This window comes from Domibacillus indicus (genome assembly GCF_023715895.1).
In the GTDB taxonomy this organism is placed as follows: Bacteria; Bacillota; Bacilli; order Bacillales; family Domibacillaceae; genus Domibacillus; species Domibacillus indicus_A.
On sequence record NZ_JAMBOO010000003.1, the window covers coordinates 1 to 57671 of the forward strand.

Genomic DNA, 57671 nt, shown 5'->3' on the forward strand with positions numbered 1-57671 from the left:
TTTGTTTTTTAAACTCGGGCGTGAATGTGCGGCGTTCTCGCTTTGTCATAATTGGAGCTCCTCATCTATTTTAGGTCAAGTGTACGTGACCTTAATTTTTCTGTCCAGATAAGTGTAGCCGCTCCAGCATTCAATTTGAGAGTTTCCTATACTCAAAAAGTAAAGAAGATCATAACTAAATTGTTAGGAGGAGAGATCGCTGTGAAGTTGTCATTCAACAACCATACAAAAGAAATTGGTTTTACCAATGATGCTCTTGAAGTTGCCACTAACAAATTATTTGTACTAGCAGCACAAAAAACTATTCCAATGTGGAAAGTATATGATGTAGAACATATTGAAAATATTGAAAACAGTTATAAGCGTTATGATATAGCGCTTTATAATACAGAAGATATGTCTGGTGATCCTGTATTTAAAACGGCAATAGAAGTTTATGAAAATACAATTGAAATAGACTTGGGAGAGTAATAATTAAAAATAATCGCTTTTTTACTACAAGCAGTAAAACTGTAATGAGATCATAACTAATAGAAGAAACTCTATACTTACACCGCGCCTCAGTTGGGCATAATAATAAATATATAATAACAACAGAAGGGAGACGTTTCTATTGGCAGACTTAAGCTTATTGCTTATTCGGCTTATGATTGGATCTGTCTTTATCTTTTATGGAACACAGAAATTATTTGGATGGTTTGGGGGCTATGGAATAAAAGGAACTGGGGGGTGGTTTGAATCGACCGGAATCCTTTTCATTCTTGGCTTCTTCTTACCGCTTGGTGCAGCACTTATTACGATCATTATCATTGGCTCTATCGTAAAGGCACATGGCCAAAAAAGCTTTTAGAATACAGAAGGAGGTTATAATTATAATTTTACGGATATCCCTATATCCAGCGAGCATTCGCTCTTCCTCTTAAACGAAAGGAAGAACTTGATCCATTTATATCAGCGAGAAAGATATTCAAGTTGGTATGCAATTAATTAATAATATGACCTTATCGTTATTAACAAACAAGGCTGTAGTTGATTTCTGGGAAATCAACTACAGCCTTGTTTTGTTAGACAGTCGTGCTTAATATTAATAAATCAGTTATGAGATGATATTTATTATCATAAACCAACCAATTGTTGAATAACATCCGATTAGTTTTCGGTACATTATTTTCTATTTTACATAGTTACAAAGCTTGCCGATTTGCTCTACTTCAACAACTACAACATCTCCCGGCTTCATTGGGCAACTGCCAGAAGGTGAACCAGTAGCCAAAACATCACCCGGCTCTAGTGTCATAACTTGTGAAATCCAACTGATAAGGAAAGGAATTGAAAGTGACATTTGATTAGTATTACCCTCTTGTACTACCTTGCCATTTAATGTTGTAATGATTCGTAAATTAGTTGGATCTATACCTCTTACAATATACGGACCCAACGGGCCAAAGGTATCAAAACCTTTTCCACGCGTAAATTGGGGATCGGTTTTTGTAAGATCTCTTGCAGTTACATCATTAAATATCGTACAGCCAAAAACATAATCCAATGCCTCTTCTTCTTTTATATTTTTACCGCGCTTTCCAATAACGAGGGCCACTTCCCCTTCCATTTCCACCTGTTTGGTTAAGTCACTCGAGGGAAGAATAATTTCCCCTTGATCTGGAAGGATGGAAGAGGCAGGTTTTAAAAACAAAAATGGTTCTTTAAGATTGGCTGTCCCGCCAGTTTCTTTCGCGTGTTCAACATATGTCCAGCCAAAATTAACGACTTTTGAGGGTACTACCGGCTCCAAAATCTTCAAATCACTGTATTTAACTTTTGACCCATCATACTTTAATTCATTGTTTACAATTTCATTGAAATTACTAGATAGTTGTAAAATGTCTCCATCTTCAACAATGCCGTAATGTACTTTTCCGTTATGCTGCTGGTAGCGAACTATCGTTTGTGTTTTTTGTAGTACCTGCATGGCCACACCAACTCCATAACTTATTTGATGAATCTTACCTGCTGACTGATTAACTCATATTGTTCTTCCTTCTTTTTATTGAACTCCACCTTATTTTCTTCGAAGACGTTATTTCCTTCTGTATCAATGGAAACAATAAGAGGACCGAACTCCTTCACTTCACATACCCAAAGAGATTCAGGCATTCCAAGATCTTTCCAGTGTACTTCTTTGATTTGTTCAACACTTGTTGCAGCATAAACAGCATTTCCTGCTGGAAAGACGAGATGCAAGGCTTTATGAGTTTTGCATCCTTCTTCGGTGTTCTTCCCCATTCCACCTTTTCCAACAATGAGTTTCACACCTGTTTCTTCGATAAATTCCTTTTCAAACTTTTCCATTCTCATACTGGTTGTCGGACCGATAGAAACAATCTCATACTCTTCATTGCCGAGGTCTCTAACAATGGGACCCGCGTGGAAAATAGCTTTACCCTTAAGGTCTACAGGCAATGGGATTTTTTCTTCAATAAGCCTTCTGTGGGCAACATCCCTGCAAGTAACCAGTGTACCAGTTAGGTAGATAATATCCCCAATTCGTATATCCTTAAGATCTTCATCTTTTATAGGTGTTGTTAATACCTTCTTGCTCATAGTGTTACCCCCTCGTGAGTATTAATTTCATAATTCAAATTACTGTCAAATGTAATTTTTCCTCGTCTATGGGACCAGCATCCTGTGTTAACGGCAACTCCAATAGTAGAAGGATGTCTAGCTGTATTGACAACATTTACACCCATAACAGATTTAGATCCCTTAAGTCCCTGAGGTCCAAGGCCAATAGCGTTAATTCCATCTTCAAGAAGCTGTTCCATCTTAGCAGCATTTTCATTTTCATTACGACTTCCTACAGGTCTCATAAGAGCTTTTTTAGAGTTCATAGCGGCTGTTTCTACAGAGGTACCAACGCCTACACCCACAAGAAGTGGAGGACAGGCGTTAATTCCATAACTAGTCATCCGATCGAGTACAAACTTTACCACACCTTCATAACCTTCACCCGGCATTAGAACGGTTGCGACTCCAGGAAGGGTACAGCCCCCACCTGCCATATAAGTATAGATTTCCACTTTATCACTGTTTTCTTCAATCTCCCAGAAGATACTTGGTGAACCGTCACCGACATTCTTTCCTGTATTGTATTCATCAAATGTTTCTACAGAATTATGCCGCAATGGTGTTTCTTGAGTTGACTTATACACACTATTCTTGAGAATACTATCTAACTGCCCAATCAGAGGGAAATTCTCTCCGCACTTAACAAAAAACTGGAGAACACCTGTATCCTGGCATGAAGGTCTCTTTAATTCATAAGCAAGTTTCTGATTCTCAAACATTGTTTTGTAAATGATCTTAGCAAGGCGGTTATCTTCCTCTTCACTTAATTCTCTTAATTTATTTTCTACATCATCAGGAAGTTTGTAGCTGACAAGCGAAATAAATTTCGACATCAAATCAGTCATCTTTTCTTTTTGCTGTACCTTATCCATAGTAACGCTCATAATAACTCTCCTTTTTTGTCTTTAATTTTTTTGTGTAGAAAGGGAAGAAAATTGCCAACTGCCCAAAGCTCCAATAGCAGAATCTGCTATTAACGCCCCGGTTCCAGCTATATGGATTGCCTTAGCTAACGTGAGTGAACCTACAAATAACAGAATCGTGTTTTAGTTTTTCTAATCTTCTAGCATCCATCATGCATCCATTTTCTAAGTAATACTCACAATTTTAAAATCAGAAAACGTTTTCAGAAGAAAATTTACTGCCTGATGCTTGAGCTAACTGAGCCAGTACATGTACCATACTTTTACATTCCTTCATCAGGGATAACAACTAGAATGCAAAACACGTTTTTCACTTATCGATAGACCTCCTATCACTATCCACATCTCTTTCATGTGAATCAGCTTAATATGAATATCTTATGAGCTAATTATTAAATAATGAATACATTAAAGTCAATAACTTTAATTCACTTTAATAAAAATTAATTTTTGAATAACCTATTCACCTGCCTATAACTATTGTTTTAACTATGTTTAACATGTAGAACCTATAATTTTTATAATTATTACATTTTAAAAAATGAAATATTCTAAAAACTATGTTGACGTTAGCGTATACATTAATATACAATTCGATCAGTGAAATTCTATTGGTTTATTTCCTTGGACCATTTGATTTAGAAATAAAGGGGTGATATTATTGGATGCGCTTCCAAAAGATTAAGTTTTCATTTATGGTCATTCTTAAGCTGGATAACCTGAATATTAGAGAAAAGGCCTTATCAGGCAAAACAGGGGTGCAGGTGAAAAGAAATCATTTAAGCAGCACTGCACTGCCCGTTTATTCTCCTGTATGACACGATTTTTTCGTATGATCATAAGGGATGGACATTTTTGTATGCGCTGTCATTTCTTTTTTGCAGACTATTGTTTCTATATAAAGCAGCAGCTTAAGGCAGATCATTTAGTTTTATCATTTTTCAGGAGGTGGTTTGTATGTTAACAGTCTTAGCATTATTAATGATCACTGTGTTCATTGTACTTCTCTCAAAAAATAAATTAACTGTATTCGGGGCACTAACCATTGTTCCATTTGCTTTTGGGGCCATTGCTACCTTTGCAACGGGCGCTTCCTTTTGGGATCTCTTTGAATGGATTAAAGAAGGTATTTTATTTAGTGTAGATGAAGAAACAGGAGAAGTTTCTACCGGGGTTATTTCACCCGCTATTGTGATCTTATTTGCGGTGCTGTATTTCGGTGTCATGCTTAATGTCGGTTTGTTTGACCCTTTATGCGAGTTCTTTATTAAAAAAGCAAAAGGGGACCCATTGAAAGTGACAATGGCAACCGTTTTAACGGCGACAGTCGTCACGATGAATGGTGATACGACTACCACGATTATTATTTGTGTTGCTGCTTTCCTTCACCTTTATAAACAAATGAATATTAAGCTGGTTTATTTAGCTGTCATTATTGTAACCCCTATTGGCATTTTTAATCAGCTGCCATGGGGAGGCCCAACCATTGCTGCAGCCACAGCCATGGACGTAAGTATCAGTGAATTGTTTGCAGACTTATTGCCAGGAATGCTGGTTGCTGAAGTATTCGCCATTTTTATGGCTTATTTTATCGGTATAAAAGAAAGAAAACGCTTAAACTTTGATCCAAAGACTGCTAAAGACATTTCTCCAGAGCAAATGGAAAGCATGTTAAACGCTATCCGCCTGAAAGACCCTGAATTAAAGCGGCCTAAACTATATGCGTTTAATTTGATTTTAACGCTCGTTATTTTAGTGATGCTTGTGATGGATGTTGCACATGGCGGTGTTTTATTTGGTATAGGTGCCGCTATGGCCCTTACGGTAAACTATAAATCTGCAAAGCTTATTAATGAACGGCTTGATGACTTGGCGGCAGATTCTTTAGCACCCGCTTTGGCCACATTGGCCGCCGGGGTTTTCTCTGGCGTTTTAACAGGCAGCGGGATGTCCACTGCTTTGGCAGCATCTATTACCGCTATCATCCCAGAATCATTAGGCTCAAATATGGCACCGATCTACGCGTTAATTGCAGCACCTGCCATTACATTTTTACCGCAGGATGCTTTCTACTTTGGGATTGCGGGCGTTATGGCAGATGTTATGGGGCAGTACGGAATTTCCGCCGGTGAAGCAGCCGTAGCTTCCATGGTGGGGCAGGCATTCCGTCTCATTTCACCCGTTATTCCAGCTTTATATATGTTAGTTGCTTCTACAGAGACAAACTTTATAAACTTTCAAAAAACATATATATTGTATGCCTGGCCAATTGTATTTATATACCTGGGCGTTTATGTATTAACCGGGGCATTGCCGGTGTAGAAAAAAGTCCTGTTTAGCATTTTTTGTACTTTGCCTATTGGATAAAACTGATATCATTAAGTAAATGAAAGGGATCTATATACATCGGTTAACACCTGACTACTCCGTTGAAATGGGCAAGCGTAGCACAAAGCCTGTTTATACGGTGCTTAATCTGCCAGCAACTTATTCTCTAACCTATCAAGCGATGGATCTGCTTTGTCAGCAGGTTCCATTGGTCAATTACTAACAAAAGAGTACCTGTGCAAAAGTATACTTTAGCCTAGGTACTCTTTTGAATATGTATACTTTTGCAAATATACACCTATTGGAATTAGCTTGTTTTCCTGAACCTAATATAACAGGAAGCACTCCCACTGTTTAGGATAGAAGCAATGTATTTCTCCTTTCAAAAATTAAAGATGAAAAAAATTCCTTTGTGCAAGAGAAAGATTTAAAAGAATAACGAGTAGAAGAACGATACTTTGAGCCACATGGAAGGAATCTACCCACACAGGTTAACACCGGACTATTCTATTGAAATGGGCAAGCGCAGCACAAAGCCTGGGTATGCGGTGCTTAATCTGCCGGCCGTCTATTCCCTCACCTATCAAGTAATGGATTTGCTTTATCAGCATGTAGAGATAGATAATGTTGAAATGATCGGAGACCGTCTGGTGCTTCATATGAAAAATACAATCCTTCGCCGAGTTTCAGAAGAATTGGGTGCCAGCTTGCACAAGGCTGCATTCAGTACAGTCGAGAGCATAAAGCAGTGAGTACTGAATCGGAAGAAAAGGAAGTAATATGCAGGAAGTCGCCAGGGATATAATTGAGGAAGTTTAGAACCATGACAAAAACTGCTCTTTAAATACATAGTTATCGTTCATTTTATAGAAATATTTTGAATTTAACACATAGTGCATTTATTTATAATTTCTTTTTTTGAAATCCATTAAATTAACGGTTAGTTTAAAACTCAAAAAATATAAAAATAGCCGCGGTAAATAAACCGCGACTGCAGGCTGTTGACAAAGTCGACAGCTATTAGAAAATAAAATAACCGTTAAGCTAGAATAGTTAGCTTAACGGCCTGGTTGATGGTTAAATTATTTTTTACTGATCGATAATTTTGTGGATACGTTGATGTTAGGCATCGCTTTTTCCTCTACACACATTGTTCCCGGCAGGTCCGCATGATTCGCTCCATTAAATGCGAGTGTGCAGTGGCCAAGCTCGCTCACTGTCTCATTTACTTTTCCGCCGACAAACGTGATTTCATAAGACTGGTCGTCAAATGAAAGAATGTCACCGGCTTCAATAGTGCCTTCTAATGAAACCACCGTATGGCTCACGGCGATGTCCCGCAAATCCTTTGGCGCGCTTTCATTAAAAAGAATGAGCATTTTTTCTTCTTCAAACATCTCTACATCTGCACCAAGCTCTGTAACTGTTGACTGATAGATTGTTTTCAGTTGTAAACTCTCTTGAATACTCATAATTCTACCTCCTATTTATTCATACATACCGAAGCTTTCAAAATAAGCAATCACAACGGCAAGCGGTCCTGTGATTAAGCGTGACATTAAAACAGCCGGCACCCCAACTTCTATCGTTTCCGGTTTTGCTTCCCCAAGTGTTAAGCCAACTGGCACAAAGTCTGCGCCTGCCTGCGGGTTAATCGCAAACAAGGCCAGAAGCCTTCATTTCTTTTTCTCTCTATATCCAAAAAGCTTTCCGTTTTTCCTCCTTGTTTCATAACGTTCCGTAGATTTTGATTTAATACATTTTCTTTTGCATCTTCAATAATAATTCCTCTTAATTATAATTGTAACGGTATAATTAATCAATAAACGCACAAAAAAATTATATACTAACAAAAGTATAATTTCGTTTTATTTTATTCATCTTTTCTCTACTTTTTCAGGCTTTCTAAGCAAAACAATGTCCTCATTCTGGAGCCTGCTAGCCGTTATAGGAATTGACCTCCTGTAACTCGGAATATTTCTTTTAAGAATACCAATAGGCTCAAAACCAAGCTTTTCTCCAACTTCCAACAACATCTTACCCGTTTTATATTCTTTTTTCTTATAAATACCGTTTCCAACTACTAGAGCAGCATAACGTCCTGGCATGAGTGCCTGGTACATGTTTTTTAACACTATCCCCATTTCACTCACATAGCTTTCAAATCCTATTTTTTCACTTTGATATCGAAGATGAGAACCAATTTCAATATTTCTGAGATCTTGTGGATTGCTTCCCAGCCAGAATATTCTGAAACGGTGATAAAGGTGGTAGTCATACGCATTAGGATAAGGAGGTGAAGTAACAATGAGTTCGACCGATGACGGTTCTATTAACCAACTACCCCAGTCCATTGCATTTGCATAGCGAAATTCCGCCTTTGAACCTTCTAATAAATAATTAAATTTCAAAATTTTATCTAATATATTTTTTAATGATGTGTAATATCTTTTCAAGGTACAGCCAGGTTTAATTTTTTTTGCTTTGCTGACATAGCGTGTTTCTGACTCTTGATTGCTTACCCGCATGACTACCTTCATGAAAGCAGTTAAAGCTAAATTTTTAGCATTTTCCCCGAGAAGAATTTCAATTAAGTGTCTGAGTAATGCCAATTCACCGATGACAATTGAGGAAAACCATTTTTGAATATTGGGTATATTCGGAACATAGTGCTTATAATATTCTAACAAAGTATGACTATGAAGGTTTTTTTGATCAATTTGCTTTATATTGAATTGAATAGCCGTGTTTAGATTTTTTAGACTATACAATTCTTCATCAGAAAGAGCGGTTGTCTTTGCTTTTCCAATCACTTTTGAAATGGGATTTGCATCTAAAGATATAGCGGTGCGGCCTAATCTAATAGCTTCTAATGCAGTAGTGCCACTTCCTCCAAATGGATCTAAAATAACCTCCCCTTCTTGGGAAAGCTGACCAATTAATAATGAAGGCAACTGAGGTATAAACTTAGCGGGATAAGGATGAAAATCATGTGTGAAATATGATGTTTTTATATCTGCAAAATCCCAATCAAGCTGCTGCAGCTTTCTAAATAATAGTTTTGAGTCTAAAAAAGCATCCTTATATTTTACTTCCTCTTTACTTTGAAGTTCTTTTTGTTTTGTTTTAATATTCATAACCATTCCTCCTGCATACATTAAATAATTAAACATCGAAATTCGAAGTTATTAAGTAGGGGGAAATTTTTTATGGAATTTAATTAGAAATTTTATTCCTTTCTACTGCATCTCATTATTTCTCTTGGATAAAGAAAGATTTTATTTTTGTGAAATGATATTCAAACTATAAAACTTTTATTATTCTCGGATTAGAAGCTCCATATAAAAGTGCAAAAGAAAAAGCGGCAATAGTTTTAAACCGCTTTTTCTAAAGTATTTATTACAAGCTAGTTGATTGAAGTGATCTTAATTTCCAAATAACAGATTCTTTTTCTTGTTCGATATCGTTGTAAGTTAATATTTCACCTTTTTTGACTGCACGTTTTACAACCACATTTGAATCCACAAGACCAATCGGGAAAGCATTTGCTGATTTTGCTTCTTGGTAGTCATAAAGAGTTCCATACACGGTAAATCCACCAATACCATCTAATCGGTCACCCGGCTGCAGATCTTTCTTTGCAGTAGCCACTGTTTCTGCCTGCAGGCCATGCCAAGGCGCGATCGTAGCTGACTGGTTCAAGTATGCCCGCGCAACGGAAAGCGGCGTTTCTAAGCTTGTTAAGTGGTAAGGACGGAACAAGATATAGTTTGGTCCTGGTCCCATTTTTAAGTATTGCATTTCGTGGTTTACTTCTTCTTTTTCAGAAGAAATGATGGCAAAAACACCTGGCGCTACACCATTTACATAGTCTACGATTTTTTTGTTTTTCAAAATACCGCCTTCTTCCTGCAGACGGAAGATATCCGGCAGTTCTTTTACCGTTCCTTCTGGGCCATGCATGCCTGGTTTATCTGGTAAAAACCCTGTCGCATTGGCGACCGCGTTCATTTCAACCATGGTTTTTGTCCCATCCTGGAACGAAGCGAGCATTTTCGGGCTTGAGCCTTTTTCTTTTGCTTCTGCCGCCGCAGAATCTGGGTTAGCCTCATAGTTTAATGGGTTATTTTTCCCTTTTCCTAGAGCCACAATATCAAAGCCAAGTGCATCGGCAAAGTCATACAGCTCCATAATGCAGCCTGGCTCATCACCAGCAGATCCTGTATATACAACATTGCTTGCTTCTGCCATTTTGTGAAGAATAGGCCCAACTGTAATATCTGCTTCTACATTCAGCATAACAATATGCTTTTTGTTCATAATCGTTTTCCAGGCAATTTCAGCTCCGATGTTTGGAACGCCGGTTGCATCAACAATAACATCAATGCTTGGAAGGGTAATGACCATAGAAGCATCTGTCGTTGCTACAACATTGCCTTCCCTAAGTGCTCTCTCAGCTGTTTCGATTTCATTTGTAGTAACAATATGCTCTGGATGCACACCTGCTGTCATATAAGCATTTTGAATAATTTCGGCTTGTAAATCAGCCGTAGCAGCCACACGCATACCCTTCATATTCTCAATTTGCGAAATCATGCCGCGCCCCATTTGACCGCAGCCGATCAAGCCGACTTTAATTTCTTTTCCCTCTTTTTCAAGTTCAACGAGCTTTCGATTAAGTCCCAACATTTTTAATTCCCCTTTGCTTTTCTAATAGTGATGATTGTTGATGGAGAGATTTGAGGCAGTTCCTTGTCCTCCACACAAAGTGTTCCAGGCAAATCTGCATGATCTGCACCATTGAATGCAATGGTGCAGTGACCGAGATCCCCAACCGTTTCGTTTACTTTATTGCCTACGAACGTCACTTTGTACGCCCGATCGCCAAAGGCAAGAATATCGCCCGCTTCAATGGTTCCTTCAAGCGGTGCAATGCTGTGCACAACCGCGATATCCAGCAAATCTTTTGGTGCACTTTCATTAAATAAAATCACCATTTTTTCTTCCAAAAAAATAGGGACTTCCGCTCCAATGCTTGTTACAGTTGATTGATAAATCGTTTCCATTTGTAAACTCTCTTGAATATTCATGATTCTACCTCCTATTTATTCATACATACCGAAGCTTGCAAAATAAGCAATCACGACGGCAAGCGGCCCTGTAATTAAACGTGACATTAAAACAGCTGGCACCCCGACTTCTACGGTTTCCGGTTTTGCTTCCCCAAGGGTTAAGCCAACGGGCACAAAGTCTGCGCCTACCTGCGGGTTAATCGCAAACAGGGCAGGAAGGGCGAGGTTTGGCGGGATATTTCCCTTGCCGATTTCCACCCCGACCAGTACACCAACGACCTGTGCGATAACGGCACCCGGCCCAAGCAGCGGGGACAGGATCGGCACCGCACAAATTACCGATAGAACGAGAAGCCCGAAGATATTGCCGGCAAGCGGCGACACAAAGTGGGCAATAAGATCACCGATACCGGTATACAGAATAATCCCAATCAATGTGCTGACAAGAGCCATAAACGGAATGATGTTTTTCAGTACCTGTTCAATCGTTTCACGTGCTGCCTGATACAAAACCCCAATCACGCCGCCCATCGAACGGCCGAGCTTTTCAATGATGCTCTGCTTGCGCGGTTCGCCTTTGCTGTCTTTCATCTGCGCGACTTTCTCGCGTGCTTCCGCTTTCAGCTGCTGTGCATTTTTCGGATGAGCCTCTGCTGTGACGGACGGTGCTGCTGTTCCATCTGCTGGCTGAATGTCCTGCTCCCTGACACCGGAGACAAAATTGTCTTCCTTAATAAACTTCATTAATGGCCCGGATGGCGATGTGGGCGTCAGGTTGATCGTCAGCACCCCCATCTTCGGATATACACCACAGCGTGCGGTGCCGCCACAGTCGATCAAAACGCAGGCCATTTCGTCTTTTTCAATCGATGTTTTAAAGCCGTCCACTGCCTGAGCACCCGTTAGATCAGCAATGCGCTGGGCAACCGGGTGAATTCCCCCGCCTGTAACGGATACGACATACTTTTTCTGCTCATCGGGCTGGATGACGAGCGGCCCTCCCCAGCCGCTGCCGCCTTTGGTGATTTTGACAGCTTTGTATTCTGTATTTACTGCTTGAGTTCCTGACATGTACTGCTCCCCCTCTCGTTGTTAGTCTGTTATGGAAATCCCCTGGCGTTTCATCATCGCAATGGTAATACGTTCTGTGATAATCCCACGGATTAAAATGACAATCATCCCCACAATAAAGAGCCGGACCGCAAGTGGTCCTGTTGAAAGACCAAGCGTGGTAATGCCTTGGGCGATCCCCATATACACGAAAAGCTCCGCTGCATTTGCATGTGGGAAAAGCCCTGTAATCGGGTGGAAGAGTGACACTGCTGAATCATAGAATGCCGGCTTCTGGCGTTCTGGCAGGAACTTCCCAAATGTGTAGGCCATCGGGTTTGTCAGGAAGAATATGGCCAAAAGCGGAAAGAGTGTGTAGCGTAAAATGATGTTTTTCGTTGTTTTACGGGCAAAGCGGTCAATCCGCTCCTCGCCAATAATCTTTATCAAAGCGTTTACAGCGAGAATCAAACAAATTAAAGTCGGAATGATACCAGTAAACATATCTATAAAGGTCTCTCCGCCTTTTTCAAACATACCAATAAAATCTTCTGCAAACCTTACTAAAAAATCCATCCTTTAACCTCTCTTTCATTTAATCAAGCTTTTTATGTTTTATTAGAATATGTACGGCTAAAATATAGAAAAATACTAGAAGGTTTGATTTGAGCAATTAATTCAATATTTACTTAGCAAGAAAGACAATCAAAAGCAGCACCTTCGTATAAATCGCTTACATTTTCATCACTATAAAATTGTTTTTTCTTATTCTTCCGCCCCCTTTTTACATTTGTTCAAATATAGTCATTTGTTCACTGGCGTAAAATGAATGAAAAAACACGTATTTTCACTCAAATCAAGAAATAAATTAATGATTATCATCCTTTTTTCTTTTTACATTTGTTCATATGTGTTACTTTTGTAATTATATTAATTGATTAAGGAGCAGATTGCAATAAAAAAGTAAAAAATATCTTAATAGTCGGATAATCTAAAGAACAAAAAACCTCTCTTTAAACGGCTTTAGCCTTTTAAAAAGAGGTTTTCAATTTCCTTTTTATTTGTTTTTGTTCGAAAAAATATAGTATTGAACTCCTCCCATTTACTTAAGGGGTAAAGTAAGGGTATTAAGGATGTTCCCATTAAAAATTATGAATTTACTCTTATCATTAAGATAGAATGTTCTTCTAACGGAGATGATGTAGCATCTTAATGAAAAATAATTATCTTAGTAGTGCCAATGCTGTTTGTTCGTCTACAATTAAAGTGTGGAGATACTTGCCCTTTAAAGCTGCCTCCAGACTTTCCGCTTTATAGGTACCTTCCACTACACAAATCACATGCGGAATCTCCCTTAATTGCTGTAATGATATTCCGATAATTCTTTCATTCAAATTTCCCTCAATTGGTGTTCCATCCTGATCAAAAAAACGCGATCCAATATCACCAACTGCTCCTGCTTTTCTTAACTTTTGTATATCTTCTTCCTTTAAGTAGCCAATTTCTTTTAAAGTTGAGTTTTTATATGGGCTTCCCATCCCAATCAAGGCTACATCTACATTTTTTCCTTCTTCAAGAATAAGAGAGATATCTTCCGTAGCGGCAAGGCGCTCTTTTAATTCCACTGTTTCTAGAATTGCAGGAGCATATAAATATGAACAAGTTCCGTTCATTTTTTTAGCAAGTTCATAAGCAAGCTGATTCGCATGAATTTCTACCTTTTTAATTCCCATGCCCCCAAAAAGCGGAACGATATTTATATTCTCTCTTCTTTCAAAAGGGTATTCCTTTACCACTTGCGCAAGGGTGTGTCCCCAAGATATACCGAACTTTTGAACCGAACGATCCAAAGTCTGTGAAAGATAATGAGCTGCCGCTTGTCCTATTGCTTTTCTTGTCATTTCTGATGTGAGTCCCAGTGTAGGAACAACTACAACTTCTCTTAAGCCAAAACGATTCTCTAGCTGTTTTTCGAGCTCCACCGTGTGTTGACTTTCATCTTTTATGTAAACTTCAACGACTCCTTCATCTTTTGCTCTTTGAAGCAATTTAGAGATGACAGGGCGTGAGATGCCTATTTTTTTTGCAATTTCTTGTTGCGTCCATCCATCTATATAATATAGATTTGCTATTTTAACAAGCTGACGCCGTTCTGCCCAGTTCAACATACCCATCGCCTCATTACTTTTCTTTTTATTATAAAACAATAACAAATAATTGCGAGCGTTTGCCGCATCGATTAAAGCCATTAAATAATTTATCACTTCTGTCTAAACAAAAAAGCATCTGATTTTAACGTCAGATGCTTTCGAAATGTCAAAATAGGGCATACCAAATCTTATTTATTGCGGCTAAATATAATGCTGGTCCCCGGTTTAATTACTGGCGCTGGTTTAACATCGACACAAATGTGTCCGGGAAGATCTGATGAACTGGCTCCGTCAAACTTTAAAGTGGCATGGCCTAAATCTCTAATTGTTTCATTCGCTGTATCCCCTACAAGGTGAATCCTATAACGTTCGTCTCCGATTGTTAACCAATCACCAACTTTGATCCTATCTATTAATTCCGTCTTCTCATGAACAAAGCAAATATCTCTCAGCTCAGGCGGCGCACTATCATTAAAAATGACCATAGTATCTTCTTTCAAGAACTCTTCCGCCATTACCCCAATTTCAATGATTTTCGACTCATATAGTTTTTCCATCTGTTTTATCCTCCCATTATGTTATTCAAGTTCTTACTGCTTGGCGTTTCTTGTTTTAAGAGGGGGATCTAGTAAAAACAAAAGATGTGTTAGTTATATCCATTCTGGCAATACTACGCTTTTTACCCCTGCTTTTTCTTTGCTTGCTATAAAGGCATTTTGCGTTTCATCGAGCTTAAATCGATGCGTAATAAATCTAGAAAGATCAACAAATTTATTATCTATCCATCGTACAGCTTCTCTGTGATCTGATTTAGATGCGCCATGTACACCAGAGATTTTCAATTCTTTGTAAATAATCTGGTTAGTGTCCAGCTCTGTTTTCTTTCCTTTCGGGAGCCCGGCAAAAAATAACACATGCCCTTTTTTCTTCACACAGCTTAATGCTTGATTTTGTGCCTCACCAGATGGGGCAGTAATGATAGAAAAATCAATTCCGTATCCATCTGTTTCTTCTAAAATTCGTTTTACCGGCTCTTCCGTTGTCGGGTCAATACAAACGTCCGCTCCCAAACTTTCCGCAAACTCTCTTCGTGCTTTTGAGCGCTGGACAACAATAATTTTCCCAACACCCATCCTGCGAAGCGCTGCTACAAACATACATCCGATGGCCCCGGCTCCAAAGATTGCAACCGTTTTCCCAGCCCTGATCGATAACTCCCTTAAACCACTCATAACACACGAAAAAGGTTCGGAGAGACTAGCTTCTTCAAAAGAAGTATTCTCACTAAATCGGCATATGGAACCGTTTTCAACCATCGTCCGGTTCAATAAAACGTATTCCGCAAAACCGCCATCATACTGATAACCAATTGTCCATCCCTGTAAACAATGATGCCCTAAGCCTTCCTGGCAATACTTGCACAAGCCACAAGGCATATGAGCGCCCAGAGCCACTCTATCTCCAATGTTAAAGTGATGAACAAGAGCTCCTTTATCAACAATCTCTCCAGCAATTTCATGGCCCATCACTCTGGGCAGGGAAACTCTAGCATCCCCATTTTGATAAATACGAAGGTCAGATCCGCACACCCCAACGGATTTGACTTTTAGAAGTATGCTGTGATCATCCACTTGAGGAATGTCTTTTTCACAAACCTCCAATGTAGATAGAGCAGTAAGAGCTACAGCTTTCATCTTGGCACCTCCATTATTCTAATTAATTTCAATTCCTTCAAATTGCAGGGATTTATCGTACTCCTTGTCAAAGATCGTTTGTTCATTAAAGAGTTGCCCTTCATCCCAACCAAGTTTATTAGAAAACTGATCAATAACAAAACTGATTATTTCTTGAATACTCTCTCTTTTGAACAGCAGATAGCCTGTACGTCGATCAAAAAAATCAGTAAGCCGCATAGCCATTTCCTGATCAATGGCATAGCAGGCTTCTGCTGCAGCTAAAATTTCTTTTATACCATTGTTCTTGTATTCTTCTGATGCGAGAAATTCTTTCACAATATCAATTAACAGCCACGTATTGGTCCCATACCGGTAAACAAACTCGGCAGCAAAAGACGTTGGAATATTTAACAGCTGAAATTCATTTTCGATGTTATCTACTAATGCTTCTACCTCCTCATGTGATTTAAATTTTCCACCTGAGAGCTTTATAGCTTGGGTCATAGAAGAAACTTTTGCAAATTCTCCTTTATTCAACACGTACTCCACTACTCTTTCTGCCATCTTTCTATATCCTGTCAGCTTTCCGCCAGCAATTGTAATAAGTCCCGATTCTGATTCGAAAATTTCATCTTTCCGTGACATTTCAGCTGGCGGTTTTCCTTCTTCATAAATCAGCGGCCGAAGCCCAGCCCAGCAGGAAGTAATATCTTTTTGTTTAAGATTAACATCAGGAAACATCCCGTTTACACAATCTAATAAATAATCCACCTCACTTTGCTCAACATGCACATTATCAAGATCTCCATGGTAGTCTGTCTCGGTTGAACCAATATACGTACAACCATCTCTTGGAACAACAGCAATCATTCGGCCCTCTACATCATAATAGATAGACTCATTAACAGGGAATTTATGAAAAGGTACAACAATATGAATTCCTTTAGTTAAATGAAGCCTTTTTCCTTTGATTTCTCCTTCTATCCTGCGCACAGTATCAACCCATGGTCCACCTGCATTTATAACGTATTTTGCATAAATCTCAAATGTACGTTGGGAAATAAGATCTTTCGCTATAACTCCGATTACCTTCCCCTTATCATTCATAATAAAATCAGTCATTTGCGTATAATTACAAAGGCGAGCTCCGTGCTCAAAAGCGGTCTTCGCAACTTCCAATGTTAACCGGCTGTCATCTGTTCGGTATTCAATATACATACCTCCACCGCTTACCTGTTCCTTACTGAATAAAGGTTCTTGTTGAAACACTTCTTTTTTCGAAAGCATAACATGCCTTTCGTGCTTCTGAACTCCTGCCAGCTTGTCATATGTTGATAATCCCAGTTTTAATGTAACTTTATTGAAGCTCCCATTCTTTACAATAGGAAACAACATTTTAACAGGTATAACCAGATGCCTGGCATTTTTATGCACAATTGCACGCTCATTGCCAACCTCTCTCACAAGCCCCAAGTCACCCGTTTTTAAATACTTAAGCCCTCCGTGTATTAACTTCCCAGACTTGCTGCTTGTTCCTGAGCCAAAATCACTTTTCTCAATTAGCCCAGCGTTAAACCCTCTTGACGCAAAATCCAAAGCAATTCCAGTTCCAGTTATCCCACCTCCTACTATTAGAACATCAAGTTCACGATTAGCCATTTCTTCAAGCATTTCATTTCTTTTTTGAGCGGAAAAGCTTTGTTTATTTTTCAGCACTGCCATCCCTCCAAAATAAATTTCATTACTCTGCTCCATTTTCAGCTGAAGACTCCTAACTTACAGCCCTTTATTATTCTCTTTTGACTCTCGCTCTGAATTGATCTAGCGTAATGGCAAGTAGGACAACTACGCCAACGATTACTCGCTCCCAGTAAGCTGAAATACTTAGCAAAACAATCGCATTTGCTAACACACCCATTAGTGCAGCACCAAAAATGGTTCCAATAATCTTACCTTGCCCACCCATTAAGGAAGTTCCACCAATAATGGCAGCTGTAATAGAAGCCATTAACCATCCTTCACCGATTTGAGGCTGGCCGGCACCTAATCGAAGCATCATTAACACGCCCGCTAATGCTGCAAATGTGCCAGAAAGGGCATAAACCATAATTTTCGTTCTATCAATGCGGATTCCTACAAGTGTTGCAGCTGATTCATTGCCGCCAATCGCGTAAATATGTCTGCCAATAGGAGTAGATGTCAAAACATAAATCAAAACAATGCCCAAACCAATCATAATAATACCTGGCACAGGAGCCGGTCCGACCATTCCTTGTCCCAAGAACAATACTTTTTGAGGAACCCCTGAAAGCGGCCATCCTTGAGTAATGACCATAATGAGTCCAAAGAAAATCTCACCCATAGCTAACGTCACAATAAAAGGATTTAAATTTAATTTTGTTATTAATAGTCCATTGATTGATCCACAAAGCGCTCCAAATAGCAGGCTAAGAACTAAGCAGATGTAAGGGTCGAGCCCCGTATTTAGCATTAACCAAGCACTTATAATTCCAGAAAGCCCCGCTATCGCTCCAACCGATAGATCAATCCCCCTTGTTAAAAGAACTAAAGTCTGTCCCATTGCAATGATAGCTACAAATGAGAATTGTCTCACCAGTACACCCATATTATAAGAATCTGCAAAACTGGGTGCTACGAAGGTCAGCAGCAAACACATGGCAATTAACACTCCAAATATTCCACTCTCAGTGGAGTTGAACATTTTCCCGAATTTTGCAGCAGGTTTTAATGTTGGAATCGCTTTGTTTTCCATCTCCATTTTCATACTGACTCCTCCTTGTTAACTTAATGCACCTTTTAATAGCTCTTCTTGTGTTGTAGTTTCAGCATTGTAAAACCCTTTCGCTTCCCCCTGATGCATAACCATAATTCGATCGGAGAGATTAATCACTTCTTCCAATTCAGATGAAATCATAATGACAGCTAAACCTTCATCCGCAAGCCTATGAATAAGGTCATGAATTTCTGCTTTTGCATTTATGTCTATCCCTCTCGTAGGCTCATCGAGAATTAATACTTTAATATCTTTTGCTAACCAGCGTGCCAAAATGACTTTTTGCTGATTTCCCCCGCTTAACAATCGAATATGTTTTTCTGGAGAAGATGTTTTTACTTTTAGCTCTTTTATATACTTCAAAGCTAAATCCTCTTCCCTTTTTCGGTTTATCCGTGTAAATCGAGTCATCGAAGGCAACAGCGGCATAGAAATGTTTTCTCTTATTGACGTAATAGGAAAGATGCCTGACTTTTTTCTTTCTTCGGGTACATACCCCATCCCCAGATTAATGGCTTTCTTTGGTGATTTTATTTTGACTTTAGACTCATACCAATAAATTTCACCCTGATCCGCTATTGTTTCCCCAAAAATCGCTCTTACTAATTCCGTTCTTCCAGAACCCACGAGTCCTGCTATGCCCAAAATTTCTCCCTCGTGAAGAGTAAAGCTAATATCTTGAAATTCCCCATGCCTCCCTAAATTATTGACTTGAAGGACACTTTTCTTATTCAATTGGTTTTTGCGAATTTTTCTTTGAACTTTAAATTCTCTCCCAACCATTAAATTGATGATTTCATCCGTATTTGTACTCTTCATATCTATTGTGGTAATTAAATTACCGTCTCTCATTACTGAAACTCTGGAAGAATTTTGTTCAATTTCTTCCATATGGTGAGAAATAAAAATAATGGATTTCCCTTCTTCTTTTAATTGAAATAGAATTTTAAACAGCTTTTGCGCTTCTTGAAAAGTAAGAGCAGCTGTCGGCTCATCCAAAATTAAAATATTAGCGCCGAAGGCCAATGCTCTGGCTATCTGCACAAATTGTTGATAAGCACTTCTTAGTGTGCCGACTTCTTCCTTAACATCTAACCGAACACCTATTTTTGCTAAAAACTCTTCGGCTTTTTTTTCTGTGGTTTTCCAGTCAATCCTTGGAAATCCTGTTTTAAGCTGCTCCATTCCAAGAAAAATATTTTCTGCTACCGATAAATTAGGTGCTAAATTTAACTCTTGAGGAACTATACCAATCCCTAAGGATAAGGCGGTCAATGGTGAATCAATGGAGACTTTTTGTCCATTCATGAAAATTTCTCCACTGTCTGGCTGCAGCAATCCCATCATTGTACTAACCATTGTACTTTTCCCTGCTCCATTCTCTCCGACTAAAGCGTGGATCTCACCTGCTCTTAAATCGAAATTTACTTCATTAAGCGCTTTGACTCCTGGAAAACTTTTATTAATATTTTTCATAACTAACACGGATTGATTATTCATTCTCTTTCCTCCCTTCAAAATAAAGGTCTAGGAGACAACCAGCATATTTCTATCCAGGTTGTCTTTAACAAAAGCGTTTATTTTATCAATTTAAAATATTCTGCATATTCTTTTTGTTTTTCTTCGTACTTTCCTAAGTTTTCTTTTGTGACAACATACGATTCGATTTCATCAATTTCTGGAACCGATTCACCGTTTGCCAGTGCAACCATATGCTCTATCGCTTTATAGCCAATATCAGGAACATTTTGAACAACCGTTGCTGTTATTACACCTTCTTTTAAATATTTGATAGTTTCTGGGTCATCGTCCATTCCCATAATCAATACTTCTCCTGCTTTTCCAGCACTTTTCACAGCGCGTGCAGCACCAATTGGATTGGCCGCATTGTTCGCAAAAATTCCTTTTATATTTGGATGAGCCTGTAAAATGTTTTCTGTTAAAGAAGCGGCTTTTACTAAATCATCATTATCTGCTTGTTCTGCTACAATTTTAATATCTGGATATTTAGCCATTACTTTTTTAAAGCCTGCTACACGTTCCTTGTGGCTAGGGGCACCTAGTGAACCAAGAAGAATAGCCACTTCTCCTTTATAATTCATTTGTTTTGCCATTAACTCAGCGAGCTCTTCTCCATCTTTATCATTGTGGTTGTTTCCAATATATAAGGCCCTTTTACTATCCGCTGCATCAGCTTCAAATGTAATAATCTTTGTTCCGTTGTCAACGGCTTGATTGATAATAGGCGTTGTAGATGAAGGATCAAGCGCAGCTACCGCAATAACATCCGGCTGCTTTGAGATAGCAGACTCTACTTTTTGACTGTGAACCACTATATCTGCAGTTGGCGGGGCATCCCATTCGAATTCAATATTAATTCCTTTTTTCTTATAATCTTCTACTGCCCCTAAAGCTCCTGCACGAACTGATTCATACCATGGGTGAATCAATTTTGGTACAAAAACAAACTTATAATTATCTTTAGGACCTTCTTGAGCCTGACCTGATTGTGAACCGGATGAAGATTCACCACTACACGCTGAGAGTAACAATAGAAGGATCACACTTGTCATGATTAATAAGCCAAACTTTTTTAGTCGTTTAAAAGATTTCATTTTCATTTCCTCCCCCTTTTCAATAACAGCGCTTTCATTTTTGAATTATATGGAAATATTGATGTTCTGCTTGTTTATCACCTCCTTAACGCATCGATTTACTTTGAAAAAATGCTGATTCAGCCAAGACTATGTGATACCTAATAAGCTCAAGATTCGAATATTATTTAAAAGCCAGCGAGCTTAGCTCCAAAATAAGCAACAAGCACACATACAATACTGGTAATTAACCGGCTGTATGCAACAGCTTTCAGTCCAGCACGCACGGTCTTTTCTTCACAATCACTCATGGATAACGCTGTTGGCAAAAAATCGCATCCAACTTGGACATTCGTTGCAAAAAGAGCAGGAAACAGCCAGATAAAATCGATGTTTCCTTGTGCTATTTCGTAGCCCAGCAAAACGATAAGAACTTGACCAAGCGTTGCCCCTGCCCCTAAGTAATTCGAGAAGATAGGAATCGAAAAAACAACAGCCATAATCAAAAGGCCCGGCAATGTTCCCATGGAATAGTGCACAATGCCTGACAGAATTTTCTCTAAATTGAAGAAAGAAAAAGACCCGATAAGTACAGAAACACCCAACATCAATGGTAGAACATGTGTTAAAAAAGAATTTACCGCCTCTTTCCCTGCCTGATACAAAAACCCCATACTATAAGATAAAAGGTAAGCTGGAAACGTTAGAAGCTTCGTTAAACTTTTTTCCTTCCGCTCGCTTCCTTCACTTGAGATAGAGGAAAGTTTTTGTTCACTATGAATACTTATAGGTTCGTTTTCTTTTTCATCATGGTCCATTGAAACCGATGCATCAGAAGGTTTAACGTCACCCACAGTTACACCAGAGACAAATACCTTTTCAGTAATATGTTTAGCCAATGATCCTGAAGGTGAAGCTGGCTTAACATTTATAGTCAAAATGTTCTTCATAGGATAAACACCCATTCTGGCTGTTCCTCCACAATCCAGAACTACACATATCATTTCTTCTAACTCCACTTTTTCTTCAAATGCATTTACAACGGGACAATTGAGCAATTCAGCAATTTTTTTAGCAACTGGATGAATACCTCCTCCTGTTAAGGAAGCAACTTTATTTCTTTTTGAGGTACATCTTAGATAAAGGCCTTTGCCCCATCCACCAGATCCTCGTGACACAAATACTTCTGCTGCATTTTGGTCAATGCTTTTAATCATTTCTTCCGCTCCCACAGTGTCCCCTCCCTTTTAACCAGCTGTTTTTTCCATATTTTTAAGGAATCGTTTTGTTAGGAATTCTGTTACTGTTGCTCTGATATATATGACTATCAGTCCTATCAAAAAATAAGCAATTCCGAATTCAAATAATGAAATATCAAGTTTAATAACGGGATAAAGTGCTCCAATTAGGAAAAAAAGTTCTCCTGAGTTGCTGTAAGGAAAGAGTCCGGTAATAGGATGACAAAAGGAAACTGCTGCATCATAAAAAGCTGGCTTATCTTTTTCTTTTAATTGATTGCCTACTTCATAACAACTTGGATTTGTCATAGCAAATAAACTAATGAATGGAAGGAGAATATATCTAACTAAACTTATATGGCCCAATTTAGAAGCTAAATGAAATATCCACTGCTTTTTAACCAATTTTGAAAGGAAAGCATTTATGGTTAAAGCCACCAGTATGAATGGGCCAATGATGATTAAATACGATAAAAAAATATCAATAAACGTATAAACAGGCCCTAAATTATGTTTAACAAGATCCAAATTCATTTTCATCTCCTCCTTATTTTTGTATTTAATTTACGATTTCAATTTTCATTTCTTTAGCAAGCCAATAACCACTCCTCCCATATTCAGTTATATGCCTTCTACACAAAAAACAAAACGCTTCTTAAAACATTTGTAAACAATCTGAACAATTGTTTTAATGATTGTATAATAGACAGAATTATTAGTCAATTATAAAAACAATTTATTTGTTGCGGAAATAAAGTCTAAAATCTTAATAAAAGAATATAATCCCTTCAGTAAATTTGAATTTATTCCCATAAACATTTTTCAATAATCAATAAAATTGTTCTGAAAATATTGAAATTAAAAAATATAACAAACAGTTTCCATTTTGGTTAAATAAAAAAGCTGACCTTTGCAATTTTGTCGCAAAGGTCAGCTTTTTAAGTGGATTTATGAAAGTCAGATAATAAAGTTAAGTAGCTATATCTTTTTCAGTTTTTTATACAACTAGCTCGCTATTACGTTTCTCATGTTTAATTGCAGCTTGGGCTGCAGCGAGACGCGCAAGCGGAACCCGGTATGGCGAACAGCTTACATAATCCAAACCTTGCAGGTAACAAAATTCAATTGAACTTTTTTCTCCTCCATGTTCGCCGCAAATACCTGTTTTTAAAGCTGGTTTCGTTTTTCTTCCCAGCTCTACTCCCATTTTGACAAGCTGCCCCACACCTTCTTGATCTAGAACGGCAAACGGATTTTCCGGCAGGATTTTTTCGTCTACATAGCTTTTTAAGAATTTACCTTCGGCGTCGTCACGGCTAAAGCCAAAAGTCGTCTGGGTTAAGTCATTTGTTCCAAAGGAGAAAAAGTCCGCCACTTCTGCAATTTGATCAGCTGTAAGAGCTGCGCGTGGAATTTCAATCATTGTGCCGATTGTAAAATCAATCTGAATTCCTGTTTCCTGCTGTATTTGAGAAGCTGTAGCTATAACGGTCTGGCGCATCAGTTTAAGTTCATTCACATGGCCGACAAGAGGAATCATAATTTCTGGCTTCACCGCAGTTCCTTTTTTAACCAGTTCTGTTGCTGCGTAAAAAATGGCTTCTGCCTGCATTTGATAGATTTCAGGATGAATAATACCGAGACGGCAGCCGCGATGGCCCAGCATTGGATTTGATTCGTCTAATTGTTTCACTTTTTTCAATAAAAACTCTGTCTCTTTTAATTCTGGAGACTCTGGCTCTGTCAGCTGCAGCTTCGCTGCTTCTGCGATTAACTGCTCTTTATCTGGAAGAAACTCGTGTAATGGCGGATCTAGCAGCCGGATGGTAACCGGGAGCTCCTGCATGACTTCAAAAATCCCTTCAAAATCACTTTGCTGCATTGGCAATAGTTTTTCTAATGCATTTTTCCTTTCTTCCTCTGTTTGAGCAAGAATCATTTCTTGTACAATAGGAACCCGCTTTGCATCCATAAACATATGCTCTGTGCGGCATAAGCCGATGCCGCCTGCACCAAATTCGAGTGCTTTTTGCGTATCTTCCGGATTATCCGCATTTGCCCGCACACCCAGCGTTCTTTCCTGGTCTGCCCAAGAAAGCAAAAGTTCAAACTCTTCTGAAAGTTCCGGATCGATCATTGGAATTTCTCCCTGTATCACTTCACCTGTTCCACCATCCATTGTAATAACATCGAGATGCTTAATAATAATATCCCCGATTTGAAACTGCTTTTTCTTAACATCGATTTTTAAAGACTCACATCCACAAATACAGGCTTTCCCCATTCCTCTGGCTACAACAGCCGCATGACTTGTCATGCCGCCCCGGCTCGTCACAACTCCTTCTGAAGCAATAATGCCATGGATGTCATCCGGTGTGGTTTCGGGACGAACGAGAATGACCTTTTCCCCTTGATTCTTTAACGTTTCCGCTTCATCAGGATCAAACACCACTTTTCCGGTTGCAGCTCCCGGTGAGGCCGGCAGTCCCTGTGCAAGAACCGTTTTTTCATATTGATCATCGATTCTGCGATGAAGCAGCTGATTTAACTGTTCTGGTTCTACCCGCAGAATAGCTTCTCTTATATCAATAACACCTTCTTGGACCATCTCTACAGCAATTCGGATAGCTGCCTGTGCGGTACGTTTTCCATTTCGAGTCTGAAGAATAAACAATTTTCCACGTTCCACTGTAAACTCAATATCCTGCATGTCTTTATAATGAGACTCAAGACGGCGGCACATGCCTGTAAACTCTTCAAAAACATCCGGCATATCATCTTTGAGCGTTTGAATTGGGTGAGGCGTGCGGATTCCGGCGACTACATCCTCTCCTTGAGCATTGATTAGATACTCCCCGTAGAGAAGCGGCTCCCCTGTAGATGGATTTCGGGTAAAAGCGACCCCGGTTCCAGAATCTTCTCCCATATTCCCAAAAACCATGCTTTGAATATTAACAGCTGTGCCATGATGGTCCGGGATTTTATTCAAACGGCGGTAAATAATCGCCCGCTGGTTATTCCAGGAATCAAATACAGCGTTTATGGCCAAGAAAAGCTGCTCCATAGGGTTCTGTGGAAAATCTTGTTTCGTATGCTTCTTGACAATTTTCTTGTAACCATCAATCACTTCTTTCCAATCTTCAGCGGTTAGTTCAGGATCGGAATGATAGCCTTTTTGTTCTCTTACCTCGTCTAGATACTGCTCGAAGTAAAAGACATCCACTTCTAAAACAACATTACAAAACATTTGAATAAAACGGCGGTATGAATCATAAGCAAAACGAGGATTATTTGTTAATTCTGCTATTGCTTCAACAGTCAGGTCATTCATGCCAAGATTCAGGACTGTGTCCATCATCCCTGGCATAGAAAATACAGAACCTGAGCGTACAGATACAAGCAGAGGGTTTAAATGATCTCCAAGTTTTTTACCGGTTCTTTCTTCAAGGCGGCGCAAGGAGGCAAGCACTTCATCTTTTACTTCATCCTGAATGGTTTTTCCCGCTTCATAATAAGCGTTGCAGGCTTGTGTAGAAATCGTAAACCCATAAGGAACTGGCAGACCAATATTCGTCATTTCGGCCAGATTGGCCCCTTTTCCGCCTAGAATTTCTTTCATTCCACTATGCCCTTCATCAAACATATACACCATTCTTCTCATCATTGAAAACTCCTCTCCATATTTAGTATCTCAATCACATCGTTTGCCGTTTCCTCAATCGCTTTATTAGACACATTGATGATTGGGCAGCCAACCCGCTTCATAATTTTTTCAGCGTAGTCTAGTTCTTCTAGGATACGGTCGAACCGTGCATAACTGGAATCCTGCTGCAGGCCAAGCTTTTTTAAGCGTTCCTTACGAATCACATTTAAGCTGTCAGGAGTAATAACAAGGCCTACACACTTATTTTTTGGAATACTAAAAAGTTCAACGGGTGCAGTAACTTCGGGAACGAGAGGGATATTCGCCACTTTGTACCCTTTATACGCCAGATACATCGAAAGCGGTGTTTTAGATGTACGGGATACACCAATCAAGACAATATCCGCCTTTAAAATCCCTTCGACATCACGGGCATCATCGTATTTTACAGCGAACTCAATGGCTTCTACCTTCTGAAAATAGCGTTCGTCCAATTTTCTCATTAAACCAGGTTCGTGAATGGGTGCCCTCTGAAACGTTGTTGCAAAGGCATTCATTAATGGATGAAGCAGATCCACCGCTAAAATATTCTCTTCTTCAGCCCGCTTATTTAAATAACTTCTCAGCGAGTCTATTACGATTGTGTAGGCAATAATGGAATTATTTTGTTTGGCTTCCTTAATGACGTTTTCTATATCAGAGACTTCATCGACATAAGAATTTTGACGTATTTCAAGCTCTTCTCCGACAAATTGAGTAGCAACCGCCCTTACAACAAATTCAGCCGTTTCGCCAACAGAGTCCGATAAAAGATAAACGGTTGCCTTTTTGCTCATATGACTTCACCTCTGTGTTTATCCTTCTTGTTTAATGCATCTCTATCTATACATTTTAAGAGAGCAGTTTAACTTGTTGCTTTTCAGTGGGCCTAACAAAAAAGATTCAACATTATAATTGTTTTTAATATTCTGACTTAATGAAATAGAGATCGTCTCCTCATTAAAGCAAGAGCATATTTGGCTTACTTGAAGCTTTTTTCACCTTGCTTTAACTTTGTTTCCTCTAAAACTTTTACGGCAGACGGCTCATCAATAACTAAGACATCAATCAATCCTGCTTTTAGAACGCCTATAATACTATCTTTTTTAAAAGTACCTTCTGTTATGGCAATTACAAGAGGGATTCTTTTTAGTTGTTCTAAAGAAAGGCCTACTACTTTTTCATTTAATGGATGATTGACTGCTTTTCCGCTCTTATCAAAAAAACGAAATCCAATGTCACCAACCGCTCCAGCTTTACAAAGCTCATTTAGATCATCGTTTTGTAAATATCCAACTTTCTGTAGTGTTGATTCATACAACGGATTTCCAATGCCAATAACGGCTACTTCTGTGCTTGCGCCTTCTTCCAATACAGAACGGATGTCGGAAAGTTGCAAAAATTTTTCTTTCATTTCAGCTGACTCCATAATAGCTGGTGCATAAAGGTAAGAACATATTCCCTGCATCTTTTTTGACAGTTCGTAAGCAAGATGATTTGAATGGATCTCTATATGGTTGCGGCCAATTCCGCCTTCCAGAGGGACAATTTTTATATTTTCTCTTTTATCCAAAGGGTACTGCTGCACCATTTGGGCTAGAGTTGTTCCCCAGGAGATCCCTAACCTGCTTATATTTCTCACTCGCCTTGAAACATAATTTGCACCCGCTAATGCTACCGCTGCTTTTATTGTTTCTGAATTAGTCGTGTTAACAGGGACTACTACCGCCTCTTTAATACCGTATTCTTCTTCAAGTTGCCGTTCCAGCTCTACTGTATGAACCGCTTCATCTCGAATGGAAACTTTAACAATTCCATATTCTTTTGCTCTGTGAAGAGTTCTTGCCACAATAGGCCGCGACATACCAATTTTCTTAGAGATCTGCGCTTGAGTCCAGCCTCCCTGATAATAAAGCTCAGCCACCTTAACCATAAGGCGTTTCTCTTCTTTTTCAGTCATCTTGTCTGAGGTTGCCTCCCCTCTGGGAAAACAGGAGGCCCGTTTGCTGGCCCCTGTGTATTAATTCTTTTGCTCTTTGCGCAACTTGTTGACAACATGAACTGCCGCTTCAAAAAATGTTTCCGAGATCGTTGGGTGCGGATGAATCATTTTGGCTGCTTCATCCACTGTGCCTTCTAAATACATAAAGGCAGAGGCCTCAGAGATCATTTCCGTTACGTGCGGGCCGGCCATCACCACACCGATGATTTCACCGTACTTCGCTTCGTAAATGATCTTCGTAAATCCTTCCGGCTCGCCGGCTGCCAGCGCTTTGCCGCTTCCGGCAAAATCAAATTTTTCAACCCGTACGTCTATCCCCTGCGCTTTTGCTTCGTCTTCTGTTAAGCCAACCCCCGCAATTTCCGGCAGTGTATAAATACAGCGCGGCATCACTTTGTAGTCGATTACATCCGGTACGCCGGCTGCATTATTTGCCGCGACGACTCCTTCCGCGCTTGCCGCGTGGGCCAGCTGCCAGCCGCCGATTACATCGCCGACCGCGTAAACGTTGGGACTGCTCGTTTCCATTCGCTCGTTTACAGCGATAAACGGCCCGTTCATGTCCAGGTTCAGCTCACCGGATGCAGATACATTCGGCCGTCTTCCTGTGCTGACAAGCAGTGTATCAGCTTCCACCTCAAACTCTTTTTCTTTCGCATCCACACAGGTGACGATTTTAATCCCGTTTTCTTCCCGCACCGACTGCACTTTCGCTTTTGTTTGAACCGCGACGCCTTTTTTCTTCAGCGCTTTCGTTAACAGCTTGGCTGCTTCTGCATCCTCTGTCGGTACAATTCGATCCGCTGCTTCCACAATCGTGACCTTTGACTTGAGAGAAGCGAAGATGCAGGCAAATTCTACACCGATCACCCCTCCGCCGATAATGACGACGGACTTTGGAATTTCCGGAATATCAAAAATCGTGTCACTCGTATCAAAGTGGACTGAGTCAAGGCCGGGAATTGGCGGCACAGCCGGCGTTGAACCAGTCGCAACAATAACTTTCTTCGCCAGCATCGTTTCTTCACCGGATTCCGTTTTGACCACGACAAGCCCGCCTTCTTTCACCGTGCCGAAGCCGTTATAAACATCGATTTTGCCCTGTTTCAGCAAAAATGCAATGCCGCCGCGCAGCCGTTCAATCACGTCATTTTTCCGCTTTTTCATTTTATCGAACGAAAGCGTCATTTCCCCGGTTTCAATACCCCAGTTCTTTGCTTTTTCGATCGATTCTATGATTTCTGCATGCTTGAGCAGCGTTTTAGACGGAATGCAGCCGCGGTTTAAGCATGTGCCGCCTAAAAAATCTGGTTCTACTAATGCTGTCCTTTTGCCAAGCTCCGCTGCATGAAGCGCCGCGACATACCCACCCGGTCCGCCTCCTACAACGACAATATCGTATGATGTCATCAGTTACACTCCTTATACAAGCAGCTCATATGGATTTTCTAAAATGTCTTTCAGCTCCGTTAAAAAGGCGGCTGCCGGTGCTCCATCAATCACACGGTGGTCAAATGACAAGCTGAGTGTCATCATCGGCCGGATTTCAAGCGCTCCGTTTACCGCAACTGGCTTGTCCTGCATCCGTCCTACGCCTAAGATGGCGCTTTCCGGCTGATTAATGACCGGCGTAAACATATCAACGGCATACATACCAACATTGCTGATCGTAAACGTGGACCCTTTCATTTGATCAGGGAGCAGCTTATTTTCACGCGCCCGCTGGCTGATTTCTTTTGCATCCTGTGTCAGCTCCGCCAGCCCCTTAGCGAGCACATCTTTAATGACCGGCACCATTAAGCCGTCCGCCACCGCTACGGCAAGGCCAAGGTGAACGTGGCCGTGCTGGACGATTTCATCGCCTTCAAGCGATACGTTGATTTCTGGATGCCGTGCTAGAGCTGCGGCTGTTGCTTTCATTAAAATTTCTGTGTATGACAAGCGGAAGCCCGTCTGCTTTTCCACAATCGGCAGAAGCGATGCACGCAGTTCTTTTACTTTTGTCATATCAATCTCGCTCGTCATCGTGACGTGAGGTGCTGTCTGCTTGCTCTGTACCATACGTTCAGCGATCACTTTACGCATACCCGACATTTTTTTGCGCGTCGATGTATCCGCAGCAGGCACTGTTGTGCGTTTGGCGGAAATCACATCCTGCTTCACGACTTTGCCATTGGCGCCGCTTCCCTGCACAGTGGACAAATCGACACCTTCTCCTGCCGCAACCTTGCGGGCAAGCGGTGTTGCTTTCGCCTCAGCCGGACTGCCCTCTGTGTGAGCGGTTACGTCTTTTTTATGCACGCGTCCGTTCGGGCCGCTTCCCTGTACCTCACGAAGCTCGATTCCTTCTGTCCGGGCAAGATGCCGGGCAGCTGGGGTTGCCCGCGGTTTTTCACCATCCGCCAGTGTCTGCGCTGTTGATGCTTCGGCTGGCTGTGCAGCAGTCGATGCTTCAGCTGGGGCGTCTTCTTCTTGCTCCGAACCAGATACACCCGGTGCTTCTTGTGGCACAGCTTCTCCTTCGGTTCCAATGTAGCCGATTACATGATTGACCGGCACCTGGTCATCTTCCCCGAAATATCGCTTTAATAAAATGCCTTCGTCATATGACTCTACTTCAATATTGATTTTGTCCGTCATAATTTCAAAAAGCGGCTCGCCAATGTCGACGCTGTCTCCCTCTTCCTTAAACCATTGAAGGAGGGTTCCCGTTTCCATTGTGCTGCTCAGCTTTGGCATAAAAATTTCTTTCGCCATCGTTCTCCCTCCTTCTTACTTGTTTTTCACCGTTTCTTTTACAGCCGCAATAATATCCGGCACCTGCGGTGTTGCCGCTTTTTCAAGTGTCGGGTTGTACGGAATTGGCACTGCCAATCCGCCCAGGCGCTTGATCGGCGCGTCTAGGTAGTCAAATGCTTCACTTTCCGCAATCATACTAGCAATTTCCCCGCCAATACCGCCACGCTTCACCGCTTCATGGGCCACAATAAGGCGTCCCGTTTTCTTGACAGACTCAATAATGGTTTCTTCATCGAGCGGCACAATCGTGCGCGGATCGATAACTTCAACACTGATGCCTTCTTTTTCGAGCTCTGCGGCTGCTTCAAGCGCTTTATGAACCATAATCGCTGTTGCGACAATCGTTACGTCTGTTCCTTCCCGCTTTACGTCAGCTTTTCCGAGCGGAATAGAGTATTGTTCTTCCGGCACGTGACCAGATGTTCTGTATAGCAATTTATGTTCGTAGAAAACAACTGGGTTATCATCATCCATCGCTGCTTTTAGAAGTCCTTTTACATCGTAAGCTGTAGAAGGCTGGACCACTTTCAATCCTGGAATGTGCGCCATCCACGCTTCTAAGCTTTGCGAGTGCTGGGCAGCCGCGCCTGTTCCAGACCCAGCCGGTGTGCGAAGCACCATTGGCACTTTTCCTTTACCGCCAAACATATAACGTGTTTTCGCGGCCTGGTTGACCATCTGGTCCATGGCAATTGTAATAAAGTCCGAGAATTGCAGTTCCAAAATCGGACGCATACCCGTCAAAGCCGCCCCAACCGCTGCACCGGAAATCGCCGCTTCTGAAATCGGTGTATTGCGCACACGCTCCGGACCAAACTCTTCAATCATGCCGCGCGTGACACCGAATGCACCGCCGTATACTCCTATATCTTCTCCAAGAATAAATACATCGCTGTTTTGGCGCATTTCCTGGCTCATCGCTTCTCGAACGGCTTCTAAATACGTAATCTCTCTTGTTTTTTCCGCTGTTGTCGTTGTCATCTTTATCGTCCCTCCTATTTTACGCGTACACGTCTTCTTCTAAAGTATCAATCGATGGTTCTGGGCTCGCTTCCGCAAAACGTACCGCTTCTTCAATTTCCTGATTGGCTTCTTTCTGCAAGGTTTTCGCCTCTTCTTCGGTGAAGACACCCGCTTCGATCAGCGTTTCCTTAAAACGTTTAATACCGTCTTTCGCTCTCCACTCATTTTCTTCCTCACGCGTACGGTATTTTTTCGCATCGCTTTTTGAGTGGCCTTTCCAGCGGTATGTTTTCATTTCAATCAATGTCGGTCCGTTGCCCTCACGTGCATTTTGAACCGCCGCGTCTACCGTATTCATAATGTCAATCATGTCGCAGCCATCAACGATTTTACCTGGAATCCCGTAACCCGCCGCGCGGTCCGCAATGTTTTCTACACGTGTCATATCTTTGACAGGGCCGGACATGCCGTACTGATTGTTTTCACAAATAAACACAACTGGCAAATCCCAAATAGCCGCAAGGTTGACGGCTTCATGAAAGCTTCCTTCATTGGACGCCCCGTCTCCAAAGAAGCAGAGTACTACATAATCCTCATTTCTCATTTTGGATGTTAAGGCTGCTCCAACTGCAAGTGGAATGCCGCCGCCTACGATCCCGTTCGCACCCAAGTTGCCTTTTTCTACGTCAGCAATATGCATCGAGCCGCCTTTCCCTTTACAGTAACCGGTTTCACGTCCAAAAAGCTCAGCCATCATTTTATTGACGTCGCCTTCTTTAGAAATACAGTGCCCATGGCCACGATGAGTAGAAACAATTTTGTCTCTCGATTCAAGTACGGCGATCGATCCAGCCGCTGATGCTTCCTGTCCGACGCAAAGGTGCGTTGTCCCGTGAATAAGCCCCTTTGCAAAAAACTGGTCTACTTTTTCGTCAAAGTAGCGGATCAGCCACATTTCTTTATACAAATCTTTTAGTTTTTCATCCGTGATCGAAGTAGGCAGCTTTAGTTTTGTTACCATGATTAATCCTCCCTTTACTTTTGTTCAGTCGTGTTACATTTGTAAAAATCTTATACTGTATGTGTGATTAAGTCAAGGTATTTAGATGATTTATCCTTATTTTTTATCTTTTTTATTACTTGTGTTCAAATAAAGAACAAAAGTCAGGATAGTTTTTAAATCTGAATTATTAATACTCTATTTTTGGGAAGAGCAAAACAATTATAAATAGAAATATTCTCTTCTTATCCAAAGGTTGTTTAGCTTAACAAGAGAACAAGTAGGGAATTTTCAGATATATTTCTGAAAAAGTAAACCAACTGCTCCTCAGAGAAGTGGATAAATTATCTATCAAGACGAACCTACTTTCCCTGTGTGAACCTGAAAAAACTGGCCAGTTGGTTTGGAAAACCAATGCAATTGGATTGAGCAGGACTGCCCAAACGTAAAAAAGACAAAGTAGCTCTCAAACCAAAGATTTGAGAGCTACTTTGTCTACAGTCTGTGATGCTTTTAATAGCATCTCACTTTGACTGCGAGTTATGATCCCGCTTTAATCTTGATTGTGCTACTCTTGACAGGAAGATGGTCTTCCCAGCGCTTTTCTTCTCCTTTCATTCCCGAAGCAAGACTTATGCGCAATGACTTAGGAGCCTGGTACTTTATTGTGCCGGGAACTGAGATGATACACTCAACTACATGGAAGGGATCTCTACACAGGTTAACACCTCACTATTCCATTGAAATGGGCAAGCGCAGCACGAAGCCTGGATATGCGGTGCTTAATCTGCCGGCAGTTTATTCCCTCACCTATCAAGTGTTGGATCTGCTTTATCAGCAGGTTCCAGTGGCCAACAAAGTCTGCGTGCTCGAATTCACACTTATTTGTGCTTGGAAAGGCAATCTACACATATAATTATGCGGTCACTCCAGGAATGGAATGGCCCACTCACCTCCGCGTGATTTGATGTTGACTGTTATCCCTATAGCTATAGATTAATGAAAAATAACGCTCAAGTTATGCCTTGAGCGGAGCGAAAGGAATGGCCATAATTATGAAATCAAGTAAGCTATTCAATTCTTTTACGAAAGCGGTTTCAGACATTCAGGACGGCTCCACATTAATTGTCGGCGGCTTCGGATTATGCGGGATTCCCGAATGCTCCATTCAGGCTTTAAAAGAACAAGGCACAAAGAACTTAACCGTTGTCAGCAACAATTGCGGTGTGGATGACTGGGGGCTGGGTCTTCTTTTGGCAAACAGGCAGATTAAAAAAATCGTTTCCTCTTATGTAGGTGAAAATAAAATCTTTGAACAGCAGTATTTAAGCGGCGAACTGGAAGTAGAGCTGACACCACAGGGAACACTTGCAGAGCGGATAAGAGCAGGCGGAGCTGGCATTCCTGGATTTTATACAGCCACAGGCATTGGAACACCGGTCGCCGAAGGCAAAGAAACGAAGGAATTTGACGGGAAAACTTATCTGCTGGAACGGGGAATTGTCGGGGACTTTGCGCTTGTAAAAGCCTGGAAAGCAGATACGCTGGGCAACCTTGTTTATCGGAAAACATCCCGCAATTTCAACCCCCTGGCTGCGATGGCTGGGAAAATTACCATCGCTGAAGTGGAGGAAATTGTAGAGGCCGGTGAGCTGGATCCTGATGAAATTCATACACCAGGTATTTTTGTACAGCGCCTCCTCCTCGGCAACGGCTACGAAAAACGAATTGAGCGGCGGACAGTTGTCCACGCATAACTGGAGAAAAGGAGTGAATAGAAATGAAAGATACACGTTCAACAATTGTGAAAAGAGCCGTACAAGAGATTAAAGATGGCATGAACGTCAACCTGGGCATTGGCATGCCGACCCTGATTGCCAACGAGATACCGGACAATATTAATGTGCTGCTGCAGTCAGAAAACGGATTGCTTGGCATTGGCCCCTACCCGCTTGCAGGCGAGGAAGACGCGGATTTGATCAATGCAGGAAAAGAAACGATTACGACTGTTCCAGGCTCCTCCTTTTTTGACAGTGCTGAGTCCTTTGCCATGATCCGCGGAGGCCATATTGACCTTGCCATTCTCGGCGGAATGGAAGTGTCCCAAAATGGGGATCTGGCCAACTGGATGATTCCAGGCAAAATGGTAAAAGGAATGGGAGGTGCCATGGATCTTGTCAATGGCGCAAAACGGGTCGTTGTGATCATGGAGCATATGAATAAACATGGTGAATCAAAAATCAAAAAAGAATGCTCCCTCCCCCTTACCGGCCAAAAAGTAGTACACCGCCTGATTACCGATCTTGCCGTTTTTGATTTTACACCCGAAGGCATGGTTCTTATGGAAACAGCCAGCGATATTACAGTAGAAGAAGTGAAAGAGAAAACAGAGGCTTCCTTTACCGTTTCCCCTTCTCTTTCGGAGGTGCAATAAGATGACAAAAACAGTAATCATCGACGGTGCGCGGACACCTATAGGCAAATTCTACGGTCTGCTTTTGGCAAAGACGGAACGATTACTGCAGGAAATGTCCTTGGTGTTAACGACGGAGCCGCTGCACTCGTTTTAATGAGCGACACACGTGCTGAAAAAGAAGGCAAAAAGGTTCTGATTATGATCATTGCCCACGCGGAAATAGCGGTTGAAGCCGAAAAATCCCCACAGACCCCGGTCTTGTCATTAATGAAATACTAAAGAAAACAGGTAAATCTGTCGAAGATATTGACCTTTATGAAATCAATGAAGCCCTCGCTGCTGTAGCGCTTGCGAGCAATAAAATAGCTGAAGTGGATCCCGAAAAGGTAAACGTAAATGGCGGCGCCGTTGCATTCGGACATCCAAACGGTGCGAGCGGAGCCCGGATTATTTTGACACTAGCGTACGAACTGAAACATCGCGGCGGCGGGATTGGCATCGCAGCCATCTGTTCGGGAAGCGTCCAGGGTGATGCGATCATGGTTGAAATAGCTAGATAAATTGGATACAACAACAATGAAAGCAGCCGAACGGCTGCTTTCTCACTAGATGTATTCTACTTTTAATCAGGTTTATTTTATATAATGAAGAAGAAACAAAACAACATTGATTTAACGCAAGTGAACGAAATTTAATAAATGTTATTTTAAAAATAATTTTTATATAAATAATACATAAGTCAAACCGGATACACCGGATGCTTTCGTTCAGAAAAGGTAACATACTTTGATGAATATGCCTCAAACCGAGTTACTAACTCTTCGCGTAACGAATTAGCCGGAACAACCCCATCGATAACCATTTCAGAGGCTAGTCTATAAATATCAATATCCTGCTTATATTCCTCCCGTTTCTGTTCAATAAAAGAGGTCCGTTCATTTTCCGGTAACTCGGCAATTTTATTGGCATATACGGCATTTACCGCAGCCTCTGGTCCCATAACCGCAATTTGAGCTGTGGGCAGAGCAAGACAACAATCTGGTTCAAACGCAGGTCCGCACATGGCATAGAGTCCTGCTCCGTATGCTTTACGGACGATAACTGATATTTTAGGTACAGTCGCTTCTGACATAGCCGAAATCATTTTTGCACCATGGCGAATGATACCTGCACGTTCTACCTTGGTACCGATCATAAAACCAGGTACATCAACGAGAAACAGAAGTGGAATATGAAATGCATCACAAAGGGTGATAAATTTAGCTGCCTTATCCGCTGTATCATGAAATAGTACTCCGCCCTTAACTCGCGGCTGATTGGCTATGATACCGACCGGCTTTCCATCCATTCGGGCTAAACCTGTAATAAGTTCACTGGCAAAGAGCTTCTTGATCTCGAAAAATGACCCTTCGTCAATTACTCCATTGATAAGATCATACATGTTAAATGGAGTGTTCTGGTTGGATGGGATGAGCTCTTCTAACGTTTTCTCGAAATGCTTAGGCGCTAAAGCTTCCTGAACAGGCGGTTTTTCAGAAAAATTAGCAGGAAAATAAGAGAGATAATCTCGAGCCATCGCAATAGCTTCTTCTTCAGTATTAGCTAGCACATCTCCGCATCCTGAAACTGAACAATGCATGCGGGCACCGCCCATCTCTTCTAACGTGACTTTTTCTCCAATAACCATTTCTGCCATCCTCGGAGATCCAAGATACATGGAGGCATTTCCGTCCACCATGATAACAATGTCACAAAATGCAGGGATGTAAGCTCCACCTGCAGCTGACGGACCAAACAAGATGCAGATTTGTGGTATTTTACCTGAAAGTTTAACTTGATTATAAAAAATCCGGCCAGCTCCGCGGCGCCCAGGAAACATCTCTACTTGATCCGTAATACGCGCCCCTGCAGAATCTACAAGATAGATGAGCGGTACATTCAATTTTTCAGCCGTTTCTTGAATCCTTATAATTTTTTCTACGGTCCGCGCTCCCCAAGAGCCCGCTTTTATAGTCGAATCATTAGCCATCACACAGACAATCTGTCCATTGATCTTCCCCATCGCTGTCACTACACCATCAGCAGGTAGATCTTTTGCTAAGCAGTTTGCAAATAAGGCATCCTCCACCCCCGGCCCCTGATCAAACAATAGCTTTAAGTGGTCACGAACAAACAGCTTGCCCCGTTCCTGATTTTTCTGATGGTATTTAAGTGCTCCACCTTTTTGAATCTGTTCCATTCTTTCCTGTAACGTTTGCTGCATCGGTTTCGCATCAGATGACATTGTTTTTCCTCCTCTTTTGAACTTTCCATATTATTCTCCAATAAATACGGGAGGTCTTTTTTCCTTGAAAGCTTGTATGCCTTCTAACCGATCTTTTGTAGGAATGGTTAATTCATAAGCATGTTGTTCAATGGAAAGCCCGGTACTCAAATCTACGTTCATTCCCTTATCTATGGAGAACTTCGCCTGAGCAATAGCAATGGGAGCATTCAAAACGATTTGATTGGCTATACTTAATGCTTTATCCAGAAGTGAGTCTGCCGGTGTTACATACTCGATTAACCCAATCTCCCGTGCTTCTCTGGCATCAACCCGTCTAGCAGTGAAAATGAGCTCTTTGGCTCGCCCTTTTCCAACCAATCGCGGCAATCGTTGTGTTCCGCCTGCACCCGGAATAATTCCAAGCGAGGTCTCTGTAAGGCCGAACTTTGCTGTTTCTGAAGCAATCCGGATGTCACAAGCCAGTGCCAATTCCATTCCTCCTCCCAAAGCGACTCCGTTCAGGACTGCGATGACTGGTTGTGGCAAAGCCTCTAACTCATTAATGCTTTCACGAATTAGAGAAACAGTTTTACGTACCTGACTTAGATCCATTCCGGCCCGTTCTTTTAAATCTGCTCCTGCGCAAAAGATCTTCTCCCCGGCTCCAGTGATTAGTACGCAGCGCACTGACGGATCAAATTTACATGCAGTAATTGCTTCTCGAAGTTCGCACAACATTTGTATCGATAATGCGTTAGCAGCTTCTGGACGGTTTAAAGTAATGAGGGTAATGCCATTTGCTACTGTTGAAACCACTACAGCTTTATCCACTTCTTTCTCCCTCCTATACGAAGATTGATTAACCTGTGGCCTATTTATTTATGCCGCAGGCTTGCAGACTTCGGCTAGGTAAAGGCCTTCCTATCTTATCCTGAATAAAACGCGAGGCAGAGAGTAGTTTTTCCTGATCCACTCCTGTGTGAATCCCCATACCGTTCAGCATATAAAGAAAATCATCTGTAGATACATTGCCAGATGCCCCAGGTGCGTATGGACATCCTCCCAGTCCGCCAAGGGAGGCATCGAATGAGGTTATTCCCATATCTAACGATACTAGGATATTAGCTAAAGCTGTACCACGAGTGTCATGGAAGTGTAGAGCAAATTTATCTGAAGGAAAACGCTTTAACAAGACCTCTAACACTTCTTGTACTTGCTTCGGATTTGCTGTGCCGATGGTATCACCAAGTGACAACTCTCCAATTCCCATCTCAAACAACGTTTCTGAAACCTTAATGACCTTCTCTATATGAACGGTGCCCTCATAAGGGCATCCAAATACTGTGGAAATATATCCTCGAGTAGACTTTCCTACTGAGAGTGATTGTTGTACCACTTCTCTTAAAATAGGAAATGTATCCTCAATGGATTTGTTAATATTTTTTTGATTATGTGTTTCACTGGCTGACATAAATACAGCTGCCTCATCAATGTTGGATTCCAGCGCCCGTTCCAACCCTTTACGATTCGGAACAAGAGCTGTATAAACGACACCCGGCATTCGCGTGATACCTTTTGCCACCTCCGCAGCATCAGACAGGGCAGGGATCCACTTTGGATTAACAAAGGAAGTAATCTCAATATATTTCAATCCAGTGGAAGACAATTGATTGATCCAAGCAATTTTATCCTCCGTCGAAACAAAAACCTTCTCATTTTGTAACCCATCCCGCGGCCCTACCTCTTTTATCGTTACACTTGCTGGCCAATTCATCGCTATCCCTCACTTCATCCCACTCAAAATCTTTTTATGGAATTTTATTCAAACTCAACTAGCACGTCTCCTTCATTAACAAAATCCCCTTCATTGACTTTTATTTCTTTGACAGTCCCATTAAATTCAGCTCCAATTGGAATCTCCATCTTCATTGATTCTAAGATAACCACATCCTGCCCTTCTTCTACCTGATCCCCAGTTTTCACAAGAATCTTCCATACAGTCCCTGCCATGTTTGCTAACAATTTACTCACGTTTATTCCCCCCTATTTGTCGCGGTTCATTGCGGTTTATTGGTTTCCTTGTAAATACTTCGCCACAAAGCTGGTTGTGGTATCTCCTGCACGGAATGCCGGGTGCGCGGCAACTTTTTGTAACATTGAAATATTTGTTTTAATCCCCTCAACTTGATAATGGGCTAGCGCTTCCTGCAAACAGTCAATCGCCTCATCGCGATTCTTGCCTTTTACCACAAGCTTTGCAATCATCGGGTCATAAAAAGGCGTAACGACCGATTGACCATGTACAGCTAATTCATGCCGGACCCCCGGACCTTCAGGTAAGGATAATTTCGTAATAGTTCCTGGAGATGGAAAAAACGTTTTAGGATCCTCTGCATAGATTCTTACCTCAATCGCATGTCCCTCACGTTTAACATCATCCTGTGCAAAACCTAGTGAATCTCCCGCTGCAATCCGAAGCTGCTCAGCAACCAAATCCAATCCAGTAATTTCTTCTGTGACCGGATGCTCTACTTGCAGACGGGTATTCATTTCAAGAAAGTAGAAGTTCTTATTTTCATCAACTAAAAACTCAATCGTCCCAGCATTCCGGTACTTGATTGATTGGGCCGCTTTTACTGCTGCTTCTCCCATTTTGCTGCGAGTAACTTCATCTAGAAACGATGATGGTGCTTCCTCGACTACTTTCTGATTGCGGCGCTGTATCGAACATTCACGTTCCCATAAGTAAACGGTATCCCCAAATCCATCAGCCAGGATTTGAATCTCAATATGCCTTGGATTTTCTATATATTTCTCTATATACATTGCACCATCACCAAAAAAATCTGTCGCTCGTTTTTGGTTTCCAGCAAATGCTTTGTGAAGCTCATCCGCATTACCAACAATTTGCATTCCAATACCGCCTCCACCGGCTGAGGCTTTAAGCATAACCGGGTACCCCATACGGTCGGCTACCCGCACCGCTTCTTCCGTATCTGCTAATGGATATGCTATTCCCGGAACGATGGGGATGCCCGATTCTTCCATTACTTTCCTCGATTCAATTTTGCTGCCCATCCGAGAAATTACTTCAGAGGAAGGACCGATAAATACAAGCCCCTCTTCCTCACAACGGCGGGCAAATTTCGTATTTTCTGAGAGAAGACCATATCCGGGATGAATTGCCTCTGCTTTAGAAAATCGGGCAATTTCTAAAATTTTATCGATGTTTAAATAGCTTTCTGCTATCCTTGATCCTCCAAGCAAGTAAGCCTCATCTGCCATTTTCACATGTGGTGCCTCCATATCGGCTTCCGAGTAAACTCCAACCGTAGCAATACCTAACGACTTACATGTTCGCATAACCCGAGCTGCGATTTCTCCTCGATTAGCAATCAAAACCTTTTTAAACATACTTTGCCTCCCTTTACTGTATGTCTCTAATTAACATTTCACGTTGCAAGTTCAGAATCCGATTTAATTACATGCTCGCTTTGCAAATTCTGAATCCGACCTGTATCCTCCCGAAGTTTAAACCTTTGAATTTTACCGGATGCAGTCATTGGGAACTTGGAACAAAACTCGATGTAACGTGGAATGTTGAAATGAGATAGTTTCACCTCGCAAAATCCCCGAATTTCTTCAGCCGTCGCGGTTGTATCGTCTTTCAACCGAATCCAAGCCATCACTTCTTCTCCGTATTTTTTGTCTGGAACTCCAATAACCTGGACATCCGGCACCTTCGGATGAGTGTAAAGGAGTTCTTCAACCTCAAGTGGATAAATGTTTTCACCTCCGCGTATGATCATATCTTTTAAACGACCCGTGATACTGGTATAAACAAAAGAAAAAAGCGGCCCGTATCCATGAGAAAATCGTCAATCAACGAAATGACTTTTTGCACAAGGTATCGACTTCGCTGGTGAACGAAAACCAAGTCATCTGCATCGAAAACCTTCGTGTTAAAACCATGCTGAAAAACAGCTGTTTAGCGAAAGTCATTTCCAAAATATCCTGGTCGGAGTTTCGACGGATGCTGGCATACAAATGTGACTGGCAGGGCAAACAGCTCGTTGTGATGGGCGCTAAATGACATAGGAAAACACACAGCTCAAGAATTCTTATCGTGAGATCAGAAGACTTAACGCTCATGGGATTTAGAATCCCATTGCTTTAGCTGTGGGAGTGTCAACTCACCCATTCAGGAGATCCGCCTCTTTAATATTGATATTTAATAATGTTTTTTCTTAACAACCCACTTCACGTGCTATAACCATTCGTTGTATTTCAGAGGTTCCTTCCCCAATCTCTAAAAGTTTGGCGTCACGGAAGAACCGCTCAACTTGATACTCTTTCATATAGCCATATCCGCCATGGATCTGTACGGCTTGATCACAAACTCTCATGCATATTTCCGAAGCATATAATTTAGCCATGGCAGCTTCCTTTTTAAATGATCTTCCTTGATCTTTCAACCACGCAGCTTTGTAAACCATGTTGCGTGCTAATTCAATATTCATAGCCATATCAGCAAGCTTAAATTGAATAGCTTGGAATGCGGATAAGCTCTTGCCAAATTGTTTTCTTTCTTTCGCATATTGAAGTGACTTTTCATAAGCTCCCTGAGCAATTCCAACAGCCATCGCCCCAATGCCAATTCTCCCGCCATCAAGAGTGGCCAAAAATTGTTTAAAACCATTTCCTTCTACACCAAGAATATTTCCTTTGGGAACGCTTACATTTTCTAAAACTAACTCTGTTGTATTTGAAGCGTGAAGACCCATCTTTTCATAATTGTTAATGATAGTAAAACCAGGTGTATCAGTAGGCACAATAAACGCACTAATTCCACTCGTTCCCTTTGATCGATCCGTGACAGCAGTGATTGCGAGGTTTTTGGCATAGCTTGCATTGGTTATAAAACATTTAGAACCAGAAATCATCCATTGATCCCCATCAAGCGTTGCAGTCGTTTGTGTGCCTCCTGCGTCAGAACCAGCATTTGGTTCAGTTAAGCCAAAAGCCCCCAGGTATTCCCCTGTACACAGTGGAGTTAAATATTGCTCCTTTTGCTCATGCGTACCAAATAAATGAATAGGTGCTCCCCCTAAAGAAATATGTGCAGAATAGGTAATACCTGTAGATCCACACACACGGCTTAACTCTTCTACAACAATGGCAAAGCTGATTGTATCTGCCTCAGCGCCCCCATATTGTTCAGGAAAAGGAAGACCCATCATACCCAGTTCCGCTAATTGCTCGAATATCTTCTTTGGAAATTTACCTGTACGGTCCCTCTCATCTGCTCCGGGAGCAACTTCAGCTTCTGCAAAATCACGAATCAACTTACGTATCATAGCTTGTTCTTTCGTTAAATCAAAATCCATTTATCTTCAGCCCTTTCATTTTTCGCTTTTCTGAAACATTTAAGTAATTATCCTGCATTAGTGAAATACTATTAATTTAATCGGATAACTTGGTTAATGAATGTTGTTATTCCAATTTATCCCATAAAACACTAAAATGAAGACGGTTTTTACATTCCAAAATGTTCCAATAACTGCATTATAATGAATTGGACAATACAGCACTATATTCATCCCTTTTAAAATTGGAAGAAAAAATTTGTGGAATCGCATCAAAATGAACATCACTTGTAAAACGAAAAGAGAATTAGTATGAGTGATGATAAGTAAGAATCGGCAATCGGTGTAAGAAAAAAAGGTAGAAGAACAGGGAGAGTAAAGGCCTTAGCGCCTAACCCCCACTAAACCAAAGATTTTGAAGGGGAATGCGGCGCTAATTTTTTGTTCAATTATGATTAAAACGATTTCTGCCGTAGATGCTGCAGGTGGAGGGTTTTTACGACTATACAAAAAAATCAGAACTGTTTGATCGCTAAATCAGCTCAAGGCCTGTTTTATCCTCAGATTTTTAGACAAATTAAACTAAAACCCGGTGAATCAATAACTGGTAAGACTTTTGCCATAATAAAATGCCTCACTTTTTCTGACAAAGGAGAAATAAAAAAAGCTCTGACAACTTTATTCACAAATAATTATGATTTATTAAGAAACTCTATTCCAAAAAATTTTCATTTTACACCTGTAATTTATTCTCCTATTCTATCAGATTTTACTGAAAGAGTACCCCCCGCTTCAATTTCGTTAAGGGCGCAGCCCAGAAATAAGCGGTGGGGTGAATGTCAGTTTTGCGAAGCAAACGTTTTTAGTTTCATCTTTCTTTTGGTATAATTTGTATTATATCTACTAAACGGGGTGTTTAGAATGCTAGTGAACAAAGCCTATCGCTTTCGCCTATATCCAAACAAAGAACAAGAAGTGTTGATTGCGAAAACCATCGGCTGCTCGCGTTTTGTGTTCAACCGCTTCCTTTCCTTATGGAACGAAGCCTATCAGACAACAGGAAAAGGCTTATCGTACAGTGCCTGTTCTTCCCAACTTACACAGCTAAAGAAAGAATTAATTTGGTTAAAAGAAGTTGATTCACACTCCCTGCAGTCATCCTTGAAACATCTTGCGGACTCATTTAACCGTTTCCTCAAGAAGCAAAACGATGCTCCACGATTTAAGAGTAAGAAAAATAAGGTTCAGTCTTACACGACAAATATTGAAAAAAAGAACCAGCTTCCAGAGGTGAGTATTGCAGGCAATCGCGTGAAACTGCCTAAGCTGGGCTGGGTTCGTTTTGCGAACAGCCGTGAAGTACAAGGCCGCATTTTAAACGCAACGGTACGGAAAAACCCCTCCGGCAAATACTTCGTTTCCTTGCTTGTTGAAACAGAGGTGAAAGACCTGCCCAAAACAGATTCCACTGTTGGTATTGATGTCGGCTTAAAAGACTTTGCCATTCTCTCGAATGGGAAAGTGTACAAAAATCCGACATTTTTTAGAGCGTTAGAAGAAAAGCTGGCCAAAGCACAACGCATTCTTTCCCGCCGCCAACGCCTAGCGATTCAGCAAAAAAAACCTTTATCAGAAGCGAAAAATGTGCAAAAGCAGCGTATCAAAGTGGCACGTATTCATGAACAGATTGTGAACGCACGGACTGATTATTTACAGAAAATCACGACCGAGATCATCAAAAACCACGATGTTATCGGGATTGAGGACCTGAAAGTGTCAAATATGCTGAAGAACCGTACATTATCTAAAGCAATCAGCGAAGTTTCCTGGTCGGAATTCCGCACGATACTGGAATACAAAGCGAAATGGTACGGTAAGAAGGTGATCGCTGTTGATCCTCGTTACACTTCCCAAAAGTGCCATTCATGCGGACATACAGCGAAAGAAAACCGTCAAACACAAGCGGCATTTATTTGTATCTCCTGTGGTCATTCTGAAAACGCGGACATCAATGCTTCCCGGAATATCCATGACTTAGCCATTGTTTAGCTACACAATTTGATTTTCCGCAGGAGACTTGCTGCAAAGTCGTTCGTACTGCCAACCGTCGGAGTGACGGGTGTAGCCTAATGAATTAGGGGCCGATAGGTTCCTGTACTTAGGAATCCCCTATGTTCAACGAACGTAGTGAGTAACTAGGGGTAATTCAATAAAAGATTACTTTATTGGAATTATTACTTCAGATTCTTTTCAATTATCTTTACACTTTAAACAAGAAGATATCTGTCTTTTAGAGGCGATTTGTCATCAAGCTGCAGTAGCTTTAGAGAAGTCCAGTTTTTGCCGAGAAAAAGAGAAAACCATACGCAAGCTTTCCCATCCTATTACTATACACAGGAGTTTAGCAAATCTTGTTTTACAGGGGGGAAGGGCTCCATTCAATCATTACGTATATACATCAAACAGTTGGTCAACACCCTCTGCTGTTTGATAAATTAGGTGAACTAATTGCTTCAGCTTATGATTCATCTTTCTCTAATGAGACTTAATATTTCTTTAATAAAATGTCTATTTGAATTTAGAACATAAAATAAAGAACAAATAACTATAGAATTCTAGTGCATGTATGTATGAAATAAATTATGATTCTGTTAGCAGCGTCTCACTATGAATGCAGTCATCTTAAATAATGTCCTTGTTTTAGGTGGTGATAAAGCTTCGCCCGGCTCATCCCTATCATTTCCAATAATATTCATAAATATTGATTGATGAGATATAAGTTTTGAGCAATGTTTTGAGACACAAAACTATAGAATTTTAACCAAAATGAGCTGTTTAAAAATTCGTCTTAAAAAAATCGTTTTCGAGACGGATGAGAGACAAAAAACCAATCTTCACATTTGTTCAAGACCTCCATTTAATTAGAAGTACAAAAATCTTATTATCCAAGTATTCTATGTAATCACTGTTTATTTTTAAAAAGAAGTTATTATATTACTTTGAATAAAGATAAATAATCCCTCCTGTGTGACATGTTTTTTTCAACAGTCTACACAGAAGGGATAATATCTTCTAAATTCCAGAAAACTTACTTCTAATAAGAATGTTTAGCAGGAACATTTGGTTTATCTTTGAAGCCCAGGATATTGCCAGATTCCAGAAGTTCTAAACAGGTCCCGATAGATAACAAGAATTTCATCTTTAGATACTTTGTGTGCTTCCTCTATGGATGGATAATCTAAATAAACAACGTTAGTAAAGTTTCTGTTGCTGTTTTCACCATTCATTTTATCGTAAAAATTGCTGGCTTCTTTAAATACAGTTAACGCTCTTCTCATGTGGCTTGCACTTGTAACAAGCGTCACATCTTTTAATCCCTCTTTATCAAGCATGGCGGTTGAAAAAAGAGCATTTTCAACAGTATCTGTTGACTTGTTTTCGAGAATAATTCTATCTTTTTCAATTCCTTGAGAGATCAGCCAATTACTCATTGCATCAGCTTCTGTAATTCCTTGTTTAGGAACTCCACCAGTTACAATAATTTTTGAATTTGGATATTGTTTCGCAATGGAAAGTCCTGCTTTTAAACGCTCAATTAGAGTTTCCTTCATAGTTCCATCATCGGCAAGTGCATATCCAAGTATAACAATTGCATGATCTTTTTGTGGTAAATCTGATGGAGCCGAAGTGTTTAATTTTCCATTTATAATAGTTTCTGTCGTTTTTAATTTTTGTAGATATTCATTTGCTTTTTTAGAATCTATCTGTTTTAAGTTTGAAATCGAGCTTTTATATGAAGAATTGTCACCATTCACTTTTGAGTAAACTCCGTGAAGCAGATTTGCATTGAAATGATTTGGATCCAGATTTAATATCCTCTTATATGTTTGTAAAGCTTCTGGAGTTTTTTTCTGAATGATTTGTGTTGATGCAAGTGAAAGTTTCAAATCAAGATCATAAGGATCTAGTTGTGTTGCTTCTTTAAATGCATTTTCAACCACATCATATTTTCCTTTTAGTGTAATTCCCTTAAATATCTCTTTTTCTGCTTGTTGAATATCTCCACCATGCCAGTAATAATACATGGCGATATCTTTAAATTCATTGATTCTATCAGCTGTAGGTTCATCATTTCTTATAGAGTTTACACTAACATTTTCCGAGGGCGCAGCATTTGTTAGCTCTGTCGTTGTTGTATACGCTGTTGCAACGGTTACAGTAGACAAAGTAACAGCTAGCGCTATACCCAGTTTCTTTTTTATTAAGTTTTTCATGATGTCCTCCTTATTTCTGTATAACCCAATATTTTTTGAGATTATCAGAGTGTCTTAACTATTTGAAAATAACATTATTTTATTTAACCAGTGTGAAGATAAGGTAAGGGTTTTGTAAAATTTTATGTTTAATGCATTGGAACAACGGCTGTACAAGAGAAAAGAACCCTCTGAGGGTCTTTTCTCTTTATTTTATTTACTGTTAGAACGCTCTGGTCAGCAGTTTCGGTCAACTGCTGCTTAATTTGAAGATAGTGTTGTTCATTTATACAGACGTACTGCTGATTAAATACCTATATGTTAATTACTCAATATCCAATTAGCGTATAATTATTGACAAACTGTGGGATGACTTGGAAATATCTCAAATATTGTTATCCTAAATAAAAAGAGGTTATTAAAACTATGGATAAACTAATGTTTTTTTTATACGCGTTTTTTATTCAATTTGTTTTTGAACTTTGTGCGATTATCAATCTAAACCAAAATAACAATCGGTCGTTTAGTGAACTAAGCGGTGAAGAACTTACGAAATCTATTATCATTGGGGTTTTAGGGCTTACTGCGCTTATTTTGTTCAGTGATGCTTATAGTGTAAGGTTTAAAGACATTTCAAAAAGAGCAAGAATAACATTGTCTCTTTTTTCTTTATTTGTTTCAGTTATCGCAGCAGTCTTACTTGTTGGTGATTATTTGATAAATTAAAAGAATTTAATAAACAGTTTCGGTCAAATACTGACTAAGTAGATAATGGGTCTGAAAATAAAGTTTGTATGTTTATAGAATGGAACAGAAGGAGTAAACAACGAGAATGAATAGACGTTCTTTTAGCATTGTGCCTGTTCTAATACTGGTCGGTGTTATTTATCAATTTTTCTGGATGCTTTACAGGGCAATTACTCGCTTTAATTGGGGAACTTTTGGTTCAGACTTAATTGCATTTCTCGTCACAGCTAGCTGTTTTTTTGTGATTTTAAGAATTAAGAAAGATAAACAGTAGCTTTTGAAGAAATGCTCATCCTCATTTCTTACTCAACAATATTGGTCAACTGCCGCTTAAGCTAGAATTAGTTCTGCTTATCTGTGTGGACGTACTGTTAAGTAAGAACCTGCTTGTTTGTTTAGAAGCTCAAAGCACATAATTTTATTATTAGTTAATAAGGAGAAAAAACCATGCGGGTAAAGAAAGTTCGCGGCATTAAGCGAAAAACGAAAAATATGATTAAACGAATTGAAGAGAGTACAATGGAATTCCCTTCAGAATTTTATAAAGGATACTGGCATTTGCACTTGCCGGTGGCTCAAGATTTTATAGATTCCGATATGACTCCCTACAATGTTAAGCAGCTATGCATTCAAACTTTAATAGATAGGACAAAACATCTTATTGAAGTAAAGCCGGACAGCAAAGAAAAGCTTCGGGTTGTGGCATGTATTGATTTTCCACATTTATGGGACTCACAAATCGTTGTTTTCAAAGGCGATAGTCACTTTAAGAATTTCTTTAATCGAAACGATGACGATCAAAGATGGACTCCACTGACAAAGGAAAGAAATATTGAAACCGAATGGGGATTATTTATTTCAAACGGAATGGAGATAAAGGGTTTTAAAGAAGAAGTTATTGACGATGAAGATGAATACTATCATACAGGAGAAATTTGGTTTATAGGGGAATTGACGTAATTAATAGGGGTATCTATCCCCTGACATGTTTGGCGTGGTTACTTAATGATTTGAAATGGCAAATACTGATGAAAATTGACATATCCCGAATATACCATACGTCTTCATTAGTTATACGTAACCTGTCAGGTCAAGAGTTAATTGTGACAAAAGAAAGTATGTAGCTGGCTTCCTTTTAAGATTCAAAACAGAGTTGCTGTAATTACAGTAGTTCTTCTTCATTAATCAAAGAAAATAATCTCTTCAGATATTTGTTTTTCCCCTTTTGAAAGCCGAATTACCTGGATGTTTGGAAGCAAAATGTCTAAAAATGAATATGGAAGCGATACTGCACACGAAAAGAAGAGGCAAGGATTGATAATCTTTAGGAGGAAATATCCTTTTAAATTAATTTTTGTCCAGCCAATATAACACTCCAAAGTAGAATTGCATGATGAATTAGGCTTATTATTGACTATATCTCAAATTAATTTATATAATCCAAATTTTCAATTTATTTAATACAGCTAAATCATGAGTCAATTTGTTTCTTATTCAAAAGAACAAACCATAGAGAAACCAAACAATTGTTAATCATTGAGTTGTTTTAACGTTATTCCAAACTTTACTTTTTGGTATAATTTTAATAAGAAATTAAAATTTTATGTTCATTAAAAATAAACATAATCCCCCTGGTCACGAGCAATAAGTTGCGGGTTTGACCTTATAATTATGTCAAAAACCTCATAACTCCATTCTGTAAGACCCTCAATAAATATTATGTTAACTTCAAAATAAAAAAACAAAACAAGCCTTTTATATATTCCCCCTTTTTCCTTCCTTTCACTTCATATCCAGCTTTTACTTATCAAACAGTTTTCGTTCGATTTTGTCCTCGTATTGCTTAAACATGGCGGAGTTCGTTTTAATTCTTCTTTTAGACAGCAGCTGATTGTAACGAAGTCTTTTTTCATTCAGCTGCTCGTTTAACGACCGTGCCTGGTCTGGATCGTCACAATTGCTTACTAATCGTTCGAGCTCGCGGATATCCTGGCGCAAATGAGCATCTTCCTGTGTAAAACCAGCATTTTTCAGCATTCTTGCAGCCATTCGCATTTCTCGCGGCAGTGATTCAAATTCATCCTTCGGCAGCGGTTTTCCAGCACCTGGCAGGCGATCAAATGCGCCTTCCTCCATTGCTTTCTTGATCCGTTCTTCAGCAATCCGGAATGAATCCATTTATATTCCTCCATTTTCAATTGAGTGATCTTTATTATAGCAGATCCGAAACAAAATACCGGAAATAAGCCCTTTTTCAACTTGGAAGTACTTTACATAACAGCGCTCTGTAAAACAGTTTTATAGACATATTTTCACGAAAGAATCTACTAAGAATTTTCATTTTGTACAAACAAAGGCGAAAACTGTTGAATTTTTTGTGACACTGTCGTGAAAATATTGTTTTTTGCGGCTAATAGGATTAGCATAGAGAGTGGTGAAAAGATCGTTACAACTAGGTTTATCTACTGAAAACAAGCAATTGTGAAGTTGTTAACATTCTTTACGCTTTGAACTACGGAACTACATAAGAAAGGGGTACAGCATGAAAAAGAAATGGTTGTTATTATCAGCGATTTTCACTATTGCTACAGTGCTTGCAGGATGCGAAAATCCGCTAATGGTACTTGATCCAAAAGGGCCGAATGCCAAAACGCTATCTGACACCATTATTATGTCAATCATCGTGATGTGCGGTATTTTATTTGTTGTTTACGTGTTGTATGCGTACATGCTTATCAAGTATCGGGCGTCCAGAATGGGAGAGGATTACGAGCCTCCTCACGAACATGGGAGCACAAAACTAGAAATTATTTGGACGGTTATTCCGATCATAATTGTTGTGTTTTTGTCCGTTATCACAGTTCAATCAACAAGTAAAGTAGAAAGCAAGCCGGTTGGCTATGAAAATGAAGAGCCGCTTGTTATCTATGCAGCATCGTCTAACTGGAAATGGCATTTCAGCTATCCAGAGGAAGGCATTGAAACAGTTAACTATGTAAACCTTCCGGTAGATCGTCCAGTAGAGTTCCGTCTGTATTCATACGGACCAATCACGAGCTTCTGGATTCCACAGCTGGCTGGTCAGAAGTATGCGATGAGCGCCCACGTTACAAAGATTCATATGGCAGCAGATGTGCCGGGATCATACATGGGACGTAACTCAAACTTTAATGGTCAAGGTTATGCGCAAATGGAATTTGAAGCACAGGCCATGACACAAGCGGATTATGACGAATGGGTAAATGATGTCAAAACAACAGCACCAAAGCTGACTGACGCTGATTACGATAAGCTGCTTGAAACAGATTTCGTAGGCCGTAAATCGTACTCATCTACTCACCTTGAGTTTAACCCGCCGCCAGAAGGCGAGCATCATGGAACACCTAATGAAGGAACACCTAACACAGAAGAAGATGGAGACAAAACAGCTCCTTCTTCAGAGCCACACACCCATCCGAATCATACTGAGTGATGGACACAACAATGAAAGGAGACACTTAACATGGAGTCGCATGAGCAACAATTTCTCATTCTTAACGAACCCATGATCGTCGGAGCGATGATCAGTATTGTGGTCGGTGCGCTATCCCTTTTTATTGGGATAACCTACTTTAAAAAGTGGGGCTACTTATGGCGTGAATGGATCACAACGGTTGACCATAAAAAAATCGGCGTTATGTACATCTTAGTCGCCCTTGTAATGCTATTCCGTGGAGGCGTTGACGCCCTCCTCATGCGCGGACAAACAGCGATGCCGGAAAACGGCCTGCTTGATGCGCAGCATTACAACGAAATCTTTACAACACACGGCGTTATCATGATCCTCTTTATGGCGATGCCATTTATCATTGGATTAATGAACGTTGTCACACCACTTCAAATTGGTGCGCGTGACGTAGCATTCCCGCGCCTGAACTCCGTCAGCTTCTGGCTGTTCGCGGTTGGGACAGGCTTGTTTAACATTTCATTTATCATCGGGGGATCACCGGATGCCGGCTGGTCTGCTTACTTCCCGCTGGCGAGCTTGGAATTCAGCCCGACAGTCGGAAACAACTATTACGCAATTTCCCTGCAAATCGCAGGTCTTGGTACATTGGCAACAGGGATTAACTTCCTTGTAACGATTTTGAAAATGCGTGCACCAGGCATGACATTAATGAAAATGCCAATGTTTACTTGGTCTATCTTGATCACAAACGTTATCATCGTGTTCGCGTTCCCTGTTTTAACAGTAGCACTTGCATTGATGACAATGGACCGTCAGTTTGGCACGAAGTTTTTCGCCATGCAGGACGGCGGAATGGACATGCTCTGGGCTAACCTTTTCTGGGTTTGGGGACATCCTGAAGTATATATCGTTATCCTTCCTGCTTTCGGTATTTACAGCGAAATTATTTCAACGTTTGCACGTAAAAACTTGTATGGCTACAAATCAATGGTTATTAGTATGGTGGCGATTTCCCTTCTTTCTTTCGTTGTTTGGGCGCACCACTTTTACACAATGGGCCACGGCGTTATGGTCAACAGCGTATTCTCCATCACAACGATGCTGATTGCCGTTCCAACCGGTGTGAAAATATTCAACTGGCTGCTTACCCTTCATAAAGGGAAAATTAGTTTTACGACACCAATGCTTTATTCGCTTGCATTTATTCCGATTTTCACAATCGGTGGTGTTACTGGGGTTATGCTTGCGATGGCAAGTGCCGATTACCAGTACCACAACACAATGTTCCTAGTAGCGCATTTCCACTATGTATTGATTCCAGGTACGGTATTCGCCGTTATTGCCGGCTTCCATTTCTGGTTCCCGAAAGTCTTCGGTTTCCGTTTAAATGAAAAGCTTGGAAAACTTGCTTTCTGGTTTATTACAATCAGCTTTAACGTGGCGTTCTTCCCGCTGTTCATTCTTGGACTAAACGGTATGACTCGCCGTATGTACACATATTCTGAAAGCACTGGCTACGGCCCGCTTAACATGCTTTCATTCCTTGGTGCGGTTGGCTTGGGGATCGGCTTTATCATCCTCGTGTATAACTTGTACTGGAGTATCCGTTACAGCCCGCGCGATGAAACAGGCGATCCATGGGATGCCCGCTCTCTTGAATGGGCAACACACGGTCCTGTACCGTTCTATAACTTTGCACGCATTCCACAAGTGAACGAGCTTGATGCATTCTGGTATGCGAAGAAACACAACAAACCGCTTTGGAGCGGCCCAATTGAAAAGATTCACATGCCAAACAACAGCGGCATGCCATTCCTTATGAGTGGCGCGTTCTTTGGTGCTGGTTTCTGCCTCGTATTTAGCTGGTGGATCCCGACTATTATTTTCACAATCTTGATCTTTGTCTTTATGGCCCTTCGTTCATTTGAACAAGATCACGGCTACTACGTTTCTGCCGAAGAAGTTGAACGGATAGAACGGGAACTTGGAGGTGAAAAATAATGAAAATTGATGAATCGCTGCCGCTTGAATATAGTACAGAAGAAAACCGGCTGAAGATTCTCGGCTTCTGGATTTTCCTTGGCGCCGAGATCGCCCTTTTCTCCACGCTGTTCGCGGTTTACTTTACGCTTCATAACGGCCACGGCGATGGACCGAGCGCAGAGGAACTGTTTAAAATTACACCGGTTATGATCGAAACGGTTTTGCTTTTAACAAGTAGTTTCACGATTGGTCTTGGTATCCATGCGATGCGTCTTGGCTTGAAAAAAGCGATGATGACTTTCTTTGTTATCACCCTTGTACTCGGCCTTGGATTCCTTGGTACAGAGATTTATGAGTTTATAGAATATATCCATGAAGGTGCCACGATTCAAACAAGCGCCTTTACATCAAGCTTGATGACACTGCTTGGCACGCATGGTGCGCACGTAACGTTCGGCTTTTTCTGGGGAACAGCGCTTCTTATTCAAGTAGCAAAACGCGGCTTGACACCGGAAACAGCGAACAAATCGTTTATCTTCTCGCTTTACTGGCACTTCCTAGACGTTGTCTGGATCTTTATCTTCAGCTTCGTTTATTTGAAAGGAATGATGTAAGATGATGAAGCAATTGTTCCCGAAGCAGCACGTGATGGGCTTTTTATTCTCAATGGTCCTCTCTATTGTTGCCTTGGCGGTTCTCGCTTTTGATATGTCCTACAAGATGGGAATGGCAATCCTGCTTGTTACCGCTATTGCGCAAGCCTTGGTTCAGCTTCTTCTCTTTATGCATATCGGGGAATCAGAAGACAAAAACACACTTTATACAAACATTATTTACGCTTTGTTTGTTGGTGTTGTAACGATCCTTGGAACATTGTTCACCATGATCTGGGGTTATATGTATTAAGAAAAAACCGGAGCGATTTGCTCCGGTTTTTTTATATTTTCTCGTACCTTGAACTTACTTTCTCTATTAAAATGAATACCAGCCATATGCCAAAGATCCACATTGAACTCACAAGGATGGTTGCACCAACAATGGACATCATGTACCCTTCGTTGTAACCGCTTGCAAAAAGACTCACAAGAAAGATTAATCCGCCAATAACACAGCCCGCGCCTGAGAAATACTTGATAAACGAAAGTATTTTCACTTGCTCTTCTGTCATTTTTTATCAGCTCCTTCTTACTATCTATTTTACGCAGGTTCACAAAATTGTCAAATACTTTTCTTAAAATGTTCAAAATTATTTCAAAAATTGAACACAAAAAAACAGGAAGAGGCAAATCTTCCCGCCGGGTTATGATGTGTGAAGCCTTTTAAGCAAAGGTTTTTTCCAGCTCTCGGCCAGCTCTTCAAGATCAACAAGCTTTTTGATTTTTTCTTGTGAAGATTCTTTTTTCTTCATAATCTGGTTGGCTTCTTCAACGGTTATAGCAGCTGGATGAATGTGTATACGTTCCAGGCGGCTTTCCGCTCCTACCTTTCCTTCTGTTAAAACGCGAAAGTAAAAGCCTGTATAGCCTGTTTCGTCCACCCGGGAAACAAGCGTTGGTTCATTATAGCGTGCAGCCAGTTTAAAACACGGCTGCCGCGGCTGGCTGATTTGCACCACCGCTTCACCAAGCTGAAAAATGTCCCCAATATAGACGTCTGTTTCAAGCAGTCCGGCTGCTGTAATATTTTCACCAAACGCAGCTTGTGGAAGCGGCCTGCCCAATGTTTTCGCCCAGTATGTATAGTGCTCATGCGGGTATACACAAACTGCTTTGTCTTCCCCGCCGTGATGAACAAGATCTGCCTGGCCGTCTCCTTCAAATCCTGTTTTCGATAAAAAAATAGCCTGGTGTACAGGTGCTTTTTGAATGCCCGATTGAACAACCTTTTTTCCATACGGCAAATCAGCCGGTTTGCCGACGTTAACAGATAGGATTTTCATATGTTTCCCTCCTTAAAAATAATCAGGAATCGGCTCCTGCAGTATGCGCTCGTATAAAAACCGATCTGCCCGGACCATACATAAGCCATGGGCATGATGCTGATAAGCAGGAGGCAGCGCTTGAAAGCCAAGCTTTTCATAATAAGCTGTACCAATTTCGCTGTAAAGCATAAACGCAGAAGCTGGATGCTTGTCCATGCATTGTGTAAGAAGAGCCCTGCCAAGACCCTGTCCCCTAAAACCTGGTTCAACGACAACAGAACCAATGCCGTACAAGTAAGGACGCAGCCGAAGCAGCATTAACGAGGCCATAATCTCCCTATTCGCGCCTTCTAATACATAACGGGTACCGTATGCTTCTTCTTTTTGATTGTCTTCTATGTACTCGGCGAGCGACCGTCCTTTGGGCCATTCCCGGTGCCCAAGCTCATAAAGTCTTTGCCGTTCCTCTGGCAGTGCTTCACGCAGCAGCATCTCTTCTTTCCTCCTTTCTTTTCCATCGTACAAAAAAACCGTCCCAAAACGCAAGGACGGTTTTTTGTTCTTTAGACGCCTACAGGCTGCATCGCTGGCGAGTATGCCTGCTGAATAATTTTCATATCCGCTTCAGCCAGCTGCGGCACCTGGTAATAACCATGTTTATTTTGATAAATGGAAATTTCGTATGCCATTTCGATGCAGTTCGGAAGAGAATCCGCTAAAACGCGGCGGACAACCGGGTTTGTTGCTTCAAGAGCCGCCATTGTTTTAAAGGATGCCGCTGATTTCATAGCACCGAGCATAAAAGTTGAAATCACTTGATCATTAATTTCATTTTCTGACCCAATCGGAGCTGTTGGCTGTTTTGATTGAAGACCGTAGTCGAAGTTATTGTCCTGCTTCATTTTATAGCTTTGTGTTGGAATAGCAGGATCTTCTCCGGAACGGAAACAGTCAAGTGTTGTGTTGTATTCCTGCTCGATAAATGTGTACTGGCGGTTTAGGATATCAAGCAGTTCTGAATCCTTTACCATTGGGCGCAGCATCGTATATTTGTTTAGTGTGCTGACAGCCATAGAGAGTACTTCATGAACATCAAGCATTTCGTGTGCGCCATGGTTAAATCGCGGTGAAGTCATCCAAATCGCCTCCTGAATAAAGTGTGATGCTCGAATAGTGTGTGGCATCCACCTCGATTTATTCAAAAATGGGCATGGTTGATGTTGTCACTTCCGACCTGAACGTGTAAAAATGGTATATATTAAAATAAAAGATCCAAACTAAAGGAGTATGCCCTCATGAATAAAAAAGATCTTGAAGAACACATTATAAACCAATACAAACAGGATGAGCATATGATGGTGCTTGTGTTTGCACAGTGGTGTGTAAACCATGACCTTGATCCGGCTGACTTATATAAGCGCGCGTATCCGGGCCAAAAGGAGAACGATGTGTTAAATCAGGCGATCGACTTAACCGTGCCAAAAGAAGAAGCTGGCCATATTTCTGATGAAACCCTTCTGAATGTCTTATCTCTTTACGGCAACGATGACCTTGCTTTTGTGGTAAGCGAGGAAATGAGAAAACGCACGAAAAAACCGGATTGAGTTACTCAATCCGGTCCTTACTTATGTTAACCCTGACTCTGGGCGCCAGGTTGTCCGGTTATCATCTTCGATAATGCCGAGTGTCACATCACTGATTTCGCTTTCCTCTAAAAGCCGATTTTTTACGCGGAATTTAATGTCATCGGCCTCAGCAAGGGAAAGGCCTTTTCGAAGCTCTATCACCCCATCTACATGATAAGAGCGGCCTTCCTGTATAATACGCAGGTGGTGGATATCGACTGTATCTTCATCCTGTAAAATGGTATTGGCTGTTTTTTGTTCAATTTCAACCGGTGCCGCTACGCCAATTAAGCCAATCATATTATCATATCCAACACGAAACGCTACACCTACCATTAATAAACCAATCAAAATGGTAATCACGCCATCCACGGCCAAAATGCCAAAAAACTGAGCAAGCGTAATGCCAATAATCGCTAAAATCGCCCCGGAAGTAGCGACAAGATCTTCATAAAAAACAAGCCGGGTTGCCGGCGACGCTTTACCCACGTTTTTAAATGCCTGTATGAAAACATTTCCTTTTTTCTCTACGCGTGCTTCCTCTAAAATTTCCTTCATGGCTTTAAACAAAATAAAGCCATCGATGATAACCGCGGCTAAAAGAACCACCACATTGAGCCAGAAGTCCGTTGCCTGTTCAGGATGCTGAAGAAGCTTCCAGCCTTTTAAAATGGTCTCATACGCCATAATCGAAACGACAATTACGGCAATCATACAAAAGATATTCACCAGCCGGCCAAATCCTGTTGG

At 40.8% G+C, this 57671-nt stretch carries 53 protein-coding genes and 4 pseudogenes (1 of these 57 running past the window's edge); 17 read left to right on the forward strand and 40 right to left on the reverse strand.

The annotated features are described in order from the left end of the window. Positions 1-201: 201 nt before the first annotated feature. Both M3221_RS06285 and M3221_RS06290 read left to right on the forward strand, forming a co-directional pair. Positions 202-471 (forward strand): hypothetical protein, encoded by a 270-nt coding sequence (locus M3221_RS06285; protein ID WP_251270641.1) that lies wholly within the window; start codon positions 202-204, stop codon positions 469-471. A 142-nt stretch (positions 472-613) separates the two neighbouring features. Beyond that, positions 614-847: pseudogene (locus M3221_RS06290) on the forward strand (DoxX family membrane protein); the annotation flags it as partial. A 324-nt stretch (positions 848-1171) separates the two neighbouring features. On the opposite strand, the gene M3221_RS06295 reads toward M3221_RS06290, so the two are convergent. Genes M3221_RS06295 through ttdA form a run of 3 tightly spaced genes read right to left on the reverse strand, consistent with a single transcriptional unit; the run spans position 1172 to position 3509 of the window. Continuing rightward, positions 1172-1969, reverse strand: coding sequence for a fumarylacetoacetate hydrolase family protein (locus M3221_RS06295; RefSeq protein ID WP_251270642.1), 798 nt, complete (start codon positions 1967-1969; stop codon positions 1172-1174). A 20-nt stretch (positions 1970-1989) separates the two neighbouring features. Further along, positions 1990-2601, reverse strand: coding sequence for a L(+)-tartrate dehydratase subunit beta (ttdB, locus tag M3221_RS06300; RefSeq protein ID WP_251270643.1), 612 nt, complete (start codon positions 2599-2601; stop codon positions 1990-1992). After that, complete coding sequence (gene ttdA, locus M3221_RS06305) at positions 2598-3509, reverse strand: L(+)-tartrate dehydratase subunit alpha (RefSeq protein ID WP_251270644.1); 912 nt, start codon at positions 3507-3509, stop codon at positions 2598-2600. The genes ttdB and ttdA overlap by 4 nt, the downstream gene beginning before the upstream one ends. 975 nt (positions 3510-4484) lie before the next feature. Between ttdA and M3221_RS06310 the strand changes: the two genes are divergently transcribed. Both M3221_RS06310 and M3221_RS06315 read left to right on the forward strand, forming a co-directional pair. After that, entirely contained in the window at positions 4485-5870 is a 1386-nt protein-coding gene (locus M3221_RS06310) for a citrate:proton symporter (protein ID WP_396120261.1), read from the forward strand. Between the two features lie 464 nt (positions 5871-6334). Next, complete coding sequence (locus M3221_RS06315) at positions 6335-6628, forward strand: hypothetical protein (RefSeq protein ID WP_251270646.1); 294 nt, start codon at positions 6335-6337, stop codon at positions 6626-6628. A 330-nt stretch (positions 6629-6958) separates the two neighbouring features. Here M3221_RS06315 and M3221_RS06320 read toward each other — a convergent pair whose 3' ends face one another. The 23 genes and pseudogenes from M3221_RS06320 to pdhA form a co-directional block, all read right to left on the reverse strand. After that, positions 6959-7348 carry a PTS glucitol/sorbitol transporter subunit IIA gene (locus M3221_RS06320; RefSeq protein WP_251270647.1) on the reverse strand — a complete coding sequence of 130 codons (390 nt, stop codon included), beginning with the start codon at positions 7346-7348 and terminating at the stop codon, positions 6959-6961. 15 nt (positions 7349-7363) lie between these two features. Then, a pseudogene (locus tag M3221_RS06325) lies at positions 7364-7549 on the reverse strand (PTS glucitol/sorbitol transporter subunit IIB); the annotation flags it as partial. 204 nt (positions 7550-7753) lie between these two features. Then, on the reverse strand, positions 7754-9013 hold the full coding sequence (locus M3221_RS06330) for a DNA methyltransferase (RefSeq protein WP_251270648.1): 1260 nt from the start codon (positions 9011-9013) through the stop codon (positions 7754-7756). 262 nt (positions 9014-9275) lie between these two features. Continuing rightward, on the reverse strand, positions 9276-10565 hold the full coding sequence (locus tag M3221_RS06335; protein WP_251270649.1) for an NAD(P)H-dependent oxidoreductase: 1290 nt from the start codon (positions 10563-10565) through the stop codon (positions 9276-9278). A gap of 2 nt (positions 10566-10567) precedes the next feature. Next, positions 10568-10966, reverse strand: coding sequence for a PTS glucitol/sorbitol transporter subunit IIA (locus M3221_RS06340; protein ID WP_251270650.1), 399 nt, complete (start codon positions 10964-10966; stop codon positions 10568-10570). A 15-nt stretch (positions 10967-10981) separates the two neighbouring features. Next, positions 10982-12019 (reverse strand): PTS glucitol/sorbitol transporter subunit IIB, encoded by a 1038-nt coding sequence (gene srlE, locus M3221_RS06345; protein WP_251270651.1) that lies wholly within the window; start codon positions 12017-12019, stop codon positions 10982-10984. 21 nt (positions 12020-12040) lie between these two features. Further along, complete coding sequence (gene srlA / locus M3221_RS06350; protein WP_251270652.1) at positions 12041-12574, reverse strand: PTS glucitol/sorbitol transporter subunit IIC; 534 nt, start codon at positions 12572-12574, stop codon at positions 12041-12043. A gap of 647 nt (positions 12575-13221) precedes the next feature. Then, the gene (locus M3221_RS06355) at positions 13222-14166 is read right to left on the reverse strand and encodes a sugar-binding transcriptional regulator (protein ID WP_251271107.1); all 945 of its coding nucleotides are present in this window, start codon (positions 14164-14166) and stop codon (positions 13222-13224) included. Positions 14167-14336: 170 nt separating this feature from the next. Further along, positions 14337-14705 carry a PTS glucitol/sorbitol transporter subunit IIA gene (locus M3221_RS06360; protein ID WP_251270653.1) on the reverse strand — a complete coding sequence of 123 codons (369 nt, stop codon included), beginning with the start codon at positions 14703-14705 and terminating at the stop codon, positions 14337-14339. Positions 14706-14798: 93 nt separating this feature from the next. After that, positions 14799-15842 carry a zinc-binding dehydrogenase gene (locus M3221_RS06365; RefSeq protein WP_251270656.1) on the reverse strand — a complete coding sequence of 348 codons (1044 nt, stop codon included), beginning with the start codon at positions 15840-15842 and terminating at the stop codon, positions 14799-14801. An 18-nt stretch (positions 15843-15860) separates the two neighbouring features. Beyond that, positions 15861-17579: a glycerol-3-phosphate dehydrogenase/oxidase gene (locus M3221_RS06370; protein ID WP_251270659.1), complete on the reverse strand. Its 1719-nt coding sequence runs from the start codon at positions 17577-17579 to the stop codon at positions 15861-15863. A gap of 34 nt (positions 17580-17613) precedes the next feature. Then, positions 17614-18609, reverse strand: coding sequence for an ABC transporter permease (locus tag M3221_RS06375; protein ID WP_251270663.1), 996 nt, complete (start codon positions 18607-18609; stop codon positions 17614-17616). Positions 18610-18624: 15 nt separating this feature from the next. After that, positions 18625-20118: a sugar ABC transporter ATP-binding protein gene (locus tag M3221_RS06380; RefSeq protein ID WP_251270666.1), complete on the reverse strand. Its 1494-nt coding sequence runs from the start codon at positions 20116-20118 to the stop codon at positions 18625-18627. A 77-nt stretch (positions 20119-20195) separates the two neighbouring features. After that, positions 20196-21239 carry a substrate-binding domain-containing protein gene (locus tag M3221_RS06385; RefSeq protein ID WP_251270667.1) on the reverse strand — a complete coding sequence of 348 codons (1044 nt, stop codon included), beginning with the start codon at positions 21237-21239 and terminating at the stop codon, positions 20196-20198. Positions 21240-21400: 161 nt separating this feature from the next. Continuing rightward, complete coding sequence (locus tag M3221_RS06390; RefSeq protein WP_251270671.1) at positions 21401-22444, reverse strand: PTS glucitol/sorbitol transporter subunit IIB; 1044 nt, start codon at positions 22442-22444, stop codon at positions 21401-21403. Between the two features lie 15 nt (positions 22445-22459). Beyond that, positions 22460-22984: a PTS glucitol/sorbitol transporter subunit IIC gene (locus M3221_RS06395; RefSeq protein ID WP_251270673.1), complete on the reverse strand. Its 525-nt coding sequence runs from the start codon at positions 22982-22984 to the stop codon at positions 22460-22462. 463 nt (positions 22985-23447) lie between these two features. Further along, entirely contained in the window at positions 23448-26111 is a 2664-nt protein-coding gene (gene ppdK, locus M3221_RS06400; RefSeq protein ID WP_251270676.1) for a pyruvate, phosphate dikinase, read from the reverse strand. Further along, on the reverse strand, positions 26111-26929 hold the full coding sequence (locus M3221_RS06405) for a pyruvate, water dikinase regulatory protein (protein ID WP_251270677.1): 819 nt from the start codon (positions 26927-26929) through the stop codon (positions 26111-26113). The genes ppdK and M3221_RS06405 overlap by 1 nt, the downstream gene beginning before the upstream one ends. A gap of 185 nt (positions 26930-27114) precedes the next feature. Next, on the reverse strand, positions 27115-28092 hold the full coding sequence (locus M3221_RS06410; RefSeq protein ID WP_251270679.1) for a sugar-binding transcriptional regulator: 978 nt from the start codon (positions 28090-28092) through the stop codon (positions 27115-27117). A gap of 60 nt (positions 28093-28152) precedes the next feature. Continuing rightward, the gene (gene lpdA / locus M3221_RS06415) at positions 28153-29547 is read right to left on the reverse strand and encodes a dihydrolipoyl dehydrogenase (RefSeq protein ID WP_251271108.1); all 1395 of its coding nucleotides are present in this window, start codon (positions 29545-29547) and stop codon (positions 28153-28155) included. Between the two features lie 9 nt (positions 29548-29556). Next, entirely contained in the window at positions 29557-30891 is a 1335-nt protein-coding gene (locus M3221_RS06420) for a dihydrolipoamide acetyltransferase family protein (protein WP_251270680.1), read from the reverse strand. Between the two features lie 15 nt (positions 30892-30906). Further along, positions 30907-31914: an alpha-ketoacid dehydrogenase subunit beta gene (locus M3221_RS06425; RefSeq protein WP_251270681.1), complete on the reverse strand. Its 1008-nt coding sequence runs from the start codon at positions 31912-31914 to the stop codon at positions 30907-30909. Positions 31915-31933: 19 nt separating this feature from the next. After that, positions 31934-32917 (reverse strand): pyruvate dehydrogenase (acetyl-transferring) E1 component subunit alpha, encoded by a 984-nt coding sequence (gene pdhA, locus M3221_RS06430; protein ID WP_251270683.1) that lies wholly within the window; start codon positions 32915-32917, stop codon positions 31934-31936. Between the two features lie 613 nt (positions 32918-33530). Between pdhA and M3221_RS06435 the strand changes: the two genes are divergently transcribed. The 4 genes and pseudogenes from M3221_RS06435 to M3221_RS06450 all read left to right on the forward strand — a co-directional run. Continuing rightward, positions 33531-33812, forward strand: coding sequence for a hypothetical protein (locus tag M3221_RS06435; RefSeq protein ID WP_251270688.1), 282 nt, complete (start codon positions 33531-33533; stop codon positions 33810-33812). A 127-nt stretch (positions 33813-33939) separates the two neighbouring features. Continuing rightward, the gene (locus M3221_RS06440; RefSeq protein ID WP_396120257.1) at positions 33940-34653 is read left to right on the forward strand and encodes a CoA transferase subunit A; all 714 of its coding nucleotides are present in this window, start codon (positions 33940-33942) and stop codon (positions 34651-34653) included. Between the two features lie 23 nt (positions 34654-34676). Beyond that, the gene (locus tag M3221_RS06445; RefSeq protein ID WP_251270690.1) at positions 34677-35330 is read left to right on the forward strand and encodes a CoA transferase subunit B; all 654 of its coding nucleotides are present in this window, start codon (positions 34677-34679) and stop codon (positions 35328-35330) included. A 51-nt stretch (positions 35331-35381) separates the two neighbouring features. Beyond that, a pseudogene (locus M3221_RS06450) lies at positions 35382-35872 on the forward strand (thiolase family protein); the annotation flags it as partial. Positions 35873-36051: 179 nt separating this feature from the next. On the opposite strand, the gene M3221_RS06455 reads toward M3221_RS06450, so the two are convergent. From M3221_RS06455 to M3221_RS06480, 6 genes and pseudogenes are all read right to left on the reverse strand, one after another. After that, positions 36052-37596, reverse strand: a complete 1545-nt coding sequence (locus M3221_RS06455) for an acyl-CoA carboxylase subunit beta (protein WP_251270692.1) — start codon at positions 37594-37596, stop codon at positions 36052-36054. 30 nt (positions 37597-37626) lie between these two features. Beyond that, positions 37627-38409, reverse strand: a complete 783-nt coding sequence (locus M3221_RS06460; RefSeq protein ID WP_251270694.1) for an enoyl-CoA hydratase — start codon at positions 38407-38409, stop codon at positions 37627-37629. A 40-nt stretch (positions 38410-38449) separates the two neighbouring features. Continuing rightward, complete coding sequence (locus tag M3221_RS06465) at positions 38450-39352, reverse strand: hydroxymethylglutaryl-CoA lyase (protein ID WP_251270700.1); 903 nt, start codon at positions 39350-39352, stop codon at positions 38450-38452. A gap of 44 nt (positions 39353-39396) precedes the next feature. Then, positions 39397-39609: an acetyl-CoA carboxylase biotin carboxyl carrier protein subunit gene (locus M3221_RS06470; protein ID WP_251270701.1), complete on the reverse strand. Its 213-nt coding sequence runs from the start codon at positions 39607-39609 to the stop codon at positions 39397-39399. A 36-nt stretch (positions 39610-39645) separates the two neighbouring features. Next, entirely contained in the window at positions 39646-40992 is a 1347-nt protein-coding gene (locus tag M3221_RS06475; protein ID WP_251270702.1) for an acetyl-CoA carboxylase biotin carboxylase subunit, read from the reverse strand. A 38-nt stretch (positions 40993-41030) separates the two neighbouring features. Further along, positions 41031-41417: pseudogene (locus tag M3221_RS06480) on the reverse strand (AMP-binding enzyme); the annotation flags it as partial. 35 nt (positions 41418-41452) lie between these two features. On the opposite strand from M3221_RS06480, the gene M3221_RS06485 reads away from it, so the two are divergent. Next, positions 41453-41671 (forward strand): IS200/IS605 family accessory protein TnpB-related protein, encoded by a 219-nt coding sequence (locus tag M3221_RS06485; RefSeq protein ID WP_251271110.1) that lies wholly within the window; start codon positions 41453-41455, stop codon positions 41669-41671. A 154-nt stretch (positions 41672-41825) separates the two neighbouring features. Here the strand turns inward: M3221_RS06485 and M3221_RS06490 are convergent, their stop codons facing one another. Next, complete coding sequence (locus M3221_RS06490) at positions 41826-42965, reverse strand: acyl-CoA dehydrogenase (protein ID WP_251270703.1); 1140 nt, start codon at positions 42963-42965, stop codon at positions 41826-41828. A gap of 900 nt (positions 42966-43865) precedes the next feature. On the opposite strand from M3221_RS06490, the gene tnpB reads away from it, so the two are divergent. Then, complete coding sequence (gene tnpB / locus M3221_RS06495) at positions 43866-44993, forward strand: IS200/IS605 family element RNA-guided endonuclease TnpB (protein WP_251270704.1); 1128 nt, start codon at positions 43866-43868, stop codon at positions 44991-44993. Between the two features lie 1076 nt (positions 44994-46069). Here tnpB and M3221_RS06500 read toward each other — a convergent pair. Further along, a complete protein-coding gene (locus M3221_RS06500; RefSeq protein ID WP_251270705.1) occupies positions 46070-47218 on the reverse strand; it encodes an ElyC/SanA/YdcF family protein in 1149 nt (382 codons plus the stop codon). Between the two features lie 405 nt (positions 47219-47623). On the opposite strand from M3221_RS06500, the gene M3221_RS06505 reads away from it, so the two are divergent. Together M3221_RS06505 and M3221_RS06510 are read left to right on the forward strand one after the other, a co-directional pair. Continuing rightward, the gene (locus tag M3221_RS06505; RefSeq protein ID WP_251270706.1) at positions 47624-47923 is read left to right on the forward strand and encodes a hypothetical protein; all 300 of its coding nucleotides are present in this window, start codon (positions 47624-47626) and stop codon (positions 47921-47923) included. A gap of 468 nt (positions 47924-48391) precedes the next feature. Beyond that, positions 48392-48904 (forward strand): DUF3916 domain-containing protein, encoded by a 513-nt coding sequence (locus tag M3221_RS06510; RefSeq protein ID WP_251270707.1) that lies wholly within the window; start codon positions 48392-48394, stop codon positions 48902-48904. 840 nt (positions 48905-49744) lie between these two features. Here M3221_RS06510 and M3221_RS06515 read toward each other — a convergent pair. Continuing rightward, entirely contained in the window at positions 49745-50122 is a 378-nt protein-coding gene (locus M3221_RS06515; protein WP_251270708.1) for a DnaJ family domain-containing protein, read from the reverse strand. 364 nt (positions 50123-50486) lie between these two features. On the opposite strand from M3221_RS06515, the gene qoxA reads away from it, so the two are divergent. From qoxA to qoxD, 4 genes are read left to right on the forward strand one after another with little or no spacing between them, the layout of a single operon-like run. Further along, a complete protein-coding gene (gene qoxA / locus M3221_RS06520) occupies positions 50487-51416 on the forward strand; it encodes a cytochrome aa3 quinol oxidase subunit II (RefSeq protein ID WP_251270709.1) in 930 nt (309 codons plus the stop codon). 30 nt (positions 51417-51446) lie between these two features. Continuing rightward, positions 51447-53393, forward strand: a complete 1947-nt coding sequence (gene qoxB, locus M3221_RS06525) for a cytochrome aa3 quinol oxidase subunit I (protein ID WP_251270710.1) — start codon at positions 51447-51449, stop codon at positions 53391-53393. After that, positions 53393-53989 carry a cytochrome aa3 quinol oxidase subunit III gene (gene qoxC, locus M3221_RS06530; protein WP_251270711.1) on the forward strand — a complete coding sequence of 199 codons (597 nt, stop codon included), beginning with the start codon at positions 53393-53395 and terminating at the stop codon, positions 53987-53989. Before qoxB ends, qoxC begins: the two co-directional genes overlap by 1 nt. A 4-nt stretch (positions 53990-53993) precedes the next feature. After that, complete coding sequence (qoxD, locus tag M3221_RS06535; RefSeq protein WP_251271111.1) at positions 53994-54281, forward strand: cytochrome aa3 quinol oxidase subunit IV; 288 nt, start codon at positions 53994-53996, stop codon at positions 54279-54281. A 31-nt stretch (positions 54282-54312) separates the two neighbouring features. Here the strand turns inward: qoxD and M3221_RS06540 are convergent, their stop codons facing one another. From M3221_RS06540 to M3221_RS06555, 4 genes are all read right to left on the reverse strand, one after another. Beyond that, positions 54313-54543 carry a hypothetical protein gene (locus tag M3221_RS06540; protein ID WP_251270712.1) on the reverse strand — a complete coding sequence of 77 codons (231 nt, stop codon included), beginning with the start codon at positions 54541-54543 and terminating at the stop codon, positions 54313-54315. Positions 54544-54675: 132 nt separating this feature from the next. Then, positions 54676-55314, reverse strand: coding sequence for an MOSC domain-containing protein (locus M3221_RS06545; protein WP_251270713.1), 639 nt, complete (start codon positions 55312-55314; stop codon positions 54676-54678). A 12-nt stretch (positions 55315-55326) separates the two neighbouring features. Further along, positions 55327-55788: a GNAT family N-acetyltransferase gene (locus M3221_RS06550; protein WP_251270714.1), complete on the reverse strand. Its 462-nt coding sequence runs from the start codon at positions 55786-55788 to the stop codon at positions 55327-55329. A gap of 71 nt (positions 55789-55859) precedes the next feature. Next, positions 55860-56432 (reverse strand): spore coat protein, encoded by a 573-nt coding sequence (locus tag M3221_RS06555; protein WP_251270715.1) that lies wholly within the window; start codon positions 56430-56432, stop codon positions 55860-55862. A 159-nt stretch (positions 56433-56591) separates the two neighbouring features. Between M3221_RS06555 and M3221_RS06560 the strand changes: the two genes are divergently transcribed. Continuing rightward, positions 56592-56900: a hypothetical protein gene (locus M3221_RS06560; protein WP_251270716.1), complete on the forward strand. Its 309-nt coding sequence runs from the start codon at positions 56592-56594 to the stop codon at positions 56898-56900. Between the two features lie 21 nt (positions 56901-56921). On the opposite strand, the gene M3221_RS06565 is transcribed toward M3221_RS06560, so the two are convergent. Next, positions 56922-57671: the 3' portion of a cation diffusion facilitator family transporter gene (locus M3221_RS06565; RefSeq protein ID WP_251270717.1), read on the reverse strand. It continues 216 nt past the right edge of the window; 750 of the gene's 966 nt are visible here — the last part of the coding sequence; the start codon falls outside the window, past its right edge; it ends in the stop codon at positions 56922-56924.

Bases quoted from the DNA above. Each gene is read 5' to 3' on its own strand.
- M3221_RS06295 (WP_251270642.1), bottom strand. From the start codon at position 1,969: ATGCAGGTACTACAAAAAACACAAACGATAGTTCGCTACCAGCAGCAT.
- ttdB (WP_251270643.1), bottom strand. From the start codon at position 2,601: ATGAGCAAGAAGGTATTAACAACACCTATAAAAGATGAAGATCTTAAG.
- ttdA (WP_251270644.1), bottom strand. From the start codon at position 3,509: ATGAGCGTTACTATGGATAAGGTACAGCAAAAAGAAAAGATGACTGAT.
- M3221_RS06320 (WP_251270647.1), bottom strand. From the start codon at position 7,348: ATGAGTATTCAAGAGAGTTTACAACTGAAAACAATCTATCAGTCAACA.
- M3221_RS06330 (WP_251270648.1), bottom strand. From the start codon at position 9,013: ATGAATATTAAAACAAAACAAAAAGAACTTCAAAGTAAAGAGGAAGTA.
- M3221_RS06335 (WP_251270649.1), bottom strand. From the start codon at position 10,565: ATGTTGGGACTTAATCGAAAGCTCGTTGAACTTGAAAAAGAGGGAAAA.
- M3221_RS06340 (WP_251270650.1), bottom strand. From the start codon at position 10,966: ATGAATATTCAAGAGAGTTTACAAATGGAAACGATTTATCAATCAACT.
- srlE (WP_251270651.1), bottom strand. From the start codon at position 12,019: ATGTCAGGAACTCAAGCAGTAAATACAGAATACAAAGCTGTCAAAATC.
- srlA (WP_251270652.1), bottom strand. From the start codon at position 12,574: ATGGATTTTTTAGTAAGGTTTGCAGAAGATTTTATTGGTATGTTTGAA.
- M3221_RS06355 (WP_251271107.1), bottom strand. From the start codon at position 14,166: ATGTTGAACTGGGCAGAACGGCGTCAGCTTGTTAAAATAGCAAATCTA.
- M3221_RS06360 (WP_251270653.1), bottom strand. From the start codon at position 14,705: ATGGAAAAACTATATGAGTCGAAAATCATTGAAATTGGGGTAATGGCG.
- M3221_RS06365 (WP_251270656.1), bottom strand. From the start codon at position 15,842: ATGAAAGCTGTAGCTCTTACTGCTCTATCTACATTGGAGGTTTGTGAA.
- M3221_RS06370 (WP_251270659.1), bottom strand. From the start codon at position 17,579: ATGGAGCAGAGTAATGAAATTTATTTTGGAGGGATGGCAGTGCTGAAA.
- M3221_RS06375 (WP_251270663.1), bottom strand. From the start codon at position 18,609: ATGAAAATGGAGATGGAAAACAAAGCGATTCCAACATTAAAACCTGCT.
- M3221_RS06380 (WP_251270666.1), bottom strand. From the start codon at position 20,118: ATGAATAATCAATCCGTGTTAGTTATGAAAAATATTAATAAAAGTTTT.
- M3221_RS06385 (WP_251270667.1), bottom strand. From the start codon at position 21,239: ATGAAAATGAAATCTTTTAAACGACTAAAAAAGTTTGGCTTATTAATC.
- M3221_RS06395 (WP_251270673.1), bottom strand. From the start codon at position 22,984: ATGAATTTGGATCTTGTTAAACATAATTTAGGGCCTGTTTATACGTTT.
- ppdK (WP_251270676.1), bottom strand. From the start codon at position 26,111: ATGAGAAGAATGGTGTATATGTTTGATGAAGGGCATAGTGGAATGAAA.
- M3221_RS06405 (WP_251270677.1), bottom strand. From the start codon at position 26,929: ATGAGCAAAAAGGCAACCGTTTATCTTTTATCGGACTCTGTTGGCGAA.
- M3221_RS06410 (WP_251270679.1), bottom strand. From the start codon at position 28,092: ATGACTGAAAAAGAAGAGAAACGCCTTATGGTTAAGGTGGCTGAGCTT.
- M3221_RS06420 (WP_251270680.1), bottom strand. From the start codon at position 30,891: ATGGCGAAAGAAATTTTTATGCCAAAGCTGAGCAGCACAATGGAAACG.
- M3221_RS06425 (WP_251270681.1), bottom strand. From the start codon at position 31,914: ATGACAACGACAACAGCGGAAAAAACAAGAGAGATTACGTATTTAGAA.
- pdhA (WP_251270683.1), bottom strand. From the start codon at position 32,917: ATGGTAACAAAACTAAAGCTGCCTACTTCGATCACGGATGAAAAACTA.
- M3221_RS06435 (WP_251270688.1), top strand. From the start codon at position 33,531: ATGCGCAATGACTTAGGAGCCTGGTACTTTATTGTGCCGGGAACTGAG.
- M3221_RS06440 (WP_396120257.1), top strand. From the start codon at position 33,940: ATGGCCATAATTATGAAATCAAGTAAGCTATTCAATTCTTTTACGAAA.
- M3221_RS06445 (WP_251270690.1), top strand. From the start codon at position 34,677: ATGAAAGATACACGTTCAACAATTGTGAAAAGAGCCGTACAAGAGATT.
- M3221_RS06455 (WP_251270692.1), bottom strand. From the start codon at position 37,596: ATGTCATCTGATGCGAAACCGATGCAGCAAACGTTACAGGAAAGAATG.
- M3221_RS06465 (WP_251270700.1), bottom strand. From the start codon at position 39,352: ATGAATTGGCCAGCAAGTGTAACGATAAAAGAGGTAGGGCCGCGGGAT.
- M3221_RS06475 (WP_251270702.1), bottom strand. From the start codon at position 40,992: ATGTTTAAAAAGGTTTTGATTGCTAATCGAGGAGAAATCGCAGCTCGG.
- M3221_RS06490 (WP_251270703.1), bottom strand. From the start codon at position 42,965: ATGGATTTTGATTTAACGAAAGAACAAGCTATGATACGTAAGTTGATT.
- tnpB (WP_251270704.1), top strand. From the start codon at position 43,866: ATGCTAGTGAACAAAGCCTATCGCTTTCGCCTATATCCAAACAAAGAA.
- M3221_RS06500 (WP_251270705.1), bottom strand. From the start codon at position 47,218: ATGAAAAACTTAATAAAAAAGAAACTGGGTATAGCGCTAGCTGTTACT.
- M3221_RS06505 (WP_251270706.1), top strand. From the start codon at position 47,624: ATGGATAAACTAATGTTTTTTTTATACGCGTTTTTTATTCAATTTGTT.
- M3221_RS06510 (WP_251270707.1), top strand. From the start codon at position 48,392: ATGCGGGTAAAGAAAGTTCGCGGCATTAAGCGAAAAACGAAAAATATG.
- M3221_RS06515 (WP_251270708.1), bottom strand. From the start codon at position 50,122: ATGGATTCATTCCGGATTGCTGAAGAACGGATCAAGAAAGCAATGGAG.
- qoxA (WP_251270709.1), top strand. From the start codon at position 50,487: ATGAAAAAGAAATGGTTGTTATTATCAGCGATTTTCACTATTGCTACA.
- qoxB (WP_251270710.1), top strand. From the start codon at position 51,447: ATGGAGTCGCATGAGCAACAATTTCTCATTCTTAACGAACCCATGATC.
- qoxC (WP_251270711.1), top strand. From the start codon at position 53,393: ATGAAAATTGATGAATCGCTGCCGCTTGAATATAGTACAGAAGAAAAC.
- qoxD (WP_251271111.1), top strand. From the start codon at position 53,994: ATGAAGCAATTGTTCCCGAAGCAGCACGTGATGGGCTTTTTATTCTCA.
- M3221_RS06540 (WP_251270712.1), bottom strand. From the start codon at position 54,543: ATGACAGAAGAGCAAGTGAAAATACTTTCGTTTATCAAGTATTTCTCA.
- M3221_RS06545 (WP_251270713.1), bottom strand. From the start codon at position 55,314: ATGAAAATCCTATCTGTTAACGTCGGCAAACCGGCTGATTTGCCGTAT.
- M3221_RS06550 (WP_251270714.1), bottom strand. From the start codon at position 55,788: ATGCTGCTGCGTGAAGCACTGCCAGAGGAACGGCAAAGACTTTATGAG.
- M3221_RS06555 (WP_251270715.1), bottom strand. From the start codon at position 56,432: ATGACTTCACCGCGATTTAACCATGGCGCACACGAAATGCTTGATGTT.
- M3221_RS06560 (WP_251270716.1), top strand. From the start codon at position 56,592: ATGAATAAAAAAGATCTTGAAGAACACATTATAAACCAATACAAACAG.